The sequence below is a fragment of the Alteromonas sp. Cnat2-8 genome (assembly GCF_022348355.1).
In the GTDB taxonomy this organism is placed as follows: domain Bacteria; phylum Pseudomonadota; class Gammaproteobacteria; order Enterobacterales; family Alteromonadaceae; genus Alteromonas; species Alteromonas macleodii.
Map to the genome: position 1 here is coordinate 57,672 of NZ_JAKREX010000009.1, position 56,964 is coordinate 114,635.

62 protein-coding genes and 1 pseudogene (2 of these 63 running past the window's edge) are annotated in these 56,964 nt (G+C 41.8%); 33 read left to right on the plus strand and 30 right to left on the minus strand.

Annotated elements, in window-relative coordinates:
- The 3 genes from MHN00_RS20070 to MHN00_RS20080 all read left to right on the plus strand — a co-directional run.
- Positions 1-1,291, plus strand: partial view of a CusA/CzcA family heavy metal efflux RND transporter gene (locus MHN00_RS20070; protein WP_012516886.1) — the 3' portion only. It extends 1,817 nt beyond the left edge of the window; the window shows 1,291 of its 3,108 coding nt (coding positions 1,818-3,108); its start codon lies beyond the left edge, outside the window; it ends in the stop codon at positions 1,289-1,291.
- Positions 1,292-1,334: 43 nt separating this feature from the next.
- Positions 1,335-2,213, plus strand: coding sequence for a cation diffusion facilitator family transporter (locus MHN00_RS20075; RefSeq protein WP_012516887.1), 879 nt, complete (start codon positions 1,335-1,337; stop codon positions 2,211-2,213).
- A gap of 307 nt (positions 2,214-2,520) precedes the next feature.
- Entirely contained in the window at positions 2,521-2,712 is a 192-nt protein-coding gene (locus MHN00_RS20080; RefSeq protein WP_230962262.1) for a DUF3955 domain-containing protein, read from the plus strand.
- A gap of 217 nt (positions 2,713-2,929) precedes the next feature.
- Here MHN00_RS20080 and MHN00_RS20085 read toward each other — a convergent pair whose 3' ends face one another.
- The 3 genes from MHN00_RS20085 to MHN00_RS20095 all read right to left on the minus strand — a co-directional run bounded on the left by MHN00_RS20085 (position 2,930) and on the right by MHN00_RS20095 (position 5,180).
- On the minus strand, positions 2,930-4,372 hold the full coding sequence (locus MHN00_RS20085; RefSeq protein WP_239302222.1) for an IS66 family transposase: 1,443 nt from the start codon (positions 4,370-4,372) through the stop codon (positions 2,930-2,932).
- Positions 4,373-4,515: 143 nt separating this feature from the next.
- Positions 4,516-4,866, minus strand: a complete 351-nt coding sequence (tnpB, locus tag MHN00_RS20090; RefSeq protein WP_014979879.1) for an IS66 family insertion sequence element accessory protein TnpB — start codon at positions 4,864-4,866, stop codon at positions 4,516-4,518.
- Entirely contained in the window at positions 4,863-5,180 is a 318-nt protein-coding gene (locus tag MHN00_RS20095) for an IS66 family insertion sequence element accessory protein TnpB (protein WP_202285652.1), read from the minus strand. The genes tnpB and MHN00_RS20095 overlap by 4 nt, the downstream gene beginning before the upstream one ends.
- A 740-nt stretch (positions 5,181-5,920) precedes the next feature.
- Here MHN00_RS20095 and MHN00_RS20100 point away from each other — a divergent pair.
- From MHN00_RS20100 to MHN00_RS20170, 15 genes are all read left to right on the plus strand, one after another.
- Positions 5,921-6,412, plus strand: a complete 492-nt coding sequence (locus MHN00_RS20100) for a DUF411 domain-containing protein (RefSeq protein WP_061487085.1) — start codon at positions 5,921-5,923, stop codon at positions 6,410-6,412.
- An 80-nt stretch (positions 6,413-6,492) separates the two neighbouring features.
- Positions 6,493-6,846, plus strand: coding sequence for a copper resistance CopC family protein (locus tag MHN00_RS20105; RefSeq protein ID WP_012516900.1), 354 nt, complete (start codon positions 6,493-6,495; stop codon positions 6,844-6,846).
- 21 nt (positions 6,847-6,867) lie between these two features.
- Positions 6,868-7,755 carry a CopD family protein gene (locus MHN00_RS20110; RefSeq protein ID WP_012516901.1) on the plus strand — a complete coding sequence of 296 codons (888 nt, stop codon included), beginning with the start codon at positions 6,868-6,870 and terminating at the stop codon, positions 7,753-7,755.
- Positions 7,756-7,775: 20 nt separating this feature from the next.
- Positions 7,776-8,246: a nuclear transport factor 2 family protein gene (locus MHN00_RS20115; protein ID WP_012516902.1), complete on the plus strand. Its 471-nt coding sequence runs from the start codon at positions 7,776-7,778 to the stop codon at positions 8,244-8,246.
- Between the two features lie 27 nt (positions 8,247-8,273).
- A complete protein-coding gene (locus MHN00_RS20120) occupies positions 8,274-8,744 on the plus strand; it encodes a nuclear transport factor 2 family protein (protein WP_015066037.1) in 471 nt (156 codons plus the stop codon).
- Positions 8,745-9,002: 258 nt separating this feature from the next.
- Positions 9,003-9,839: a formyltransferase family protein gene (locus MHN00_RS20125; protein ID WP_015066038.1), complete on the plus strand. Its 837-nt coding sequence runs from the start codon at positions 9,003-9,005 to the stop codon at positions 9,837-9,839.
- Positions 9,840-10,633: 794 nt separating this feature from the next.
- Positions 10,634-11,068 (plus strand): MerR family DNA-binding protein, encoded by a 435-nt coding sequence (locus MHN00_RS20130; protein WP_012516906.1) that lies wholly within the window; start codon positions 10,634-10,636, stop codon positions 11,066-11,068.
- Between the two features lie 75 nt (positions 11,069-11,143).
- Positions 11,144-13,387, plus strand: a complete 2,244-nt coding sequence (locus tag MHN00_RS20135; protein ID WP_239220318.1) for a heavy metal translocating P-type ATPase — start codon at positions 11,144-11,146, stop codon at positions 13,385-13,387.
- An 11-nt stretch (positions 13,388-13,398) separates the two neighbouring features.
- Positions 13,399-13,752, plus strand: coding sequence for a cupredoxin domain-containing protein (locus tag MHN00_RS20140; RefSeq protein ID WP_012516908.1), 354 nt, complete (start codon positions 13,399-13,401; stop codon positions 13,750-13,752).
- A gap of 8 nt (positions 13,753-13,760) precedes the next feature.
- Complete coding sequence (locus MHN00_RS20145; RefSeq protein WP_012516909.1) at positions 13,761-14,099, plus strand: DUF2933 domain-containing protein; 339 nt, start codon at positions 13,761-13,763, stop codon at positions 14,097-14,099.
- Positions 14,092-14,757 (plus strand): isoprenylcysteine carboxylmethyltransferase family protein, encoded by a 666-nt coding sequence (locus MHN00_RS20150; RefSeq protein WP_024015555.1) that lies wholly within the window; start codon positions 14,092-14,094, stop codon positions 14,755-14,757. The genes MHN00_RS20145 and MHN00_RS20150 overlap by 8 nt, the downstream gene beginning before the upstream one ends.
- Complete coding sequence (locus tag MHN00_RS20155) at positions 14,741-15,151, plus strand: hypothetical protein (RefSeq protein ID WP_012516911.1); 411 nt, start codon at positions 14,741-14,743, stop codon at positions 15,149-15,151. Before MHN00_RS20150 ends, MHN00_RS20155 begins: the two co-directional genes overlap by 17 nt.
- A gap of 17 nt (positions 15,152-15,168) precedes the next feature.
- A complete protein-coding gene (locus MHN00_RS20160) occupies positions 15,169-15,540 on the plus strand; it encodes a hypothetical protein (RefSeq protein WP_012516912.1) in 372 nt (123 codons plus the stop codon).
- Positions 15,541-15,639: 99 nt separating this feature from the next.
- Positions 15,640-15,885: a DUF5676 family membrane protein gene (locus MHN00_RS20515; protein WP_012516913.1), complete on the plus strand. Its 246-nt coding sequence runs from the start codon at positions 15,640-15,642 to the stop codon at positions 15,883-15,885.
- A 101-nt stretch (positions 15,886-15,986) separates the two neighbouring features.
- Complete coding sequence (locus MHN00_RS20170; protein WP_020745207.1) at positions 15,987-16,142, plus strand: hypothetical protein; 156 nt, start codon at positions 15,987-15,989, stop codon at positions 16,140-16,142.
- 155 nt (positions 16,143-16,297) lie between these two features.
- On the opposite strand, the gene MHN00_RS20175 is transcribed toward MHN00_RS20170, so the two are convergent.
- The 5 genes from MHN00_RS20175 to MHN00_RS20195 all read right to left on the minus strand — a co-directional run bounded on the left by MHN00_RS20175 (position 16,298) and on the right by MHN00_RS20195 (position 22,271).
- Entirely contained in the window at positions 16,298-17,623 is a 1,326-nt protein-coding gene (locus tag MHN00_RS20175) for an APC family permease (protein WP_168534184.1), read from the minus strand.
- 157 nt (positions 17,624-17,780) lie between these two features.
- Positions 17,781-18,527, minus strand: a complete 747-nt coding sequence (locus MHN00_RS20180) for a copper resistance protein B (protein WP_012516916.1) — start codon at positions 18,525-18,527, stop codon at positions 17,781-17,783.
- 9 nt (positions 18,528-18,536) lie between these two features.
- Positions 18,537-20,351 carry a copper resistance system multicopper oxidase gene (locus MHN00_RS20185; protein WP_012516917.1) on the minus strand — a complete coding sequence of 605 codons (1,815 nt, stop codon included), beginning with the start codon at positions 20,349-20,351 and terminating at the stop codon, positions 18,537-18,539.
- Between the two features lie 665 nt (positions 20,352-21,016).
- Positions 21,017-21,748, minus strand: a complete 732-nt coding sequence (locus MHN00_RS20190) for a glutaredoxin (protein ID WP_239302196.1) — start codon at positions 21,746-21,748, stop codon at positions 21,017-21,019.
- Positions 21,741-22,271: a DUF305 domain-containing protein gene (locus tag MHN00_RS20195; protein WP_012516919.1), complete on the minus strand. Its 531-nt coding sequence runs from the start codon at positions 22,269-22,271 to the stop codon at positions 21,741-21,743. Before MHN00_RS20195 ends, MHN00_RS20190 begins: the two co-directional genes overlap by 8 nt.
- 121 nt (positions 22,272-22,392) lie before the next feature.
- Here MHN00_RS20195 and MHN00_RS20200 point away from each other — a divergent pair, with 121 nt between their 5' ends.
- The 3 genes from MHN00_RS20200 to MHN00_RS20210 all read left to right on the plus strand — a co-directional run bounded on the left by MHN00_RS20200 (position 22,393) and on the right by MHN00_RS20210 (position 24,721).
- Positions 22,393-22,788: an ion channel gene (locus tag MHN00_RS20200; RefSeq protein ID WP_015066041.1), complete on the plus strand. Its 396-nt coding sequence runs from the start codon at positions 22,393-22,395 to the stop codon at positions 22,786-22,788.
- Positions 22,789-23,140: 352 nt separating this feature from the next.
- Positions 23,141-24,262, plus strand: a complete 1,122-nt coding sequence (locus MHN00_RS20205; RefSeq protein ID WP_061487024.1) for an RHS repeat-associated core domain-containing protein — start codon at positions 23,141-23,143, stop codon at positions 24,260-24,262.
- A 3-nt stretch (positions 24,263-24,265) separates the two neighbouring features.
- Positions 24,266-24,721 carry a hypothetical protein gene (locus tag MHN00_RS20210; protein WP_139125469.1) on the plus strand — a complete coding sequence of 152 codons (456 nt, stop codon included), beginning with the start codon at positions 24,266-24,268 and terminating at the stop codon, positions 24,719-24,721.
- Positions 24,722-25,042: 321 nt separating this feature from the next.
- Here MHN00_RS20210 and cadR read toward each other — a convergent pair whose 3' ends face one another.
- Positions 25,043-25,432 carry a Cd(II)/Pb(II)-responsive transcriptional regulator gene (gene cadR, locus MHN00_RS20215; protein ID WP_105937005.1) on the minus strand — a complete coding sequence of 130 codons (390 nt, stop codon included), beginning with the start codon at positions 25,430-25,432 and terminating at the stop codon, positions 25,043-25,045.
- A 79-nt stretch (positions 25,433-25,511) separates the two neighbouring features.
- Between cadR and MHN00_RS20220 the strand changes: the two genes are divergently transcribed.
- From MHN00_RS20220 to MHN00_RS20240, 5 genes are all read left to right on the plus strand, one after another.
- A complete protein-coding gene (locus tag MHN00_RS20220; protein ID WP_015065928.1) occupies positions 25,512-26,129 on the plus strand; it encodes a cation transporter in 618 nt (205 codons plus the stop codon).
- Positions 26,116-26,511 (plus strand): hypothetical protein, encoded by a 396-nt coding sequence (locus MHN00_RS20225; RefSeq protein ID WP_004588585.1) that lies wholly within the window; start codon positions 26,116-26,118, stop codon positions 26,509-26,511. The genes MHN00_RS20220 and MHN00_RS20225 overlap by 14 nt, the downstream gene beginning before the upstream one ends.
- A gap of 72 nt (positions 26,512-26,583) precedes the next feature.
- A complete protein-coding gene (locus MHN00_RS20230) occupies positions 26,584-27,918 on the plus strand; it encodes a TolC family protein (RefSeq protein WP_029937684.1) in 1,335 nt (444 codons plus the stop codon).
- The gene (locus MHN00_RS20235) at positions 27,918-28,853 is read left to right on the plus strand and encodes an efflux RND transporter periplasmic adaptor subunit (RefSeq protein ID WP_061093929.1); all 936 of its coding nucleotides are present in this window, start codon (positions 27,918-27,920) and stop codon (positions 28,851-28,853) included. Before MHN00_RS20230 ends, MHN00_RS20235 begins: the two co-directional genes overlap by 1 nt.
- 60 nt (positions 28,854-28,913) lie before the next feature.
- Entirely contained in the window at positions 28,914-32,024 is a 3,111-nt protein-coding gene (locus MHN00_RS20240; protein ID WP_156087448.1) for a CusA/CzcA family heavy metal efflux RND transporter, read from the plus strand.
- 211 nt (positions 32,025-32,235) lie between these two features.
- On the opposite strand, the gene MHN00_RS20245 is transcribed toward MHN00_RS20240, so the two are convergent.
- The 3 genes from MHN00_RS20245 to MHN00_RS20255 form a co-directional block, all read right to left on the minus strand.
- Positions 32,236-32,451, minus strand: a complete 216-nt coding sequence (locus MHN00_RS20245) for a hypothetical protein (RefSeq protein WP_061093927.1) — start codon at positions 32,449-32,451, stop codon at positions 32,236-32,238.
- Positions 32,452-32,453: 2 nt separating this feature from the next.
- Positions 32,454-32,771, minus strand: a complete 318-nt coding sequence (locus MHN00_RS20250) for a hypothetical protein (RefSeq protein WP_069945574.1) — start codon at positions 32,769-32,771, stop codon at positions 32,454-32,456.
- Positions 32,772-33,671: 900 nt separating this feature from the next.
- The gene (locus tag MHN00_RS20255; RefSeq protein ID WP_239302198.1) at positions 33,672-34,430 is read right to left on the minus strand and encodes an IS5 family transposase; all 759 of its coding nucleotides are present in this window, start codon (positions 34,428-34,430) and stop codon (positions 33,672-33,674) included.
- A gap of 145 nt (positions 34,431-34,575) precedes the next feature.
- On the opposite strand from MHN00_RS20255, the gene MHN00_RS20260 reads away from it, so the two are divergent.
- Both MHN00_RS20260 and MHN00_RS20265 read left to right on the plus strand, forming a co-directional pair.
- Complete coding sequence (locus tag MHN00_RS20260) at positions 34,576-34,842, plus strand: hypothetical protein (RefSeq protein WP_069945580.1); 267 nt, start codon at positions 34,576-34,578, stop codon at positions 34,840-34,842.
- A gap of 457 nt (positions 34,843-35,299) precedes the next feature.
- A complete protein-coding gene (locus tag MHN00_RS20265; RefSeq protein WP_239302200.1) occupies positions 35,300-36,049 on the plus strand; it encodes a hypothetical protein in 750 nt (249 codons plus the stop codon).
- Between the two features lie 582 nt (positions 36,050-36,631).
- Here MHN00_RS20265 and merA read toward each other — a convergent pair.
- From merA to MHN00_RS20300, 7 genes are all read right to left on the minus strand, one after another.
- Positions 36,632-38,272: a mercury(II) reductase gene (gene merA, locus MHN00_RS20270; RefSeq protein WP_020743016.1), complete on the minus strand. Its 1,641-nt coding sequence runs from the start codon at positions 38,270-38,272 to the stop codon at positions 36,632-36,634.
- The gene (gene merC, locus MHN00_RS20275; RefSeq protein WP_020743017.1) at positions 38,269-38,715 is read right to left on the minus strand and encodes an organomercurial transporter MerC; all 447 of its coding nucleotides are present in this window, start codon (positions 38,713-38,715) and stop codon (positions 38,269-38,271) included. Before merC ends, merA begins: the two co-directional genes overlap by 4 nt.
- A gap of 4 nt (positions 38,716-38,719) precedes the next feature.
- The gene (gene merP / locus MHN00_RS20280; protein ID WP_020743018.1) at positions 38,720-38,995 is read right to left on the minus strand and encodes a mercury resistance system periplasmic binding protein MerP; all 276 of its coding nucleotides are present in this window, start codon (positions 38,993-38,995) and stop codon (positions 38,720-38,722) included.
- Between the two features lie 35 nt (positions 38,996-39,030).
- The gene (locus MHN00_RS20285; protein ID WP_020743019.1) at positions 39,031-39,375 is read right to left on the minus strand and encodes a mercuric transporter MerT family protein; all 345 of its coding nucleotides are present in this window, start codon (positions 39,373-39,375) and stop codon (positions 39,031-39,033) included.
- A gap of 74 nt (positions 39,376-39,449) precedes the next feature.
- On the minus strand, positions 39,450-39,848 hold the full coding sequence (gene merR / locus MHN00_RS20290; RefSeq protein WP_061095336.1) for an Hg(II)-responsive transcriptional regulator: 399 nt from the start codon (positions 39,846-39,848) through the stop codon (positions 39,450-39,452).
- Between the two features lie 584 nt (positions 39,849-40,432).
- Positions 40,433-41,395 carry a hypothetical protein gene (locus MHN00_RS20295; protein ID WP_239302201.1) on the minus strand — a complete coding sequence of 321 codons (963 nt, stop codon included), beginning with the start codon at positions 41,393-41,395 and terminating at the stop codon, positions 40,433-40,435.
- A 443-nt stretch (positions 41,396-41,838) separates the two neighbouring features.
- Complete coding sequence (locus tag MHN00_RS20300; RefSeq protein WP_061487031.1) at positions 41,839-42,813, minus strand: tyrosine-type recombinase/integrase; 975 nt, start codon at positions 42,811-42,813, stop codon at positions 41,839-41,841.
- 221 nt (positions 42,814-43,034) lie between these two features.
- Here MHN00_RS20300 and MHN00_RS20305 point away from each other — a divergent pair, with 221 nt between their 5' ends.
- Positions 43,035-43,892: a hypothetical protein gene (locus tag MHN00_RS20305; RefSeq protein ID WP_239302202.1), complete on the plus strand. Its 858-nt coding sequence runs from the start codon at positions 43,035-43,037 to the stop codon at positions 43,890-43,892.
- A 70-nt stretch (positions 43,893-43,962) separates the two neighbouring features.
- On the opposite strand, the gene MHN00_RS20310 is transcribed toward MHN00_RS20305, so the two are convergent.
- The 6 genes and pseudogenes from MHN00_RS20310 to MHN00_RS20335 all read right to left on the minus strand — a co-directional run bounded on the left by MHN00_RS20310 (position 43,963) and on the right by MHN00_RS20335 (position 49,050).
- A complete protein-coding gene (locus MHN00_RS20310; RefSeq protein WP_239302203.1) occupies positions 43,963-44,235 on the minus strand; it encodes a hypothetical protein in 273 nt (90 codons plus the stop codon).
- A gap of 408 nt (positions 44,236-44,643) precedes the next feature.
- Positions 44,644-45,300: an Abi family protein gene (locus MHN00_RS20315; RefSeq protein ID WP_239302204.1), complete on the minus strand. Its 657-nt coding sequence runs from the start codon at positions 45,298-45,300 to the stop codon at positions 44,644-44,646.
- A gap of 931 nt (positions 45,301-46,231) precedes the next feature.
- The gene (locus MHN00_RS20320) at positions 46,232-46,477 is read right to left on the minus strand and encodes a hypothetical protein (RefSeq protein WP_239302205.1); all 246 of its coding nucleotides are present in this window, start codon (positions 46,475-46,477) and stop codon (positions 46,232-46,234) included.
- A 169-nt stretch (positions 46,478-46,646) separates the two neighbouring features.
- A complete protein-coding gene (locus MHN00_RS20325; RefSeq protein ID WP_239302206.1) occupies positions 46,647-46,859 on the minus strand; it encodes a hypothetical protein in 213 nt (70 codons plus the stop codon).
- A gap of 263 nt (positions 46,860-47,122) precedes the next feature.
- Positions 47,123-47,263: a hypothetical protein gene (locus tag MHN00_RS20330; RefSeq protein WP_239302207.1), complete on the minus strand. Its 141-nt coding sequence runs from the start codon at positions 47,261-47,263 to the stop codon at positions 47,123-47,125.
- A 681-nt stretch (positions 47,264-47,944) separates the two neighbouring features.
- Positions 47,945-49,050 (minus strand): annotated as a pseudogene (locus tag MHN00_RS20335) (IS3 family transposase).
- A gap of 704 nt (positions 49,051-49,754) precedes the next feature.
- Between MHN00_RS20335 and MHN00_RS20340 the strand changes: the two are divergent.
- From MHN00_RS20340 to MHN00_RS20355, 4 genes are all read left to right on the plus strand, one after another.
- Positions 49,755-50,069 (plus strand): hypothetical protein, encoded by a 315-nt coding sequence (locus tag MHN00_RS20340; protein WP_239302208.1) that lies wholly within the window; start codon positions 49,755-49,757, stop codon positions 50,067-50,069.
- Positions 50,070-50,186: 117 nt separating this feature from the next.
- Positions 50,187-50,828 (plus strand): hypothetical protein, encoded by a 642-nt coding sequence (locus MHN00_RS20345; protein WP_239302210.1) that lies wholly within the window; start codon positions 50,187-50,189, stop codon positions 50,826-50,828.
- 76 nt (positions 50,829-50,904) lie between these two features.
- On the plus strand, positions 50,905-51,576 hold the full coding sequence (locus MHN00_RS20350) for a hypothetical protein (RefSeq protein ID WP_239302212.1): 672 nt from the start codon (positions 50,905-50,907) through the stop codon (positions 51,574-51,576).
- An 11-nt stretch (positions 51,577-51,587) separates the two neighbouring features.
- Complete coding sequence (locus MHN00_RS20355) at positions 51,588-52,430, plus strand: hypothetical protein (protein ID WP_239302214.1); 843 nt, start codon at positions 51,588-51,590, stop codon at positions 52,428-52,430.
- Between the two features lie 179 nt (positions 52,431-52,609).
- Here the strand turns inward: MHN00_RS20355 and MHN00_RS20360 are convergent, their stop codons facing one another.
- The 5 genes from MHN00_RS20360 to MHN00_RS20375 all read right to left on the minus strand — a co-directional run.
- Complete coding sequence (locus tag MHN00_RS20360; RefSeq protein ID WP_343213235.1) at positions 52,610-53,500, minus strand: site-specific integrase; 891 nt, start codon at positions 53,498-53,500, stop codon at positions 52,610-52,612.
- 68 nt (positions 53,501-53,568) lie between these two features.
- The gene (locus MHN00_RS20570; protein ID WP_343213236.1) at positions 53,569-53,745 is read right to left on the minus strand and encodes a hypothetical protein; all 177 of its coding nucleotides are present in this window, start codon (positions 53,743-53,745) and stop codon (positions 53,569-53,571) included.
- Positions 53,746-54,180: 435 nt separating this feature from the next.
- Positions 54,181-55,434 carry a lipid A deacylase LpxR family protein gene (locus MHN00_RS20365; RefSeq protein WP_239302216.1) on the minus strand — a complete coding sequence of 418 codons (1,254 nt, stop codon included), beginning with the start codon at positions 55,432-55,434 and terminating at the stop codon, positions 54,181-54,183.
- A 437-nt stretch (positions 55,435-55,871) separates the two neighbouring features.
- On the minus strand, positions 55,872-56,075 hold the full coding sequence (locus MHN00_RS20370) for a hypothetical protein (protein WP_239302218.1): 204 nt from the start codon (positions 56,073-56,075) through the stop codon (positions 55,872-55,874).
- Positions 56,072-56,964 carry the 3' portion of a hypothetical protein gene (locus tag MHN00_RS20375; RefSeq protein ID WP_239302220.1) on the minus strand. 427 nt of this gene lie beyond the right edge of the window, so 893 of the gene's 1,320 nt are visible here — the last part of the coding sequence; its start codon lies off the right edge, out of view; its stop codon occupies positions 56,072-56,074. The genes MHN00_RS20370 and MHN00_RS20375 overlap by 4 nt, the downstream gene beginning before the upstream one ends.

Below are 56,964 nucleotides of genomic sequence, written 5' to 3' on the forward strand. Positions count from 1 at the left end.
CTTTGCGAAAATAGGTACACCAGAAGTCGCTACAGACCCAATGCCTCCTAATGTAGCCGATAGTTTTGTAATACTTAAACCTCGCTCAGAATGGCCTGATCCAGCTAAATCTAAATCGGATCTAGTGGCTGAAATTGAATCAGTCGCCTCAAAGCTTCCCGGTAATAACTATGAATTTACCCAACCAATTCAAATGAGATTTAATGAATTGATTTCCGGCGTAAGGGCTGATGTTGCAGTCAAGGTTTTCGGTGATGACTTAGAGCAATTGTTGGATTCTGCAAATAAGGTTGCTGAGATCGCTGAGTCGATACAAGGTGCCTCAGACACCCGAGTTGAGCAAGTTGCCGGCCTTCCTATGTTGTCCATATTACCAAAACGAGATGCTCTCGCAAGGTACGGTCTTAACGTAGCAGACATTCAAGCACTCGTTTCAACCAGCATAGGGGGTAAGGAATCAGGCATAATCTATGAAGGCGATCGTCGGTTTAAAATTGTAATCAGATTATCTGAAGAGTTGCGTACAAATATTGACAAATTAGAGAGCTTACCTGTTCGTGTCGGCAATAGTTTTGTACCGCTTGAAGAGGTAGCCACTCTCGAGTTAAAGCCGGCGCCTGCACAGATCAGCCGAGAGAATGGAAAGCGCAGAGTTGTCGTAACGACTAACGTACGAGGAACCGACCTAGGAGGATTTGTCGTTGATTTACAAAAAAGACTTAAATCCGATTTAAAAATGAAGGAAGGATATTGGTTAGAGTTTGGTGGTACCTTTGAACAACTGGAATCCGCCAGCAAACGGCTGACTTTAGTCGTTCCGGTTACGCTTGCGTTGATAGTTGGCATACTCATTATGGCGTTTGGGTCTGTTAAAGACGCATTGATAATTTTCACTGGTGTACCACTAGCCTTGACTGGAGGAGTACTGGCACTCTGGATTAGAGATATGCCTCTTTCAATTTCTGCGGGAGTAGGCTTTATCGCTTTGTCCGGGGTCGCGGTTTTGAATGGACTAGTGATGGTCGCATTCATCAGACAACTCTGGCAGGAAAATGGTGATATTTATACTTCAGTAATTCGAGGGGCCATAATCCGGCTTCGACCTGTTTTGATGACTGCGTTAGTGGCCAGCTTAGGCTTTGTTCCCATGGCACTTAATACAGGAACAGGTGCTGAAGTACAAAGACCGCTCGCCACTGTAGTCATTGGGGGAATTATATCGTCAACTTTACTGACACTGTTTATATTACCTGCGCTTTATCAGCTCGCACATAACAAACGCAACTCTTAATCAAATTTTACGCCCGGTATGTTCCGGGCGCACCGGAGCCTCTATGACTCATAATCATTCAAATAGCTCAAACAAAATTGGGTGGGCTTTTCTATTAAATTTCAGCTTCACAATTATTGAATTTATTGGCGGCTGGCTAACGAACAGCACTGCTATAATGGCAGATGCTGTTCATGATCTCGGCGATTCAGTTTCTATTGGAAGCGCCTGGTGTCTCAATAGGTTAGGAGAGAGAGAGGCCGATGAAAATTTCACATATGGGTACAAGCGACTCAGCCTGTTAGGGGCATTTATTAACGGAGCCGTACTTATCCTTGGCTCAATCTGGGTATTATCAGAAGCCATTCCTCGAGTATTAGATCCGGTCGTTCCAAATACAGAAGGCATGATATTACTTGCGATTCTAGGTGTCGCTGTAAACGGCTTTGCTGTGTATAAACTCCAGGGAGGAAATACCCTAAACGAGAGAGTGTTGAACTGGCATTTATTGGAGGACGTTTTAGGCTGGGTTGCTGTATTAATTATTGCCATAGTAATGCAATTTGTCGACTGGCCAATTTTAGACCCCCTACTTTCGATTGGCTTTACGCTTTTTATATTGTTTAATGTAATTCGAAACTTATTAGCAACCTTAAAATTATTTTTGCAAGGTGTTCCAGAGAAAAACTTATACAAACAAGTGTTAGATGAACTCCGGAGTGTTGATAGAGTTGAATATATCCATGACTTAAAAATTTGGTCACTTGACGGAGAACACAATGTTATTACTATACGCGTTGGCAGTGCCTTAAAGACAGTTGAAGAATACAAGTTATTGAAGCTTGATATTTATGATAGCTTGGCCATGTTTGACTTCAGTTACAGCACAGTTGAAATAGAGTTTACTGACGAGCATTCTGCAGTTAATGAGGAGGTGAGATGAAATTCCATTACTCATTAACAATGATAGTCGACAGTAATTCAAGTTTTAATACTAAGCTAAAATTTTATTTGTGACACATTGTCTACAATCATGACTATAGATTTTCATGGAACTTTTTAGTTTGTTCCCCTCATGATTAAATTTTTTGTTAAACTGTAAGGAGAGTGTGATAGATAATAATGCGTAACTAAAGTGGTAAGAGGCAAGATTGAACACGTACCTTCGACATCAACGTTTCTTTCGTGCTCTTACGAGATGTTGAAAATAAAATATAGAGACATTAATGAAATTTATAAGTAACTATAAGATGAGCTTCTTATTTTTTATTAGTGGTATTCTGTGTTTAATCGCTTATAACATAAAAGGCTCGAGTATAGATGAAAATGGTTTTTTGGTTGAATCGTTTGGCTTCATTCCTATATTTTGGCTATTTGAGCTGATGGCATCGCTGACTTTTGCTTTCACTTTCATTAAACTTAAAAAAAATCAGCGAAAGTAAAAGCACGCGAAGAACTTTTTCTAACTGACAATTTTGCTTTGCGATTTGCTATGCAACTCCTGGCTAGTAATTGAAAACTGAACCCAAAGGTTGTTGGGTATTGCCTTTTAGTTATATCAGACTTTAACTTCTTATATTAAAGCTCGCTAATTATTGGCTTTCTATTCTTTTATACACATTGATGAATTTGCACAGTAAGCACGTCCGGTAATCCCACCTATCGTTTAGCAAACTGCCATGGCAGTAACTGTTCGATATCGGTGTCCGGTCTGCTGAGTTGCTCCAGGCAGTCCATGACATACTCGAAGACGTTGAGGTCGTTGGCCTTCGCTGTTTCGATGATGCTATAGAGGATGGCGCTGGCATTGGCACCGGTTGCGGTCTGGCTGAACAGCCAGTTTTTTCTGCCTATAACGAACGGTTTAATGGCTCGCTCAGCGCGGTTGTTGTCGATGGCTAGATGGCCATCGAGTGTGTAACGAATCAGTTTATGCCACTGGTTGAGGCAGTACTGTATTGCCTCGCCGAGTTTTGTTTTCGGTAATACCTGTTGGGCTGATTTTGTCAGCCAGGTTTCAAGTTGATTAAGTAGCGGCAGGCTCTTTTCTTGTCGTTGTGTATAGCGGGTTGCTGCGTTTTCTTCTTTTAACTGCGTCTCGACACGGTAGAGCTTCTGTATGTGGTTCAGTGCCCAATCAGCTTTGCCACTGCCTTTACTGCCAGCGCCTTTTTTCGCTTCCATGAACTTGCGTCTGGCATGGGCCCAGCAACCGACTAAGGTGGCCTGCGTTTGTTCGTAGCCCTGATAGCCATCCACTTGCAGATATCCGCTATAACCATCAAGGAAGTCCACGGCACATCGCCCGGCACGACTATTGTGATAATCGTACAGCACGATGTTAGGTATCGCAGAACCGGTGATGGTCGCTTGCGGTGAGTCCGCTCCGGTTGCATACAGCCACATGTAACTGGTCGTTTTGTCAGAATCGACAACCTTCAACGTGGTTTCATCCGCCTGGATAACCGGTTGTTGTAGCAGATGTTGATGAAGCTGGTCATAAAGCGGCTTAAATAACTCAGCACAACGGATTATCCAGTCTGCCATGGTTTTACGGCTGAGTTCGATGCCATGCTGTTTGAACATAGCTTCCTGCCGGTAAAGTGGCAGACCATACTGATATTTGCTGGTGATTATCTGACTCAACAGGCTCGGCGTTGCATAGCCTTTGGGGATAACGCTATGTGGTACCGGCGCTTGTTTCACCGTATTGCTGATACCCTCTTTTTCGCAGGTACGGCACGCATACTTCGGACGTACATGTTCAATCACTTTCACCTGAGCAGGAATGAACTGAAGCTTCTCAGACTTATCTTCACCGATGCAGTGCAGCGTGCCAGCGCAGCAACCACAGACTTTATCTTCATCAGGGATATCGTGGACGATGACTTCACGCGGCAAGTCCTCAGGCAGTGGTTTGCGCTTAGGTTTATTGCGTGTGTAACTGATGGCTTCCTGCTCTGGCGTTTCAACATCGGCAGCCAGTTCTTCCGCCTCATTAAACAGTTCGCCCTGACCAGGGTGGCCCTCGGTGCTTTTACCAAACTGTTTTTGCTGTGCGATACGGAACTGCTCTTCCAGGTATTGATACCGGTTATTCAGTTCCTAGAGCTGCTGCTCCAGTTCAGCGATGCGGCGTTGATAATCTTCTTCGTTCATAAGACTATTATCGCCGATTAAGGTACTGATTACCTGATGTTATTCAGACTATTTCGTGATCGATAAATGCTGTTTATGATCACCGGTTATAAGCCGGAAGCGGTGTAGTTCAATGGCGAATGGCCTATCACATCAAAGCCCGACAACAGCCACTGCAACTGCTGCTCACTCAGGTTGATGTGTTGTAATTCAGTGTCTGACGGCCATTTAAAGCGATGCTTCTCCAGGCGCTTATACCACAGGGCAAAGCCAGTTTTATCCCAGTACAACACCTTCAGTTTATCCCGCTTTTTATTGCAGAACACAAACAACGCATCCCGGAACGGATTCAATTCCATCTGCTGTTCCACCACGACAATCAGGCCATTGATGGATTTACGGAAGTCGACATTGCCTAGGTAAAGATAAATGTCAGAGGGCTCGACGAACATCCTCATTCGTTCAGCGCCTTCATCAGGGCGGCCAACCAGTGCGGGCTGACATTGGCGGGTATGCGCAATGTCGAAGCAGCGCATTCAAGCGAAAGGGTCTGCGAGTCACCTTCAATACGGGATTCGAACGTGGTGACTTCGCGCTTAACGTGAACAAACTTATTGCTGGTTCGCTGAAGCCGGATGTCACTGCGTCTGGCATAAAACGTCTGAATATTTATCTCATGCTGACGGCAAAACGCAACCGCCGATAATCCACTTTGTTCCTGACGTTCGAAAAGCGCCAGCCAGGTATTTACGTCTCGTCGTTGATATCGCATGCGTGTTCTCCTTTGTAAAAGAACACGATGCAGTAGCGACGTCAGTTTTTGAATGTGGGGATTACCGGACGGTTACTATAGAGTTAGAGACGCGCCCAAAAATTTGCATGGTTGTAGGCTATCTCTCTCATCATGACTATTTCCTAAATTCTGCCGATGAACGGGTTATTCTAATCACAAATCAGCCTCAACTGTTTACCAATTCGCGAAAATCAATTATTCTCCATATTGGTTATGTTTAATGCTTAAGAAATGTTTAAATCCATATCAAAACTAGTATTAGTGTTTACAGTGCTATCTGCCCTCGTCGGGCAAGCGATGGCTGTAGATACTATGAGTTTTGAAATGGCTATTGATAACAAACATTACAATAGTAATTCTGAATCGAATTGCTCTACGAACATGAGCCATGGTATGAGAGTAGATTCTATAAGTTCCGAAAACGCTAGTATTAAAGATTGTTGCAACACTTCGGAATGCACATGCCCACCAGGTGGTTGTACTCATGCTCCCGTCCTTATAGCTTCCATGATGATTGTTCAACACCCAGTGGTGCCGGACGCTTCATTTGGCTTGTTCTTCCAACAGCCAGTTTCAGTAACTTCCTCACTTTTTCGCCCACCGATATTTGCCTAACACAGGGTCAGTGCGTCCAAATTTCACGCACAATTTGTTTTAGTTCCTGTTTATTATCTAGGTGCTAGCGTACCTATATGTGCCAGCTTTGTCTGGAGGCAAAAATGTTAAAAAAAATCACCTATCAAGCTGCGGTATTACTGCTAATTCTACCTAGCGTTGCCATGGCAAATATCCACCATGGCGCAAACGACGCCTTTGAATTATTGGTCTATAAATCACCATCGTGTGGATGCTGTAAAAAGTGGATAACTCATCTAGAAAGCCAAGGGTTTCAACTACGTACAAAGGACTTTCATAACTTGAGCGACATCAAGAACGAATACGGAATTTCGCCAAATCTTCGCTCTTGCCATACCGCTGTTACAGAAAGTGGCTTTGTATTTGAAGGCCATGTCCCTTCTAAGTTTATAAAACGATTCTTGTTAGAAGAACATCCAAAGGCTATCGGGTTATCTGTTCCAGCTATGCCAGTAGGTTCACCCGGAATGGAAGTAGCAGAGCAGTTTATGCCTTATACCGTTTTCATTATATATCAAGATGGGAGCTACGAACCTTACGCGAAAGTAGAAAGCTACGAAAGTCAATTCGATTGAAGTCAAAGTTAAACAAATAAATGCGCACTTTTGACAATCAAAGCAATTTTAATTTTTAAAAACCAAAGATAGAGGTAATCATGAAAGCACTTGTTAAATCATTTGCAATATTTAGTGTACTGCTAAGCAGCGTGGCATTAGCACATGAGGCTATAGAAATTAAATCTAGCACACCAAGCAAAAATGCAATGCTGATGGAGGCCCCAATGGAACTATCAGTCAGCTTTACCAAGGGAGTTAGATTAATAAAAGTAGTTTTAAAAGATAGTGAAGGTGCAAAAGTTGATTTTGGCTTTGAACCTCCGAAAGAGGTTGCAACGGATTATTCTTGGACCTTACCTAAATTACGTCCAGGTTCATACAATGTTGAGTTCATCATGCTTGGCTCCGATGGGCACAAGATGAAAGATAGTTTTGGATTTATGGTGCACTAAAAAGGGGATTCAGCTGTGGAAATGTATATCTGGAACACTGTAATTGTAGTGTCAAAGCTAATGTTTTATTTAGGTTTCGCGGCCACAGCTGGATATACATTTTTCTGGCGAGATATTAACGATAATAGCACAAATTATACAACGCCATCTTATAGCGCTGTATGGGTAAAGGTTTGTGTCTTTGTTGCGTTTATTTCTAATGCAGTGTGGTTTATCGCGAACACTGGAGCGATGGTAGAAGAGGGAATTCAAGGCGCACTTGACCCCTTTATGCTTAAGATAATGTTGAGTTCTCCTATCGGTGAAGTCACCTTGTATCGTGCGGGGGGGTTAGCCGTAGCTTTAATAACTATCTACTTATTGAAATTTAAACCTCTTAAACCTTTCCTAAGGTTAAAGTCTTGCTTACTTGTGCTGTGTCTATTCACTCTCTCGTACACATTTACTTTAACCGGCCACGTTTCTGAATTAGGAAGTATTGCTCGAATACTACTTATGGTTCACGTATTTGTTATGGCTTGGTGGTTTGGTGCATTGATTCCGTTAAAGCTCTCCTGCCATTACCAGAGCTACGAAAAGCTTTATAAATTAATGGATAGGTTTGGTACGCAGGCGGCCGTATTGGTTACCTTATTATTATCTGCAGGCATTTGGCTAGCTATTCAATTGGTAGGTAGTTTTGAAGGGTTATTTAGCTCCATATATGGGCAAACTCTTCTTGTTAAAATGTTCCTTGTAACTAGCATTCTAGCTATTGCTATACGGCACAAACTGAAATTAGTCCCAAAACTTAAAAGTGGCTCGGGAAGCGAAGCACTCTCAAAATCCATTTCATTAGAGTTAACAATAGCAGTTGCTATTTTAATCATTACTTCTGGGCTTACGAGTATTGTAGGTCCCGAAAGATAAAACTTAGAAGAGAAATTCAAATGAAAATTAAATTATTAGTCTTACTATTTATCATGCCCGTAATCATGAGTTTTGCTGCTAGTGCCCATGAAAAAGAACATCATGAGAAAGGTATGTTTAGTGGGTTAGATACGCCTGCAGCTAAAATAGTTATTGCATTCCATCACGCGCTTAATACGGGAGACAAAATCACTGCGAAGAGCCTACTGGCGGATGATGTGACTATTTATGAAGGAGGCGGAGTTGAGAGGAGCGCAGATGAATATGCTCAACATCATATGAATTCAGATATGGAATATCTATCGTCAGTGACAAATAAAGCGTTGGAGCATCAAGTCAAAGTTCTGGGCAACACAGCAATCTCCGCATCGCGGTTTCTGGTCAATGGGATGTTTAAGGGGGAAGAGAGAGACTACCAAAGTATGGAAACAATTGTCTTAATCAACACCGAAGGAGAGTGGAAAATCAAACATATTCATTGGTCAAATTGATTCGATTAACTACCCGAGAGAGCTCGTATGAAAAAATTTTTAATCATAATCATTTCGTCTTTGTTATCTTTTTTCACTTTCGCTCATGATAACAATGCAACTGATAAAGATCAGATAAAAGACATTATAAAGCAAATTGAATATGGCTGGGAGAATGGAGACGGTGCCCCCTTTAAAAAGCACTTTTTCGACTTTAAAGGCGCAAGATACTTTGAATCTGGCGGACAGAATGTAGGGTTAAGTGACTTGATAGAGCATCATGTTGAACCAGAAAAGGATGCCTTAGTTTTCTTAAGTTTAGATTTTTCTAACATTCAAACTCATGTAGAAGATGATTTTGCTTGGACACTCGTTGATACAACCGTTCAAGGAAAGGTTAGGAAGTCTGGAGAAACTTTCAACAAAACGGGGTTTCAAACCTTTCTTTTTAAAAAAGTTAACGGTGAGTGGCTGATAGTTCACACGCATTCCTCTAGTAGAAATCGTGCAAAAGACTAGCGAAATAAATGTATTGAAAGCTACTTTGGTAATATCAACGGTAGCTTTCCAGTTTGCTCAATATCAGAACCATCTCGGCTATCCTATTGTCAAAATGCCTTACACTTCATATTGGCACGAACTAAGCTTCCCGCCAGCCAATGAACCCTTATTATTCGTTTTTGCACAGATTTTTAATCAACATCGAATCCTTAAACACTTGTCCTCCCAACCTACATTTTGTTCCACATACGCTATTCTCAAAAGGTACAGAGAAATATGAAAATCGTTTATTTTGGAAACGACTTATTCTCGAATTGTTTGTTACTTCTAATTAAAAATAGATTGAACATTGAACGCGTTTTTATAAACGATGTTCAGGAAAATGCGAGCTTCATCAAACGAATTTGTCGTAAATACAATATTGTTTATTCCACTGAAAAACCAAGTATCGTGACTCTTAAAGGATATTTAAATGACGAACAGACAGTCTTTGTTGTAGCCGATTACGGATACAAAGTACCCACAAACGAAATAAAATATGCGATTAATATCCACCCATCTTTACTACCCAAAAGTAGAGGCCCAACCCCACTCACCTACATTATCGACAACCCTGAGAACGCGGGTGTTAGCATTCATAAACTCACTGAGAAACTTGATGCAGGTAGCATCCTAATCCAAGAGAAATTTGAGGTCGAAAACAATGAAACGATTTCATCATTGATGGTCAAGTCTCAGTTACTCGCAGAAACTCTGTTAGAAGAATTACTTAATAACTTTAATGAGCTTTATAATAACGCCACACCTCAATTGGAAAAGCTAGCGTCATTCCAAAGTCTACCTCCAGTAAAAAGAAGGTTTGTAAATTGGGATCAAAACACCGCTCAATTTAGTCATGCCCTTCGACAGTATGGGCACTTTGGGATTCTTATTTCGTTAGATAACGCGTTATATATCGCAAATGATGTCGAAGTCACAACTTTCAGTCACGATTTCACGTGCGGTAGCATAATCTTTGAGGATGCACTGATTAAAAGCATTGCTATAAATGATGGCTATGTTGTACTTTCTAAGCGTAGTTTAAGGCTATATGAATCAAGAGTACTAAACTAGTTGATTACGGCTTTAATGTTTAAAGGTGCTAAGCACTTTTTTGTGTTGTGTTGATCTACGTCAAAGTAAGAATAACGGAATACCGCTACTATTCCCTTACTCACTGATGGAGTTTATTGTGTCAGGCATTTATAAGTGGTTTAAATTAGTACTAATAGCTGCGCTGCTTTCACAGCACGGCTTTGCTATGACGAACCCAATTAAATGTGATGGTCACGACACATCAGAATCTCATATGTCCTCAAATGATTCCTTATCAAGCGTAGAACATACTACTTTAAATAATCACACACTTCATTCAGAAAAGAACCAGGATGTACAGCACTGCGAAGGAAATGATCAATCGATATGCGCGTGCTGTATAGGTGCTTACTGTGCAACTTCTTTAACCCAATTTTGTATACTTTCAAATATTGAAATTCTGATAAGTGAAAACATTAAGCAAAGCTCATTTTCAGATATAAATATTACCCCTTTAATTGGTATACACTCTCCTCCCTTCCACCCTCCGATTAAGAGCTACACATAAACTCAGTGAGGCTTTTCTCTAAGTTTTCTTTACTAATCAATTGCAATCAAAGAATGTCTTAGACGATCAACTGCTTAATTAATATACATTAAGACACTGTTTGCTATCAGTAAACGAACAGCAAGTATTATCCGCCTCACTTACAAACGCATTACATCTTAGAACCGAAAGTTTCACGAGTTACATGCCAATTGACTCGCGTCCCACAAACAGGTTTAGCCTTTAGGTATAAGTAAAATTTTAGGTTAAAGACATCGGAACAACTATGAAAGTAAGAGAGATCGCAAGCGCCTTGGCTACAACGCCAGATACTGTTCGCTATTACACGCGCTTGCAGTTAATAACGCCGGCAAAATCTGACAATGGTTATAAATTCTATTCAACGAAAGATGCTTCCAGGTTGCGGTTTATATTAAGTGCAAGGCATTTAGGTTTTTCAGTTGAAGATATCAAGCAAATTCTCAGAGAAGCAGATAATGGAAAGACCGCTTGTCCCCTAGTTAGAACCTTAATTGCAAGAAGGCTAGCAGAAACAGAAAGACAATTTAAGGCAATGTTGTTACTCAGGCAAAATATGATGCTGGCAGTAAGGAAATGGGGAGCAATGGGTGACAAAGCCCCATCCTCACACGTGGTCTGTCATTTAATAGAAGAGTTTGAACACACCGTCCTGGAGGAAAACATAAATGACAGAACTTAATGCAGGTGTTTCTTCAGAAAAATTGTTGTCCGTCAAAAAACAAGTCTTCTAAAAATAGGAAAAAAGGAGAGCACTATGAGTGCAGAAGTAACACAGCGACAATTAGTGATAGAAGGCGCCGGATGTGCCAGTTGCGTTGGAAAAATAGAAGCTGCCTTGAAGCAGACGCCGGGAGTGCAGAATGCCGAAATGAACTTTGCAGACAGAACAGTACTTGTAACGGGTACAGCGGATTCTCAATTATTGGTTCAAGCAGTAGAGTCCGTTGGTTACAACGCAAAGCCTTTCGAAGATAAGCCTGACACTGATGTAGTCGATGAAAAAGAAGCAGCGGATAGGACCTATTACAAAAAGCTGATGCGAGATACTTTCATTGCGCTTTCGCTAGGTATCCCTCTAATGACTTATAGCATTGTTGTCGACGAAATGACGGTCGAGACTAATGTCGAGAGGTTGTTGTGGCTAGCAGTTGGCCTACTGACGCTGGGTGTAATGTTCTTTTCCGGCCGGCATTTTTACATCGGTGCGTGGAAGAGCTTTAAAAATCATTCTGCCAATATGGATACACTCATTGCACTTGGTACAGGCACAGCATGGTTCTATTCGATGTTGGTAGTGTTGGTACCTGAAGCAGTGCCGTTAATGGCAAGGCACGTTTATTTTGAAGCTACAGCTATGATCATTGGTCTAATTGATCTGGGGCTTGCCTTAGAACTAAAAGCCCGCGGAAAAACCTCAGAAGCAATCAAACGTTTAATTGGATTACAAGCGAAAACAGCCACGGTTATTCGCGACAATAAAGAGGTCCAGGTCGCTATCGAGCAAGTGCTTTTTAACGATGTCATCAAAGTCAGGCCTGGAGAAAAAGTGCCTGTTGATGGTGTGGTTGTTGAAGGCCATACGTCAATCGACGAGTCCATGCTAACCGGGGAACCGATGCCAGTTGAAAAATCACATGACGATGAAGTCGTTGCTGGAACTCTCAACAAGTCAGGAATGTTTCTATTTAAAGCAACTCGAGTAGGTAAAGACACGGCACTGGCGCAAATCATTGCAATGGTTAAACGCGCACAAAATTCAAAGCCGCCTATTGGGCGCTTGGCCGACGTGATATCCGCTTACTTTGTTCCTGTGGTCATGATTATATCTGTGCTCAGTGCGCTAGCATGGCTGAACTTTGGGCCTGAGCCCGCACTGGCATTTGCCATAGTTTCGGCCACCACTGTATTGATCATTGCTTGTCCATGTGCATTGGGCCTAGCCACGCCGATGTCAGTTATGGTGGGGGTTGGAAAGGCTGCTGAAGCCGGCGTGCTAATTCGCAACGGCGAAGCGCTACAAACGGCATCAAAAATCAGTGTGATGATACTGGATAAAACCGGAACGATTACGGAAGGTACACCCAAGGTCACTGACATAATTTTAGCCAATTTCAGTGATGAAAAGACAGTGCTGCAATTGGCAGCTAGTCTGGAAAATGGTTCAGAGCACCCATTAGCAATGGCGATAGTAGAAAGTGCCCACGACCAGGGCATTGAGCTGCTGAAAACCGAAGAGTTTAATGCGATTACCGGTATGGGGGTTGAAGGCCGTTGTGAAGGAAAGGCCTTATTGTTTGGTAACAGCAAGCTTATGGCTTCAAAAGGGGTGGGCATAGGTAATTATTCAGAGAAAGCACAAACACTGGCCAAAGACGCCAAAACTCCCATGTATTTCGCTGTAGATGGACAACTTGCTGCCATCATAGCGGTTGCCGACCCGATAAAACCTGACTCTGTTTCTGCCATCAAGCGTCTTCAGGCTAATGATATCCGGGTCATCATGTTAACGGGGGACAACAAAGAAACTGCTGCTGCAGTGGCAAAGAAAGCGGCAATAAGCGAGTTTTTTGCTGAAGTATTGCCCGAAGATAAGGCCAACAAAGTACATGAATTACAGCAGCAGAGAGAAGTAGTGGGTATGACTGGTGATGGAATTAACGATGCTCCGGCTCTTGCCTTGGCTGATGTTGGCTTTGCCATTGGTACAGGAACGGACGTTGCCATTGAAAGCGCCGATATCACCCTGATGCGCGGCTCGTTGCATGGTCTGGCCGATGCTATAGCGGTTAGTAAAGCCACCTTGCGCAACATTAAGCAAAACTTGTTTGGAGCCTTTATCTACAACGTAGCAGGTATACCTTTTGCGGCGGGCGTGCTCTATCCATTTTTCGGAGTATTGCTAAGCCCAGTTATCGCCGGAGCCGCCATGGCATTTTCTTCGTTAACAGTGGTATCAAATGCGAACCGGCTTCGCCTATTCAAGGCAAAGGACCACTAAGGAGTTTTCTTATGATGATAATTAATATTGTAGGACTTACGGGTATTGCACTGATTATTTGGTGGTTTTGGTTATACAAGCCTGATCAGACAGTTACTGAAAGTAACGAAATACTCATAGAAGTAAAAAATGGCGTGTACTCACCAGCGTCTATTCAGGTAAACGCAAACCAATCTGTTACGTTGAAGTTTTTGCGCAAAGATGAGTCTCCCTGTTCCGAAGTACTGCTAATTCCTTCATTAGATATCAGTGAGCAGCTAACGCTTAATGAGGTAACACCAATTCACCTCGAAAACGTCCCACAGGGCGAACATACTTTTCACTGCCAGATGCAGATGTATCGTGGTGTTCTTACGGTGGTATAGGAGGAGTCATGAAAAACAGTCACCCCAGATTTTGGTCAACACCTACAGGGTGGGCAGCATTAGCGATGATCGCTGCCGTTACTTATTTTTTAATTTTCGAACATGGTCATCATGTCCTTCAGTTTCTTCCCTATTTGATTTTATTGCTGTGCCCATTCATGCATATATTCATGCACAGTAGCCACGGTAAACACGGACACGCCCACGAACATTCTCGCGACAGTGACAATAAGCAGAAAAGTTTTCAGGAATTGAGTGATAACAACGCGGCTTATCGTGATGGATACATTCAGGGGTTGGAGGAAGGCCGAAAGGAGTCACTTAAAAAGGACAACCAAGATGAATGATACATATGATTATGGCTTATGGTCAATGGTGATACTGAACTCAGCTATTTTTATCTTTTTTGCATTCAGTTTTGTAAAGCCAAAATCTTCCACCGACTGGCGAAGTTTGGGGGTATTTTCTGCGTTTATTGTAGCCCTGTTTACCGAAATGTATGGCTTCCCACTGACTATTTATTTCTTGTCAGGATGGCTTGCTGAAACCTATCCGGAAGTAAACTTTTTTGCGCACGAAAACGGACATCTGTTGCATACTTTCTTTGGTTTTAAAGGCGACGCCCACTGGGACCCATTTCATATCGCCAGTATGGTATTTATTGTTGCAGGATTCTTTATCTTGTCCTCAGCATGGAATGTGCTGCACCACGCTCAGAAGAACCATCACTTAGCTAAGACTGGATGGTATGCGCGGTGTCGCCACCCTCAATATTTAGCCTTCATACTGATCATGTTCGGTTTTTTGTTGCAATGGCCGACCATTCCCACACTGGTCATGTTTCCAGTTTTAGTTGTTGTGTATGTGAAACTGGCAAAGCGTGAAGAAGCTCTGGCTATTGCTGAATTTGGCGATGAGTATGTGAGCTATATCAACACGACACCTGGCTGGATCCCAAACCTCAACTTTAAATTAAAAGGTGAAAACCATGAAAAAATTCACTAAATCAATCATTTTTTCAACCACATTAGTAATGGCTGCAACATCGCAAGCTCAACAAATGGAAGAGCATGAGCATAAGGGCTCAGACAAGCCAGAGATTCAAACGGGAATGCCTATGCGTGGCCAAGATATGCATATGATGAATGCAAAAATAAAGTCGATGAAGGAAGAAGTTAACGCTATCAAAGAAGAAAAGAATCCCAGCAAGCAGCGTGAAATGATGAAAAAACACATGCAATCCATGATGGGAATGATGCATATAATGCACGAAAAAATGGAAGGGCAACCCATGCAAAACCAAGTTGATATGGCAGAAAGGCATCTTAAGATGATGGAAGTAATGATGTCGAAAATGGATGGAAGCCATTCACCCGAATCTCAGAAACATTCAAATTAACACCCGAGGAGAAAGATATGAGTGATTTAGACCACAGAGTCGGTGTCAGAGAAGCAAATTTAGTCGTTCGGAATTTACGGCTCAGCAATGTCTATGAGGCAAATTGCGAGCCCCTAATTGAAGAGATTGACAAGCTCTTTGGCATTGATGAGGTGAGCTACAACATCAAAGAAGGGGCTATTCACCTGGCATATGATGCGACACATATCGATTTAGACGGTATTGAAGCGATCATTCGAAAACACGGCGCAGATCTTCACAATGACTGGTGGACACACACAAAAGAAGGTTATTACCAGTTTGTAGATCAAAATATAAAAGACAATGCGACGCACAAACCGTGGAGTTGCCACCACTTGCCGCAGGGCGCTCACAGGAAGCGTACATAACCTTAATGTGCTCTACGTTCTCACTCAACAACAATGCTGAGCGATGTCGTTACATTATGATGCTGGCTTTAAGGAGGCGTAAGATGAAAATTCGAGAAAATGTATTTGCGTTCGCGTGCGCCGCATCGTTCAGCTTCGAGAGTGTTGTTAGTTGTTAGTTCTTTGTTCATTATTACAATGCCCGACATGATGTCACCCATGGCTGGTAATATAATGTTTTCAGACTGGCAAGGGATGATATGGAACGTGCCTTTATTGGGTGTAGTGATAGGCGGAGCTTTATGGGCTTTGTTCGCAGGTGTACTGGGTTGGCTTATTGCCAGTATTTACAATAGGCAGCTGTAGTAGTGAGGGCTAAATAAATAGTCAGTATTTGTCCTTTTAGCACAGGTACGATATTTGCTGATATCTACTGCCACATAAATTTAAACTAACGGTGAGATATTATGATAACCAATAATTCAGAATTAGCCTTACAGCAAGCCATGCAACTACCCAGTCAAACCAATACAGAGAAGCAGGGTTGTAGCCAGCCACCTGAGTCAAAAGGACAGGAGTTTGCTGAAATAATGGATACACTGAAGCAGCAAAAAAGCGGTTAAAGTGTGCCACGAGTAAAAATAACCGGCACGCTAATGCCGGTTAATTCCTTTCCTATTCATAACAACTGCGCTTACCTTTTAGGCTGCTACTCTGCCTACGCTGAATATTGTCTTACTCCGTCGATGTAGTTCATGAACAGCTTCAATGATTTGCATCAGTTATAATTTTTATCATCATCATCATACGCATGGAGCTTTAGAAACCATTTCTCAGCCGCGAATACGATAAGAAGTCCAGCCACAGAAATCCCAACAATGAAGATATCTGATTTTGCTTTCACCCACATAAAAGATAGAAGAACAATGATATCGAGAATAATTGCACTGACTAGTACCCAAGCTTTAGCTTGCACATCATCTCGTAAATGCTTGAACACTCCCCAGTGGATGAAGATATCCATTACGATATAAAAAACTACACCGATGGAGGCTATGCGGCTCAAATCGAAGAATATGGTAAGAATTATTGCGATGACTAACGTATAAATTAAGGAATGTCTTCTTATATCTCCCGGTAATGAAAAATGACGGTGAGGCACAAGTTGCATTGATGTAAGCATCGATAGCATTCTTGAAACAGCGAAGATGCTGGCAACGACACCGGAAGACGTGGCAATAATCGCGAAAGCTATAGTAAACCAAGCACCATACTGGCCGAATGCGGGTCGAGATGCTTCAGCAAGCGAATAATCTTTTGCCTGTATTATTTCGCCAATTGATAAATTTGCTCCAACTGCAACTGCGACAAAAACATAAAGTACCACACAAATGGATATAGAAATGACTATGGCCCTTCCTACATTTTTTTCTGGTTGTTTGAGCTCGCCTCCGCTGTTTGTGATTGTAGTGAATCCTTTGTATCCCAAAATACCAAGTGCCACGGCTCCGAGAAAACCGGTTGCGCTGGTATCTTGCGGTTGAGCTGAAACGCTCTCAAACGACAAACCGGTTGCCCACAGCCCACCAATTGCCAAAACTGCAAGTCCTGCTATTTTGATAAAAGCCATAATAAATGAGAGGGTCTGTATGAATTGATTACTCAAAATATTAACAATGAATGCCACAATAAGAAGACTCACGCCAAGCGCTGGTATAAGCCACTCAGCGCCCTGAGAGTCAAACAATTGTAGGACATAAGTGCCAAAAGTGCGGGCTACCAAACTTTCATTGATAACCATGGAAAAAAACATTAGCAATGCACAGGCACCAGTCAGCAGACCTCTACCATAGGCTTTTTTCAGAAACATGGCGATACCACCTGCAGAGGGGTATTTCTGTGCCATTTTGATGTAACTGTATGAGCTAAACCCTGCAATTATCGCTGCAACTAAAAACGCAAAAGGAAACCATGTGCCTGCCAGCTCTGCTATTTGCCCGGTTAAAGCAAATATACCAGCACCTATCATTACACCAGTTCCCATCGATACCGCGCCCCAGAGGCTTAACGAATCTTTCCTGTTTGAATGCTCGTGTTCATTCATATTGGTTACTCCTTTATGTCATGTGAGCCTGAGTAACAACAAAAGCAACCTGCAGCAAATATAAGGACACAGGCCCATTACAAAACAAATTCGAAGACGTGTAGAAAGAAATAACTGGCAATGGCATACCAGTTATTTCATTTTTAGCGTAGGGCGTTTAAAACCAAATCCTTGCACCTAACACTACACCAGTTTCACTGGTTGATTTGCCTTCAGCCTTTAATGCATCAGCTGTATTTCCCAAAGCTTTGCTGTAATAAACACCGACATAAGGTGCTACCTCCCTCACTATTTCATGCCGATATCGCAAACCAATACGAATATTACTCAACCCGCTTTGACGGTCATACTTTTCAGAATCGGTGAGGTTGGCAACAACTTCCAGTCGCGGTTGCAGATAGGAAACTTGACTTAGTTGCCAGTCATATTCGGTTTCATTGATGAACTGCATGTCACCGTCTTCGTTAATACGCAGTGAATTTTCCATTTCAAACCAGTAAGGAGCTAGACCTTGATAACTGACCACCGCATAGTTCTCCATATCCGCATCTGATGACAGCTCTCCCTTTGTGCCCACACCAAATTGTATAGACCAAAAAGAAGAAACTAGATAACCGTACAACAGTTCTGCTCGTTCCAGATCAGTAGGCATTCCATCGTTTTGTGTATTTTCGCCTTCGCTTTTAAAAACAAGACGATGGTAATCTCCGCCATACCACGCTTGCATGTCCCAGACCCCTATATTTTGCTGCTCATCAGTGCGAGTATATTCAAGTCGGTCAAATAGAACTTGGCCAAAATATTCATTAGGAATAGGAGATGGCCAGTCATCTCTTGATTGAGCCAAAGCATTGTCAACGCTCAAAGTTAATGTTATTAGGCCTGCTATTAATATCTGTTTCATTTTAATCTCCTATGCGACCTGTACAACACGAAACATACCTGCTTCCATGTGGTATAGCAGGTGACAATGAAACGCCCACTCACCGGGGGCATCTGCGCTGATTTGTAACGAGACCTTCTCTCCAGGCTTGAGGCTGATCGTGTGTTTACGAGGTCTTGGATATTGGCCGTTTTCAAGTTCCATCCACATACCATGTAAATGAATAGGGTGATCCATCATAGTGTCATTAACCAAGATCAGACGTAGTCTCTCGCCATAATTGAAACGTACATATCCGTCTACTTCACTAAACTTTTTGCCATCGAACGACCACATGTACCTTTCCATATTGCCCGTTAAGTGAAGCTCAATTTGACGTTCCGGCTCTCTTTCGTCAGGCCAAGGACTTTCACCGACTAAATCTGTATAAACAAGGACACGATGTGGGCTGTCTTCCAAACCGATCCCAGGTTCATCCAACCTAGAACTTGGATTTTTAGCAATCATCGCTGCACCAGCGCCGTGCCCGTCTTCGCTGTGGACAATGTCTATGCTTTCTACTGGGAGCTTTTTGGAGGGGGTCATTTCTCCTTCCATTTGGGTGCCATGCATTGTATGGGCGCTATGCTGCCCCATTCCTTTCATTTCACCTTTTGGAGCAGCCATGCCCGAGCTGTCGACCTTGGACTTATCCATATTCATGCCTTTCATACCAGACATGTCCATCCCCATCGCCGCCATGCCACGCTCTGTGATAACTCGCTGTGGGGGAACCTCTGCAGTAAGGCCAATTGACGGGGTTAGGGTGCCACGCGCATATCCACTTCTATCAAAACTTTCCGCAAAAAAGGTATAAGCTTTTCGCTCTTTTGGCTGAACGATTACGTCATAAGTTTCCGCTACTGCAATTCGAAACTCATCCACATTTACTGGTTTAACAGGCTGACCATCTGCAGCTACAACTGTCATTTCAAGCCCTGGGATGCGAAAGTCGAAATAAGTCATCGCAGAACCATTTATGATCCTCAACCGGATTTTCTCGCCTACTTTAAACAGGGCTTGCCAATTATCTTGTGGTGTCCGGCCATTCATTAAGTATGTATATGTACTGCCTGTAACGTCAGCTATATCGCGAGGGCTCATACGCATTGCACCCCACATAGCACGCTCTTCCCATGTATCGGCAAGCCCTTTTTTCTTTACGTCTTCTAACGTGTCGAAAATAGTTCGCTTTTGATAATTGTAATAACCTTCCGCTACCTTCAGTTTTCGCATAACGTCATGGGGGTCTGAAAACGTCCAATCGCTTAAAATAATTGTATGTTCCCTATCAGCCCCAATGTCCCCATCTGCGGGGTCGATCACAAGAGGTCCTAAATGGCCCAACTGTTCCTGGAGGCCTGAATGACTGTGGTACCAGTAGGTGCCGTTTTGCTCGACATCGAATGCATATTTAAATGTTTCGCCAGGTTTTATTCCGGCAAAGGAAACTCCCGGAACGCCATCCATATCTGGTGGTAAAATAATCCCGTGCCAGTGTATTGAAGTATCTTGGTTTAGGTGGTTAGTTACATTGAGGTGCGCTCTCTGTCCTTCTTTCAATCTAATCAACGGGCCCGGCATTTGACCATTGATCGTTATAGGTGAGCCCATATTTGAGCCTATTGGCAATTGCGCTTTTGACACATTGAGATTTTTAATATCACCTGTCAAAACTTGATCTTTAAAATGGCGACCAACAGGTGCTGCCCATAGAGGACTAACGTTGGTTAACGCAGCCGCAGCGCTTGAGGTCAGGGCAGCGAGCACAAATCTTCTGCGACCGTTGTCGATAGAATTTTTCATAGTTTTTAGCCTTTGAATTGATACTAACTGGACGAAGGAATTTCATCCATTTAAAAAGTATTACTAACTAAGTCAGTACCTTAGGCTATCGGGGGACGAAAAGGTGGAGTGAAAATTTTGGGGGGAACAGCTAGAGCGATAATGTCATACTGCTCAGCAAAAGTTGTTTCAAATTGACGAATGGGAACGTAAAAAAGACTTGCAAAGTGGTAGCAATTGGTAGCTATACACATACATCCATCATTGCAGCAACCTGATTTACCCGAATGCGAGGGGTGTCCATCAGTGTGAGCGCTTTGATGCTTAGAACTAGGTGAACTGCTACGTTTCTCCTCATGAGCGTCTGCGAATTTGTGAGAAGCCTTAGTTAATGAGCTATGTTCATCCATTTTCATTTCACACGCATCAACTGGCACGGTAAACAGTACCAATAAATATCCAATGCATAGTGTGAAAATAATAGATCTCATAACTTTGTATTTGCTCTCAACCTTTACGCGACGTTATTCCCTTAGAAAAGATAAGTCTTAAGGACACTTTAATCAATGACATTTGCTTGTAACTAAGATAAACAACTTCCTATGTAGTTAAACAAGCAGTCTTTTCAATCTTAAAAGCTGATAGAGTTACTTTTATTAAGTTTAGTCGATAAGCAACTCTTGTAACTAAAAAGATAACATGAGTAATGCGCCTGCTATCATAAAAATGTTTTCTGATAGTGAAACAAAACCTAACGGCACGTTACTGTCCCCACCGACACAAGCACATTTGAGCTCCCGTTTATCCACATATACTGCTTTAAAGACAGAAATTGCCCCAACGGTTCCTATAAATAGTGAAAATGGCGCAACAGCTATGGCAGGCAGTTGAGCTACCATTCCTATCCCCGCGTAGGCTTCAAGAAATGGGTAGATGTAACCATATCGAAGCCACCTCATTGCCAACAAATCGTAGGTTATGAACGAATTTGTAAAACTATACAAATCCTTCAATTTTTGAACTGCAAGTAGTGTCATTGAGAAAGCAATAAAGAGAACCAGTGTTCTTATAGAGATGAAGTCTTCAGAAACAAAAAACTGGAATGCTAACGATAGCAGAGCTGCCACAGAAAAAATCGCAATAACAGGTGCATAAGTAGTTCCGTTCTGCCCCGCTTCTCCTTTCCCGAAGTATTTACGAAGCTCATCATATCCACCAACTCGCTTTTCTTTGATGAAGGTTTGAGGCGTCGTTTCTACACCATGCTTTTGCTTGAAATCATCGGTGTCATTACGTGAAGTAAGATGATTGTCTTCTACTGAATAGCCTTCTCGCTCTAGTAAGTCTTTTGACCTTAAACCGTAAGGGCAAATGTGCTCTTTAGTAACCATTCTATATAGGATAGCTTTCTTACTCATTTTCCTTTCCTTTATTCAATTTACCTTCAAATTGAGGAATTGGACGCTGTTCGGCCTGTTCCTGAGTTGTTACCTTGCCATTCTTATTTATATCCTCTATCAACCACTCCATCTCCTTTATTTCCTTTCGCTGAGCTTTAATAATGCCGTTTGCTAATTCTCGTACGCGAACGTCTTCAAGGTTAGAACGCTCACTAGTCAAAATAGCTATAGAGTGATGAGGAATCATTGCTTTCGTGTAAGCGGTATCTGAAATGGTACTTTGTGAACGAACAAGATAGATACACAAGGCGAAAGTAAGTGCCGCTATTATAAAAATGGCTGTATTGAGTTTCTTGTTGCTATACATACCTAACATGAAAGCTAACATTATAATCGCCATGCCTGCCCCCATATAGAGTGCCATATAAGTCCTTGTCTCACTGAACCAGACATGCGAGATAGCGTAGGTATTTAAGTACATCATTAAAAACATCGCTACAGTTGAAGTTATTATCATTGCAGCGAACTTAGAGTATTTCATATGTAATCCTTACTTAAGAAATAGTTAATATTTGTAAATCTTTCTAACAAAAGAAAGCTTGAGAGAGGTCACAAACCAATCAATCTTAACTAGTCAAGTTTTGTACCAACAAGGAAATACTATGTTTTTGTCTATATTAATAGTTTTAACTGCACTGTTGATCTGCGTAGGGCTGCATCTTTTTAATATTTCAGTAGTCGCGGACAATATCAGCGAGAGATTGAAGGGAGCTTGGATAAAAACACTGTCGGTAGTCGTTATTGCCATTTCGAGCCAACTTTTACTAGCAGTCATTTTTACTCTGGCGTATGAAATTGGACTTTATTTCGAGCTCGGCGATTTTAAGCAACCTGCCACTTCCATGGATATTTTTTACTTTTCACTAACTACGATTACTACATTGGGTCTTGGAAGTATCGAGCCGGACGGACATCTACGAATGATAGCAGGAGTTGAATCGGCTACAGGGTTTCTACTAATAAGCTGTTCAGCATCGAAAGTGTTCAAGCATATGTAATGTAAAAACTGTAACCTGAGAAGATGTAAACCTCACCCGTCAGGACTAGTTTTTAATGAAACAATGTTTCGCAAATTATTGTCTTTTTAGATACTAAAAAGCGAACAATAGAGCACTCTTTGCTTCTCTCTTAAAGAAGTTTGAGGGTATGGCTTAGCAAACGTTTCAGAACCAAAAGCACGGTTGAAAGCTGACTTTATTATCTCAAAACTGATTTAAATCTGGGCTATGATCTTGGCGCTTTTATTCGAGTCGCTTATGCAGATATATTTGGGATTACTATAGGAGCATACGCACAACTTCGGTAATTCCTTCATCCCTGATAACTCTAGTTTCCAAAAGCAGTTACAGCTTGAGTTCAAACAGATTCACATTAATCTATTCTATTGATTCAAACCAAAGTCGACTTAAAAGTATCAGTTCTTCTGGAAGCAAAGCAAAAGCCTATGGTTACTTTAACTACGATACTCGTGGCAATATTATTCATAACAGTCACTTTAGTATGAGTTACAACTTGGCGAATCAGATGACTGCGGCGAACGGATTTTCATTTACCTATGATGGATTCAATCGCCGAGTAAAGTCTGCGAAGAGCGGGAGCACGGCATATTATCATTACAGTCAAGATGGAAAGCTTCTCTTCAGTGAGAGTAATGGCGTTTGGAAAAACTACATTTATATTGGAAGTCGTCTCATAGCAAAAGATTCTAGTTCATCAGCAAGTTTTATTCATACTGATATTCTAGGCAGCACTACGGCGCAATCTAACAATAGTGGAACACTTATTAACAATAGTCGACGACACTATAAGCCATTTGGGGATACCTATGAGACTGCTAGTAATGAAATAGGCTATGCGGGACACAAGTTCGATAGTGAATTGGGCTTAAGCTATATGCAGGCACGATACTATGATCCAGTTATAGGTCGTTTTTACTCGAATGATCCTGTTGGATTCAAACTCTCTGATATATCTACATTTAACAGATACTCATACGTAAGCAATAATCCCTATAAATACGTTGACCCTGATGGTAGAGAAAAACATACTGTTAGCGTAACAGGTGAAGCGATAGCTGTTGCTGGAGCGAGAGTCTCTCTTTCATTGTCGTTCGATGATCAGACATTGGAGTTGTCGGCTTCTGTTAGTGCAAGTCCTAGACTGGGGGCTGGTTTATCATTAACACCTAGCTATCAACAGTCACCAAGTGGCGATGTGGCCAAAAACGAAACAATAGTAGAGACTTCAGTGAATGCAGACGCGGCTGTTGGGCCATTTGCGGTTGCACAGGACTTAGTTTCTGAAAAAACAATCAATGGTGACATACAACCGCAAGGAAGCGTCTCTGAACCGCAAGGTGATGCTAAAGGAAAGATTGGTGTTTCTGCCTCTGTAGGAGTGGAGGTTAAAGTCACACAATCAACAACTGCAATAGCGGATGCTGTAAATGCGGTCAAAGAAATTTTGGAGTAACTATTGAAATCAAAACTTTATGCAGTAAACAGCTCGAAATTGATGGCAATTTCGTTTGCTACTCTTGGGCTGTTTAACATTTATTACTATTACAAAAATTTTAGTAGGAAAGCTAAAGTCGAAGAATTCGACTTGGTTATCTTTGTAAAAAGTATTTTATATCCGTATTTTAGTTATTCATTTTTGGTTGATGTAGGTAGCACGACTAAACGTTCAAACTCCTTTGTGAAGTTTGTTTTTGTACTACAACTTGTATTTGTTGTCGGGGGAGTCGCGGTTGCTCATCCACTGAATCTATTGGGCTTTTTAACATTTATTCCACTCACAATAGTAAATAGTATGCTTCTTGAGGGAGATGCAGAAGTGGATGAGCTAAAGAAGTTTCCAAATGTGTTGATTTACTTAGGCTTCGCTATCGTTTCTACAATTGTTCTTTCAAGGATAGTCGATTATTTCTGATTTGAATTTGAAAACCCAAAAAGCTCGAGACTTGAGAGCTGCCAGTGAAGTTTGTGGCCAATATCTACGTCTCTAGTACGCTGAGACTGTAAAATAAATGCTCAGCGTTTTCGATTCAGAGATAAAACTTGTTGGTAAAGAACGGTGCGAATTGTAAAAATCTCTACGGGTCAATGGCAGAAAATCGTACACGGTAGACTACAAACGCTGAATATCAGGCTATTGATTTTTGCCTTATAAATCTACACAAATGACGAATGTTAGCCGATAGATACAAGTTAAGGTGAGCGCGCACAGTGAAATTGTGTTCTTCTTACAATTTTAAGTGTGTAAATAATTTAAAATGCCACAGTCCCTAATGGTTTTGTTTTGATCACACTTTGACGCCATATTTTCGAGTGATGACTTTAATGCGTTTAGCTCTTCAATGCGAATAATGACGTCTGATAAATGCTTAGCTATTAACGTATTGATATTTGAACAGCTCTGATCTGGCCTCGAACGACTGTCCATTAGCGTTTTTACTTCCATGATAGACATATCTAATGAACGACACTGTTTGATAAACAGGAGTTGTTCAATAGTCCCCTTGTCGTAGACACGATAATTTCCACTTGAGCGCTTAAGCTCAGGCAAGAGCCCCTTCTTTTCATAAAAACGAATGGTCTGAATACTACAACCTGTCGTCTTTGCGACATCACCAATTTTCATTTTTTTCTCCTAACCGTTGACTCTATACCAAGTATAGACTTTATACTCATACTATTCATCAGTAAAGAGTGTGTTTCTAATGAGCGGATGTGGGTGCGAAGTTGAAATAAAAGACCAGTCTCAACGACAGGTTTTGTATTGGCTTTTGGGAATAAACGCGACAATGTTTGTTATAGAAATGGGGATCGGGTTGCTTGCTGATTCAACCGCATTAATAGCCGATTCACTTGATATGCTCGCCGACGCAGTTGTCTATGGTGTTGCCCTTTATGCTATTGGTAAATCGCTATTGCACAAAGCCAATGCGGCTAGAATTAGCGGCTTTTTTCAGATGGCACTGGGTGTGTTGATTATCATTGATATTGTAAGACGGTCAATTTACGGTAGCGAACCTGTATCGGGACTAATGATGGCTATGGGGGCAGTTGCACTGGTTGCTAATGTCATTTGTCTTGTGATCATACGCAAACAAAGAAATGAAGAAGTGCATATGCGGGCAAGCTGGATATTTTCAGCCAACGATGTGATTGCCAACTTAGGTGTTATCTTTGCTGGCGTTTTGGTGTTTTGGCTCGATTCTCGATGGCCTGATCTGGTTATCGGTGTGATAGTTTCGTGCGTTGTGTTGCGCGGGGCAAAAATGATCCTCGAAGATGCTGGAAATGAAAGACAGCGAGCGCTTAATGCGCAAAGTTGATAAGAAAATGCCAATTTTTAATTGCACATCAAAACTGCGTAGGTTGGCATGGCTACTTATTACTTTGCTCATGTGTCAATCGGGCTTTTCGTTCGCCGCTCAATGCGATGACTACCCTGCGGAGGTATCGTCAGTCCCTGAACAATCAAAGTCGATAGGCACTTATGATGTTCCCGAAAAAAATGTAAATGCTGGTGATAATACGTCGAGTGAAGAGTCTAAGTGTTTCCATTGTGTGCTGTGTCAATGTGGACAGATTAAGTTTCTGGCACAACACCCAATAAATGACGTATCTAAACCGTTATATACCAATCAATACAGTTATTCCCGCAACGTCACTGACGGCCTAGTCGAAGGCCTTTTGCGCCCACCTCAACATTAATCCATTCCCTCCTATATGTTTGCATGGGTGCTTTCCATGTATGTCGTTATCTTATGAACAAAAGGTTCTTTTATGAGTTCTTCACGCCCATTGGGCATAAAAAAAGCTAGCTCAGCGTATCTGAAATTGATATCTGCTGCACTGGTAACCATGAGCATATCTGTTCAATCTGCCAATGCGCAAAAGTCTTCAATCACGCTTGAAAATGCGCTCAAACGCACATTATCAAACAACCCAGATTTAGTTGTGTTCGAATTTAAATCTTCGGCTTTGGATGGTGAATCAAAAATGGCCAGCTTACGACCTGAAATGTCTGTTGGGGTTGAAGTTGAAAATGTGTTGGGAACAGGCGAAGTGTCTGGTATCAAAGATGCCGAATTGACACTGACCTTATCGTCGGTCATCGAGCTTGGAGATAAAGTCAGCGGCCGAATGAATGTGGTGAGTTCAAAAAAAGCACAACTGCTTACACAACGGCGCATTCGTACGCTGGACATCTTGGGTGAAACAACTCGACGATATATCAATGTCATTGTCCAACAAGCGTTGCACAAGACTGAGCAACGAGCTGAAATGCTGGCTCGCACAATGCTTCAGACAGTCTCTACACGGGTTGAAGCGGGGGCTTCTTCACCACTTGAGAAAAAACGTGCAGAGTCAGCGTTGTCGCAGGCGCGTTTGTCGTTATTGATAAGTGAACAAAAACTCAATGAGTATAAACGCGACCTGGCCATCATGTGGGGTGACACTAACGCTGCGTTTGCGGAAGTTGAAGGGACACTGTTATCGTTTCCAAATTCACTATCACTTGAACATATGCTTTCACAGCTTCAAAGCAATCCACACGTTCTGCTTTATGCTGATAACTATCGGGTACAAGAGGCCAGATTGAGAGTGGTTCAGGCCAGTCAGCAGTTCGACATTGCGTGGGAAGCCGGTATCCGAAGAATGCAGGGAATTAATGACACAGCGTTAGTCGCCAGTATTTCGGTGCCGTTAAATACCAAGCAGCGGAATCTAGGAGAATACGAACAACAGCGCGCATTGCTTGACAGTATCGACTATCAAAAACAAGCGAAAATTCGTGAACTCACTCGCCAATTAAATCAAGTCATTAGCGCAAAAGACCAAGCCTTGCTCACTGTTACGACCCTTCAAGACAATGTCGTTCCCACATTGGAATCTGCATTGAAATTGGCGCGGGATGGCTATGAAAGTGGTCGCTACAACTATATAGAGTGGGTGACAACGCAACAGCAACTCATAGATATGCAACGAACACTGATAAAAGCCGCAGGCTTAGTCCACCTTCGAAGCGCAGATCTAGAGGCACTTACGGGAATTCCCGTGTTTTCTGACTCTCCCTCGACGTCTGCTCAATCATCAGAATTACTAGAGAAAAAATAATGAATACATCACAATTTACATTACTCACTAGCGCACGTTACTTGCTTGGCGTGTTAGCCATGCTACTTACTTTATTGTTTGCTACTGTCGCCCTGGCTGATGATGACGATGAGGAAGCCGAAGAAAGACCCGAGTACGTAGTATTATCTCAAGAACGGATGCTTAAACACGATATCGTGACTGCTTCAGCCGCGTCAGGATCATTATCGCTCACAACCAGAACGTTTGGGCGGATAGTTCATGATCCTGCGTCACTGAGTCATATTCGTGCCCGCTTCGACGGTGTTGTAAAACGTATCATGGTGAATATTGGAGATAAAGTAGAAAAAGGTGACACGCTGGCAATCATTGAGTCAAACGAGAGTTTAAATCAATACTCAATCACCTCACCGATGTCTGGAAAAATCATAGCTAGACACGCCAATGATGGTGAGCTCACCAACGGTCAAGTGCTGCTTTCTGTTGCTAATTACTCTCGCGCAATTGCTCAATTGGCTATTTTCCCCAAACAACGTACTCATATTGCCGCTGATATGGAAGTCACTTTAAGGCTTGAGGAATTGCAGCAACAATCAAGTATAAGCCACATTACGTCCTCACCGGATGACAAACCCTATTCTATCGCGTTTGTGAACGTTGATAATGGCAGTGGTTATTGGCCTTTAGGCGCTATGGTAGAGGGTTATATTCAGATTGGTTTCCAAGAAGTCAATCTGGCACTCCCCAAAAGTTCAATACAAGAGTTAGATGGGCAAACCATTGTTTTTGTCAAAGAAGGGGAACGATTTTACCCCCGCCAAGTAAAACTTGGGAACACGGACAACCGTTTAGTAGAGATTGTGAAGGGCGTTCAAATAGGCCAGCAAGTCGTTGTAGAAAATAGCTATCTACTAAAAGCTGATTTATTAAAAATGGAGGCGGGCGATGATGACTAATTACCTGCGCATTTATTGTCAAAAGCAAAGCCAAGTCCATAAAAACGGTGAGGTGAGAGCATGATTGCACGAATACTCCGTCTGTCGATTGAGCGCCGTGGTGTCATGATGTTGTTCGCCTTGTTTGTCGCCTTTTTTGGTATGTACAGTTACAAACAACTGCCGATTGATGCTGTGCCTGATATCACCAACGTGCAAGTGCAGATAAATACCGCAACCCCAGGTTACTCGCCTTTGGAGACTGAGCAACGCATAACGTTTATAGTTGAAACCTCGCTGGCCGGTTTGCCTAATTTATCGTATACCCGCTCGATATCACGCTATGGCTTGTCGCAAGTCACAGTCGTGTTTAAAGAGGGCACCGATTTATATTTCGCACGAAATCTCGTCAACGAGCGTCTCACCGCCATCGCGGCGCAATTGCCAACAGGGTTAACCCCTGAAATGGGCCCTATCGCCACAGGCTTGGGTGAAATTTACATGTACTCGTTAAGTGCTGAGCCTCAGGCGCGACAGGACAACGGTCAACCCTATGATGCTATGGCATTAAGGGAGATCCATGATTGGGTAGTTAAGCCCCAATTGTCGCTTGTTGAGGGGGTGACCGAGGTTTATGCGATAGGCGGATTTGAAAAGCAATATCATGTGAATCCTAATCCAGTCGCAATGATAAACTTTGGGATAAGTACAGGTGACCTTCTCAGTGCGCTAGAACGCAACAATGCGAATCAAGGCGCTGGTTTTGTAGAACAAAATGGGCAACAAGTACTGATCAGATCGGAAGCCCAACTGAAGGGCATCGACGATATCGGCCAAGTGGTTGTTAAGGTCATTGATGGCGTACCGGTAAAAATTCAAGACATCGCCCAAATCAACCTCGGTAAAGAGCTGCGCTCTGGAGCCGGCACGTTAAATGGCCAAGAAACAGTGATTGGCACGACAATGATGTTAGTGGGAGAAAACTCTCGTACGGTCGCCAAAGCTGTGGACAGTAAGCTCGAAACCATTAAAACAAGCTTACCCGAGGGCGTTATCCTTGAAGCGGTTTACGATAGAACAAGCCTCGTTGACAAAACCATCGACACAGTACAGAAAAACCTCGTCGAGGGCGCTTTACTTGTCATCGTTGTGCTATTCGTTTTGCTTGGGAATGTGCGAGCTGCACTTATTACAGCCGCTGTAATACCCCTGGCAATGCTTGCCACGATATCGGGTATGGTCAAAACCGATGTGTCTGCTAACTTAATGAGTTTAGGCGCACTTGATTTTGGCTTGATTGTCGATGGCGCAGTTATCATTGTTGAAAACTGTATCAGGCGATTATCCGAATCCCAGAAGCAAAACGGCGCAACTCTACCGCTCAAAGAAAGACTGAATGTTGTATATGAAGCCACTAATGAAGTCATACGTCCCAGTTTGTTTGGTGTATTGATCATTACCATTGTTTATATCCCCTTGTTCACGCTCACTGGCGTCGAAGGTAAAATGTTCCACCCCATGGCAGCGACCGTGATAATGGCTTTGCTTGCCGCAATGGTATTTTGTTTTACCGTAGTGCCTGCGGCGATAGCAATTTTCATGAGAGGTAAAATTAGCGAAAAAGAAAGCCCAATTATTAAAGGTGCAAAGGCAGTCTATCGTCCTGTTTTAACGGGAGCGCTGCGTTTTAGATGGCTAGTGGTAGTAGCAGCGAGTGCTTTGGTTGTCGGCAGTTTATGGATGGGCAGTAAATTAGGCTCCGAGTTTATTCCCCAGCTCAATGAAGGTGATATCTTAGTACAGGCAATACGGATCCCTGGGACAGGGGTAGAACAAGCAGTTGAAATGCAAAAAACTCTTGAAGCGAAACTTATGCAGTATGAGCAAGTACAGACGGTATTCGGTCGCACGGGTACGGGTGAGGTCGCCACCGACCCTATGCCACCAAACATTACTGATACGTTTGTTATTTTAAAGCCTCGGGAGCAATGGCCCGATCCATCAATGACAAAAGCTGAGTTAGTGGAAACGTTTGAAGAGGACTTGTTTACTTTGCCCGGCAATAATTATGAATTTACGCAACCTATACAAATGCGTTTTAACGAATTGATTAGTGGCGTAAGGGCAGATTTGGGGATAAAGCTATTTGGGGATGACTTAGATACGCTCTTTGCATCTGCTTTTGACATTTTGACCGTTATTTCAACGATTGAAGGAGCTGATGACGCGAGGCTTGAGCAGGTAGAAGGCATTCCAATCTTCACCGTCACACCAAAGCCTGATCAATTGGCACGCTTTGGTTTGGATATAGCCGACTTGCAGTTATGGCTCAATGCTGCGACAGGTGGAGAAACCGCTGGAATGATTTTTGAAGGCGACAGACGCTTTGAGATTGTCGTGCGATATGGCGACGACATTCGAAATGAACTCACTCAGCTTGAGAGCGTTCCCATCGTCACGCCCTCTGGTGAGCATGTACCGATAAGCGAATTAGCCACACTGGCATTTAAAGAAGTACCTAGCCAAATAAGCCGGGAAAATGGCAAACGTAGTATTGTTGTCACAGCAAATGTGCGTGACAGAGATATTGGCACTTTTGTTGAAGAAGCTCAGGCGAGAATCAATGATGAAGTAGATTTACCTGCTGGTTATTGGCTCGACTATGGTGGAACCTTTGAGCAGCTCGAGAGTGCGAGTCAACGATTGACTATTGTGGTACCGGTTACGTTGTTTGTGATTTTGACAATGCTGGTAATTGCGTTTGGTTCTATACGCGATGCGTTGATTATCTTCACAGGTATCCCTTTGGCATTAACAGGCGGTGTAATGTCTCTTTGGTTAAGGGATATGCCTTTATCCATATCCGCGTCGGTAGGATTTATCGCGTTGTCTGGGATTGCCGTATTAAACGGATTGGTAATGCTGTCCTTCATCAAGCAACGTTTGCTAGAAACCGGAGAATTAGTGAATAGCATTGTTGAAGGGGCACTTATTCGCTTGCGTCCGGTATTAATGACAGCACTAGTGGCAAGCCTTGGATTTGTGCCCATGGCGCTCAATACGGGCATAGGTGCAGAGGTGCAACGGCCTTTGGCCACGGTGGTCATCGGCGGGATAATATCGTCAACCTTGCTAACACTGGTAGTGCTGCCTGTACTCTATCGACTCGTGCATAGTAAAGGGGATCAGTAGTGTTCTTGGGCATTTATTCGCAAATGCCCAAGTTTTACCTGAACGATTTTTAGGTACCTATTGACTCTTTATTAAGTATAGACTTTACAATCATATTCTTAACGTCATGTACGATAAGGATAGATATGGTTTCGCTTATTTTAATATCTGTATCTAACCTTTGTGAGCCCAACCCATTCGCCCTCGGTGTTCTAAGCGGGGGCTTTGTTTTTTATAGCAGGCAAATCACTTCCTCGAACTCACCATTTCGCCAGAACCCAAGTGATTTTTTTCCTCTGGGCGTGATGCGTTCAATGTAGTTTGGGAAATCGGTGTGCTTACCGTAAAGCGTATTCCCGTGAGTTAACAGTTCATGACTGAGAGCATCAGAAAGACTATCTCGTGAGATCTGTTTAGCTAACTTCAGCACATCAAGTGAGTTGATCATAATTATTTTCCGGTAAGCTTATCAAATAAGTACCCAGAACTTTCTTCATTAAGCGAGACACTATGTTTGGCGGCAAAGGCTCTGAGCTTTCTATCGTATATAGTCATATTACGCTCATCGCGACAGAAGAACTTTATAGTTGCTTCATTCTCGTAATAGTAAGCCCGAATATCGTTTTCACCAGCGTCGATGTTAATGCCTCCATCATTTAGCCAGTAAGCTTTCTGACCAGCGACAAAGTTCTCCTTAGCAAATGACGATAAGATGTCTTCAACTTGCTTAGGCGCTACAGCGAGAAAGTGAGTTTGGCAATAAGGCATGAACATCGGCTTTGGTTGCGTTGTTATCTATCAAGCATAGCTAAGAACTGACTTTGAATATCGATCTTTTTGTCAGTAATCTTTTTTCACTGCGCCAAACTTGAGCAAGCCATCATAGCGAAAGCAATGCACTCTCTTACATACTCCAGCGCCTGTTTTATAAGCGTTACTACCGTACCTTTGTTAAGCCGAATACTGCCCAAGGTCGGTGGCCCAGAAGCCGTGAAAATAGCAGTTACCTTGCAAAGGGAAGGCTCCTTGATGCACCTGCCTACGCCGGAATTCTCGGTTTCAGTAAGAGGGTTGCTTGAGTGACCACTGACTTCAAAATCAAGCCATCATCAATAAAGTTCATAGGTAAACCTCTGGTAACAGTATAAAACACCTTACTCTTTTCAGATCTCCGCGCAAGTTGCATTTTGCTGTAAAAGTTGTTATTAACACTAAAATTCTGATTAATAAGTATAAAACTGTTATTTTTCCTCAATGCTTTTTCGTGTAATCACCTACTCTAACGGCCTGTTGTGGTTGATGTAGATGTAGCGGTCAATATGACATGGCCAGTCCAGCAACTCTAATTACATGGCCAAAGTCACTGTTCCACTACAGCTAAAACAACTCACAGGTCGGAGCCTGCATTAATTGGGATTGCTCAAATAACTCACAGATCTAAATTTTCCATCAGGTAGATTTAACAACATTAAAATATTATACTTCTGCCGTGGGAGTACCGTTTAGTGAGCTAAGAGCGGTTGAGGATAAATCGTTACCGTTGGAAGGTAAACCACCTTCATTTGATGACAACCTTATCATCCATGGCGATAACCTCGTAGCCATAAAGACGAGCATTTAAATGGAAACGATGACACTAGAGGCTGTTGATCTTTGAACATTATTTGTTCAGCAGTACATTGGTAGCCACATCATCATGAATGCCAATGCGACTGTACTGCTATAGTTTCGAGCTAGCTTGTCGTATCTTGTTGATATTGCCCGGTACCTTTTTATCCTCAAAAACGCGTTTTCAACAAGATGCCTATATCGATACAGGCACCAGTCCATATCGTCATTACCTAATTTGTTATTTCGTTTGCGTGGAATATTGGCATCTGCTCCACTTTCTTCTACGTAAGCTCTAAAAGCTTCACTGTCATGGCCTTTATCAGCACATACAATATCGGCTTGTGGGGAGTTTATTATCAGACTTTGTGCATGTACGATGTCGTTCACTTGACCACCGGATAGTTCAAAATAAACGGGCAGGCCACCGCTATCTACCGCAAGGTGAATTTTCGTTGAGTTACCACTTCGACTTTTTCCGATGGCCTCATCTTGTTTACCCGCTGCACCGCTACTATCCTGATGCGCTTTAACTATACTACCATCAAGAAACAACCATTCTGGGTCACCCTCGGAGGCTAAGCTTTCAAATAACTTTTGCAATATGCCTTTCTTCGACCATAAATTAAATCGTCGGTAGACCGTATTCCAGAGACCAAACTCAGATGGCAAATCCCGCCACTGAATGCCGGTACGCATTCGGTAAAGTATGCCCTCCAGGGTATTTCGGTGCTCATATTTGTTATAGACTCTGCCACTCTCCTTTAGCAGTACTTTTAGGATTTCCCACGCATCATCTGTTAACATCGTTCTTGGCATAGCAACATTACGGTTAATTATTTTTGGCGAAACAATTATACCTCGTTGCTATGCCGGCTGCTTTTCATACAAAGATCAACAACCTCTAGCGTTCAATCAAAACAATATGCCATTATGTATCAAACATTACGGCATATTGTTTATTATGAATAGTTTATTGCATTTAAAAGAAGGTGCATTTGCTGAGCGACTCACCGATAAAGCGATCACCAAAGTCATCGCTCAGGAAAGTAAAGATGATGAACTTAAGTTTTTTGTTTTTGCAATTAACGCTGATACTAAAACAGCATACGTTATGCGCCATGGCCGTTCTGATGCGCTGCGGACATGGCGCCTGGACAATCTAGCAAGGTTTTTAAAATTGCACGCTGTAGACGCTTTTGAAGTGCAATACGCGAAAATACAAGATTAATAAAGGTCAGTTGGGCATGGAATGTATTTTTAAAGCAAGAGAGCAACTGGAGCGTATCTGGCCACTAACAGAATTATGTTCTGCGCCGCCTACCACTCGGAATAAACTCATTTCATCAATGTTATTTGGGCTATTTGCATTCTAAGGTTGGATATTGAAATTTCATCCAGATAGCGACATTTCCGATTTGTGCAAAACTTGGTAGAAACTGGTTTGATAGTCAAGGTCGCCTAAAGACAAACAGCGGACGGTCAGGCTTTTGCCTCTGGATTTCTGCCAATGGTCAAAAGCGGACATCAGCAGGAAGTTGGAACACGAATAAAGTGTTTTTGGCATGATTAGTAATTGTTAAGTAATCGACATATAATGTAAGGTCTTTCGAGCTGGTGAAATGCGAGAAAAATTGCAATATTGTCCGGCCTTCATAGTTTTAGTCATTTAATAAAGATTAGGGACAATGCACCAAAGAAGTGAAGTTCATGACGGAATTAGTTCAATAGAAGTAGAAATTGATGGTATCACTCAAGTATTTCCGCTGGATCATTTATTTAACCACGTCGTACAGGTTGAAGATTTCAAGTTTGAAGACCAACGAATAGAAAAAATTTCTATCGAAGTTCGCCCAACGAACCATGTATACAGCCGAGCGTTAGAAAACTCAGATCACGAACTACAACTTTCGTATTCTGGCCATCTACTAATTAAATATGAGCATTACGAAGATAGGCCCCATATTGCAAAATTAGATAGAGATGGATGTAAAATAATCTCCTCTGATAAAAGAGTTTTCTGCCGTGATAAATACCTAAGTAGTCAAAACATACCTCTTTTCGTTGAATCTCTCCAAGAGTCTTATTCCAGTCTTTGTGTTTTAGCAAATAAAGGCGATGATCGTACCTGCCTTACAGGTTTCTTTGAATTTCAGCATGGTGAAAGTGAAAAGCACTGTTATGTTGTTCTTTTCAAGCTGCATAGATTGAGTGCCAGAGATCTTTCTATGGTCATAGAAACTGCATTTTTAGTTGATGAGGATGACTTTCGAGTTAAACTGCTTCAAGGAAGGGACACAAAGCCTTTTTTGGTTGCAGTTAGAAACGTTTTCGCCAAAAGGCCACCTTTTCAAGGGCCTGCACTGCGGAAGTCAAAGAAGAACTATAAAAAGAAAAAGCAAACCCAAAAACAGTTAAGCTCGCCTAACACTAAATGAACTTTGAGTAGAAACAAAAAACCCAAACAGTTTTAATTGTTTGGGTTTCCGAATACAATAATTTTTTCCGAGATCCCTATCACTACTAGAGTAGTTGTCTCTGTCTTGCAGAGCGCCACCATCTAATATTTAAAAAATAATAGTTAACTAGGTGACGGGAGGCAGGGTATATAGGAGTGTATTAGCTCCGCAATCCGAACGTTCCTGCTCTTACTTGTTTGTAAGTATAACGCAGAAATACCATTGCACTCATCCGACCAGTTGGAGTTGTAATCCCAACAATAACTCTATGTATCTAACAACTATTTCGAAACGATAACACTGATTCCGCTTATTAGCTATTATAAATGCAAAATTTGAACAGCCACTGCATTCAACAAGGCGTCAGATTATCGGAGAGAAAGTGTGTCTGCAAATCGCTCTTAACTGCCATCAAATAATCAAAAATCCAACTTCCGCTTCGTACGTAAAGCGGAAGTTGGCCTTTACATATTTTTCATGTATATGAGCGTTCAAAAAAACATCAATTGTTTTGTGAAGGTGGAGCTAGCATAAGCGCTAGCTCTAACATATTAGGTTCGATTAAGCTGCGCAACAGGATAATTCAGATACGTCTTTATTGAAGGTTTGAGCGCATAGTTTTAACCCCTCTACCATTGTCAGGTAAGGAAATAGTTGTCCTGCTAATTCTTCAACTGTCATATTGTTGATAATGGCAATTGCTACGCTTTGAACAAGCTCACCACCTTCATGAGCCAATATTTGTGCGCCTATCAGCTTACCTGTGGATTCCTCTGCAACTAATTTAATAAACCCGTCAGTTTCAAAATTAGCTAATGCTCTAGGCACATTTTCCATTGGTAACACCCGACTTATCGTACTAATGCCTTGCTGGTTCGCTTGAGTTTCAGTTAATCCTACCGTAGCTACTTGGGGATCGGTAAAAATAACGGCAGGCATAGTCGTTAGATCTAAATTCACATCACCACCAGTCATATTCGTTCCTGCTCGGCTGCCTGCGGCTGCCGCTACGTAAACAAATTGTGGCATGTTCGAGCAGTCACCTGCTGCATATATACCTTCGACATTTGTTTGCATCTTTTCATCGACCATTACTTCGCCTCGCTCGGTAACTTGTACACCCACCGCTTTTAAGTTGAGTTTTTCTGTATTGGCATGACGTCCCGTTGATACAAGTAGTCTGTCAGAGGTGATTTGACCGTTGTTTGAGTCGATAATAAATTGTTTACCATCGTGGGCAATGTTTTTGGCACTCGTATAAGTAAGAACATTGATGCCTTCTTTTTTGAAACATTTCTCCAGTTCTTCACCTAATAATGGATCTTCACGATATAGTAAGGTATGCCTTGCAAGCACCGTCACTTCAGAACCCAACCGACGATACGCTTGAGCGATTTCCAGTGCCACTACTGATGAGCCTATAACAACCAAATGCTCTGGTAAATCAGTTGCAAATAGTGCTTCTGTTGAAGTCCAATAAGGCGTACCGCTCAACCCATTGATTGCTGGAATGGTGGGAGTAGATCCCGTAGCAATTAAAATTTTATCCGCACTGATTTCTTGTTGATCACCGTCTGGTTTATCAATAATCAGAGTGTTGGCGTTTTTAAAGCGTGCATAACCTTTGATAAGACTCAAAGAAGGGTTTGTATCTAAGATGTTCTGATATTTAGCATGTCTCAACTCCTCAACACGTGCCGATTGTTGCTGCGACAATAATGCTCGATTTAATTGCGGCTGGTGATTTTCAAGACCTGCAAATGGATTGTTACGTTGTTGCTCCGCGAGTTGTGCGGCTCTGATCAATATTTTTGATGGCACACAGCCTACATTTACGCAGCAGCCACCTATAACGTCTGCTCCCTCAATGATGGTAACTTTTGCGCCACCTTCAGCAGCCTTGGTTGCACAAGCGAATGCGCCAGATCCACTGCCAATAATGGCAACATGCAGATGTTTTTTATTTGATACAAACTGATCAGATGCACAACAAGAATCCTCCTGCGCATGAGATTGGTAGCCCTCTGACTCTAAGGCGTCAATTGCACTCTGGACGTTGAAATCTTCTGACGGAGTGATTGAGACTAAACTCTCTTCATAAGAGACTGAAACGTCAAGTACGCCTTCTAGTTTGATTATTTTATTGTGAACCTTAGGTGCACAACTGGGGCATGTCATGCCTTGAATACTTAACTTAATCATTTTAACTCCTTAGCGCCAATATTGTCAGTTGTGTCACATGTGCCATCATAGCGATGGTAAGCAGGTGAAAATATATCCCATAGCGATACCAAGACCATTAACCCTAGTGCTGAATAGGTTACGTATGTACTCCACCCATATTTAAACCAAGGGTACAAAGACAATAGTAAAAGGACGGGAGCTATCATACCGATGGCGCTTCGTCGCCATTGTTTATGACTCAGCCACCCTAAACCATTTAGTACGAGTACAACCCAAGCAAAAAAGGGCAATAAGGTATTGATAAACAGTCCTTCCCACTGACTCAGGAATCCCATTCCAATTGCAGCGCCTAAGCTGGCAATTGCAGGGAAACACATCGCACACCCCATCGCGGAAACGAGCGCTCCAATAGCACCTGCTTTTTCTCCAAAACGTGTGGTTATATTCAGTAGTTTCTTCATAAGACTACTTAACTTTCTTGGATGGGTAGCCCGCATTCGTTGTGGCATCAGTGAGTGCTTTGATGGTGGCCTTTTCGTCATCAAATGTTACCAACGCTAATTTAGTGTCATACGATACTTTGGCGAGTTTCACACCATCAACGTTTTCTAAGGCTTTTTTAACGGTAATCGGACAGGTCACACAGTTCATGGTAGGAACTTCCAGCGTAACCGTTTGTTCTTTTGCCACAACAGACGCCGCCGACACGCTAAGTAATAAACAAGTTATTAATTTTTTCATAATGATATTCTCCGTTTTAAAGATTTTTCGAAAACTTACGCAAACCAAATGATCCAGTAATTACTCGTCACAAGGACAAGTGCGACTAGTGCTGATACCCAAAAAGTGACTTGTCTGCGTTTTCTTGTTTTTGGAATTGCACATGCAGTGCCTTGCTCACATTTTTCGATAGGTCGATGAACTTTCCAGCCTGCGAACCCAAATGCAGCAATAACCAAAACTATAAAGATTGGTCTGTATGGCTCTAATAGCGTTAGGTTACTTATCCAAGAACCGCTAATGCCGAGTAAAAGCAAAACCAACGGTCCAGCACAGCATAATCCTGCACCAATGGCTGCAATTACCCCACTAATCAAAGGTAAGTTTGAATCTTGGTTCAATTTTTCATACTCCAGTTTATGAACTTAACTAGAGTATGAATGCCGTATCTAGGTACGGAGTCAAGCGTTTTTTGTTATTTTGAATTCGGTTGAAGTGAGTCAATGACTGGGCAGGTGTTTTTATCGGCATTAGAATGACATAAACCAACCAACTCGGTTAACGCCTTTTGTAATTTTTTTAAATCACTGATCTTATCGGCTACAGATTCTAGCTTGGCTTCAGCCAAATCTTGAACTTGGCTACACGGGGAGTCGTTTAATTTGAGTAGATTCTCGATCTCCTTTAGAGAAAAACCTAGTTCTTGGGTTCTTTTGATAAATCTGACTCTGTTAACTATTTCATCAGAGTAGTGTCGGTAGCCTGTTTCTGGCTTTGTGGGCTGTTCAATTAAACTTTTGCGCTCGTAAAAGCGGATAGTTTCGACATTCACCCCAACTTCTTTTGCCAGTTTGCTAATAGTTCTGTTTGGCATAATGTGGCCTACTTTTGATAAATTCTCATTTCATTTTACATATATGCTGCTTATATCGACACGGTAAAATTAGTAACAGTAACCCTATCGATTATCTACTATTCATTCAAAATGGTTGTGGAGAAGGGTTCGCCGATTTAAAGCTTTATACTTTTGTAAAGCAGAATAAAATGTACATCGACAACCGACGAATATCGCTTGCTTTTTAGCTCTAATGGCTGCGGTGCACAGCGTATGTCTGTAAAGTTTTCTCCTGTACATAACCAAGACAATTAGCAAATCACACAAACCAAAGGTTCAATTAGAGTGAAACGCGCTAACAGACACTATCCGGCACACTCCAGAGATGCATTCTTGTAGGTGGGGATGAAAGCAATATTGCTTAAACCGGAAGTCCAAATGATGACCTGAATGTCCGCTGTTTGTCTTTTGCTGCCTACCAACTCAGCTCGCCCAGTATAATCGCGTTAGATAAAAAATGAACGCAACCGCTCACAAAAAATAACGATGAAATTAACGCTATCGATCTCCTTGCTCCTCAAGACTGATGCCATGAATTGTAGTACAGATTTTATTAGCCATGTTCACAACCCTGAAGTAGACAACAATTTATTTAATCGGATATTTTCCCGTTGGAGCTCTGTATTGACGGCTTCTAAGCTGTCTACTTTTTTCGACAATGACGCAATTTCTTCGTCTTTATTTACGTCAATGTCTATCCCTAAAAGCTCACTCATCGGGTTAGGCACACTTCGAAATTGAAGAGCTTTCTCGCGCGTTTTTTTAAGCTCTTTGTTGAGCGCCATGATCTGAGTCTTCTTTGCTGCTTTGAGTTCGATAAGCTCTTCACTTAACGCAGACACTTGTTCCCACGCAGCAGCGATGCTCGCTTTAAAACGACTGATGTAACCGTCACGGGTTTTTTTAGCTACTTTAAAGTAGCGTTGCCTGTCTTTATTATGCGCCCGCTTCGTAACGCCGGAGATTGACGATAAAAGCGCATAATCATTTAGAATTAACTGAATTATGCTGTTCACTGGGGCAATGGCTTTTACGACTTCTTCTTGTATATGTTTCTCCAGAACACTGAGTTCAGAGAAGGTAGCATCTGAGCCCCGACCTGATTGCTTGTCATAGCGCGCCAATTCTCGCGCAATGAGGTCAAAGAATTTAACAAAGATATCGCGATAGCCAATGTCTGAGGCTTTTTTCCCCAATAAGCGAGGACATATCGATGAGAAATGGCGATATTGAAGCTCAATGTCTAGCAACAGCATGGCCACCACTGCCACTTTTACATCGGAGGTAACGGCATAGCTATTTAAGTGGTATGACGCCGTCTCAACACACACCGTAGCCCTATGCAAAGAAGGCGCATCAATCGGTTTTAACTGGCCATCAAGCTGCAGTTGTTCGTAAAGCGTGGCTTCAATGTCAGCGAATTCTGATTTCATTGAATCAATTTCGACGATAACATGTTCTAGGGTCACCCCCGGGAGTGAAACGTCATCCTCTTTGTCTAGCGCCTGATTCGGTTTAGTATTCATTATCGGTCTCACAGAGTTAGTTAATGACGATTGTATAAATGACTGAAAGCGAAATATGAACATAGCCAGTAAATTACTAATAGGTTTGTGTTTTTCACTGTTATACACAAAAACACTAGTTTTACCTTCGTAAAAGATTTTTTTATACCCGTCAGTACGTTACAAACATCTTTGTATACTCTTGCTTAATGACGTGAACACCGATTGAACGAGTGTTTTGTAAGAATAACGAATATAAAATATAAACCTCTGTCAGCACTGGTTTTTTCGTGATAAAACAGATTTTTTTCTATTTTTCCTTAAGGGGAATTTTACTAGCGCTATCATGCATTAATAACCAAATTAGCACGATTTTGAAACAGCGCAATAACCGCGCTTGAAAGCGCAGCCGTTTGTGTCACCAGTGAGTTGTTAGGACAGCATTTTTCAATCCGTCTGTTGTCTTATCGTACATTGGCCATCCCAGTCTTTGTGACATCAAACTCTTCACCGTAATGCATCGGCATAGCTGAACTTGTCCACCCGCCGGCCTTTTGAATTTGATCTAATGAGATACCTCGTTCAAACATGGTTACCACCCCACCGACCCGGGTACTATGGCAGCTTGGTTTGAATTCTAAATTGAGTGTTGCCGCTAAATTCTTATATCTGGCCAAGAGTGCATGGTATTGCATCGCGTTATCTTGTACCGTTTGCTTGGGTGATAATTTTCTCAATAAGGGGCCATCCGCAATGCCCGTTCTTGTGAGCCATTTGTCGATAAGATTGATAGTGGTTGTTGAGATATAGCCGTACTGGCCTTTACCTGATTTATCGGTCTTGGAGCGAGGCGCAAAGATCCGTTGTTTAGCAAAATCGATGTGATGGATCTCAATAGCTAACAAATTGGATGCTCGGAATATCGTGTCTATCGCCGTATTAAAGATGACGGCGTCACGTAACCCAATCAGCGGATCCGTATCGAGTTTTGCATTGATGGCATCAATAATTTCAAGGCGCATAGGCGCGGCTTGAGACTGACGACTGGGCTTTTGATTTATCTTATGGTTGGTGTATTCGGCAAAGAGTTTTGACTGTTTCCACGGGTCCGGTAATTCGCTTACACCAATGAAATAGCGCACTGACGCAATTTTTCGACGTATTGAATGATGCTTCAGTTTGGTCGACATCAAGTAGTCCAGATAGGCACGACATGTTGTTTTAGTCACATTGACATCACTGGCCATCGCCGGTAATGCATTATCTTTGCAAAACCCTAGGTACTGATTAAAGTCATACTGATAAGCGCGTTTCGTATTTTCTGACTTCAATTCCCATACATCGTCCTTTAACTCACGTAAGTTTCCAATTACGCGATCACGATCTGATTCAGCGATCGCCATCGGTACATTTTCTACATGAATTAACATTGCGCTCATAAATAGGTACTTTTTTATAATTTAAGATAATTCGACTTATATTGAATAATAGAGCAGGGGAGAGGGCAGATCAAGAAATCTCTTTTGCGTTACTAGTAACGCTTTGTTTATATCTTATTCTTAGCACAGGGGTACGTGATAAAAATAGCGTTACTAGTAACGCTTTTATTCTTTTTGGTTTTTAAGGTAATATGAGAGACAATAAGAAGAAGGGGTGAACAATGTCTGACCAAAGCCTTTGGCAACAATTTCTACATGCGCAATTAAACACGTTCTTATCAACCTTACAGGAAAAGGATAAGGTTACCAACGTAAATATAGACAAGCTCGAGCGTGATGTTTTAGCGTTAGGAAAAAGCATGGGCTTCATCGCGTTGAGAAAACATATTAAGCCTCAAAAGCTAGGTGAATTTGAACAATCTTTCACCATGTTCAAAGCACAAAAAGAGCAAGAGTTGTGGTCTGACTATCTAGCCAATCACCTATTAAAATTTTTATCTTCCATCCCCGAATCAACGTATCTGAAAGACAAAGAAGCCCTAGTAAATGCTGACAGTGTAACAATAAAAGAATGGCAAACACTGGCTCCAAAAGCCCTATATTCGGCTATGCGAGCGTGGTTACCCCAGGCCTCAATTAAGCAATTTCAAAATCGCTATCGGGCTTTTAAGCACCGCGGTATCAAACGCACTGACACCATAGATGTGAGCCCCCAAACCAAGACAATCATTGATATGGCAAAAGCTGAATTGCATGCCAGTAACTATGATGAGGTATTTGAACTCCTATTCTCAAAGCATTACAACGTCAGTGCCGACAGTGAAGTTAGAGCAGTAAAAGAACAGATTTCCGATGCATTACCTGCCTCCAAAAACCTGTTTTTGGAAGAATTCATGCTTAGATTAAACCCCAATGACAGAAATAGAGTGAAACTGCTCATTGAGGTTGCTTTTAATGACGGCTGGGAAAGAGCAAAGACATGTAGAAAGCGAAAAGGGGACCCACGCGCAGAAGCGTTAGTAGATTGCAGTATTTTTACAACTGCTGCGAACTTCTCGACTGATGAAAGTAGTGACTAAGACACCTTGGGAAATGACCGATATTGTAAGCCAGGTTTAACGAAGCTAAAGAAAAGGCGATATTTTTCGATTAGTCCGAACCTTTTATTATTATGGAGAATGGAAGGTGTGCACCAGTAACAAAGAGTGTTACAAGGCGGGGAATCGCCCCAGCGAATACCAGGGCATAGAAAACAAACCATGATTTGTTGTCCTTCAACAGTATGTCTTGATTTTTTGAGATGTTGCTACCGCTAGATGCTAAACATACTGCTTTAACATCATCTTTAAAAAGCGCTAATTCGGCCTCCATTTCTGTTATCGTTGCTTTGCTTATCTCATCTTTAACTATTAATGCATCCATGCATTTTCCCTGCTCTTCATCCTTCGACGAACAAGCTTTACCTTTGAACATTTGAGGTATTGATACGTTGTCTTCTATTTAAACGCGACTTGGAGGAGGTGGGGTTTGGTTTGCGCAACCCTGAGGGTCGTTGTTAACTGTATAGTAAATGATTTGATAATGGTCTGGGACACACTTCACAATAAGAAAGAGAAGAAGCACAAAGGAAAAACATTTGATGATTTTCATAATGTGGTTTCTAGTCCGTTCTTACATTAAAGTAACAAAAATTATCGAAGGGAGTGAGGAAACCCGATCTAAAAGGTAACTTTAACTTCAGCTATCTAGCACTTATGCTACTGTTGTATAATGGTTCTAAAACACCAAAAATGACTCATGCCCTATAGCTAACACGCCTTAACCTTATAGCTAAAACGGTTTTAGCCCCATTAACAGCGTGACTAGCTGGTTCTTATAGGCCCAGTGAGAGGTATCCTCGCAGCGGTATCGTATCAGCTGGTCAATGTTATTAAAATCAGCTTCCAAGTCTCTGGCGAAGATTGGTTCGTGATGAGCTATTCTATTTCTTAAGCGTCTGACGTCCTCAAGCAACGACCTCAATGTATTACGCATGTTAGGTATGGTTTTTGTTGCGTCATGATTAGGAAAAACGGTTTGTAAATATGGATTCCATAAACGTTGATCGAAACGTTGGGTTAATAGCTTTTCCCAGAAGACGAATTTCAGTTCAGGTATGACCTTCCCCGTAGTAAGTTGTCCTCTTTTTGCATCCGTCAAATCTCGTCTGGGGCTATAGCCTTTCTGTGGGTTTGGCAGGCTTCGCTCAAAAGCTTGGCTCCATGGCCATTTATCACCATATTGGCTTTCTATAGCGTCTGAGATAGCATTTCTGATTACAACCTCACAAAGATGCAGAGGTGAGAGAAATGCAGCTGAAATCTGAGCGTTCCATGAGTATAATTTCAAGGCCTGTTCCGTATTTAAAGGTGTACCATTGAACGATACATTCTCGTAAGTACTTAGCCTTGATACTGACAGTGATTTTTTAATACTACTTGACGACACCGTCAACTCCTTTTATCATTACAACACTAGCTACGGGACTAGCTGGCTATTGGCCTCCCCCTGTAGACATGCGAAAGAAACAAAAAGCCTGCTTAACAGCGGGTTTTTTGTTTCTGTTAAAAACGTCACATCTCATCTGATTAAAAGCCATTCGCACCTAGGTCAAACCAATCGAAAGCATACCCCTATATCTTACCCGTTAGCAACGCTGAATTATAGATATCATAGAACATATAACTCATTGTTTTGGACGCGTATACTGTGGTTATCAAGTCATGCCCATAAACGTATTAGGCGCACAAAATAATATCCCTAATACTACTTGCACTTTTTTCACAGTTACAATGACAATCGTAAGGTACAGTTAACCGCGCAACTCCTGCCCATGCTATGTTACTTGGGCTTTTTTTCTGTGGTGTTGCGTGTCAACGATAAAAAAGTCACTAGGAAGCTTGAGAAAAGCAGTAACACTGCTAAGACGAATACTAAATAGCACCGAAGGCGAAATAAAGGTCGATGAAAAGGTTGAATGATAAAGCAGTTCCAGTTGGCTACGGGAGCGGCAGAAAATACCCATTCTATTGCGCATGTAATGCCAGCGATTAACATTATACAATACTGCCAGTCAATGATGGCATATAGCTTCGTAGGGTGTGTTAGTAAACTTTTGGACCGCTTTCTGATGTCACTTTCATTCTAATAATCTGTTTGGTTTCAAAAAACTATAGCAAAGAATCCAATTTTTACTCATACCATTGTGTAGCGGGCCTTTGCCGCAGGCTTTTTTATACTTAAAAAAGTTTTTCCAAATTGTCTTTTGCTGCCTGTCGATTCGAGTCGAAACTTTCTATCAAATGTGTCTGACTATTTCTGAACTACTACGCTTGACTTTGTAGAGCTAATTGATTTTGAGATTTACGAGCCATTAGACCTACACATCATTGTAATCATAGTATTTCAAATCTAAGCCGAGTTCAATAGAATACCTAACATTGTCGTTTAGTAATAATCTCCCTTCTTCGATTAACGAAAGAATAACTATTTCAGAATATTCAGCGGCTGTTGATATGCATTCCATACCCATTCCGCCATAGCCGCTGATGTAAAATTTACCTGTAATATCACACGCAATAATTAGAGACTTTTGTTTCAGTGCATTTATGAATTGACGAGACATTTATACTTCCCACCTTGCTTGAATTTTCATGTGGCTTGACTTTTTTATTCACTCTAATTTCCGTCGAAGTTGTTAATTTTGATTTCAGTAAAGCCGTAACGGTAGAGCAGACAAATATTAGATGTACTTCTTGAGCAACGCAGTTCGTTGTCGTAAGTTATTATTACCGCTAATCAAGGAGAGAAATACCTTCATTATATTTTTCAGAAAGTTCGTTAATGAGTCCGACTTCTTCGTCACTGAGCAAATCTTGATAGAGGTATTTCATTCTTTTGCGAATGTATAAAAAAAGTACACTCTCTTCAATTTCGTCTGTATTAAAATCCCAAAAAATCAGCGCTATTTCAGGGTACTGAGATAATAAAAATATTCTTTCAGACATTAACACTTCCTCCCCCCTGCTTTGATTTTTGTTCTGCTGTCGCTTTTTGAACAAGTAGCGTAAATATCTTTCAATGATTTATTACCCACACATTAAATAATACGCCAACGAAACCGTTTCTTCCAATCAAAAGAACTCCAAACCTAATTTTTTCAAATAAAATCAGGGTGTTGAATATCAACTTCATAATATGCAACACATTAAATGCTATTAGTGCTGATTTCATGTTTTAATAGTTGACAAGGCCGAGGTTTTCAGGCGTTTTAAAAAGTCGTTTCAGTATGCGCTTTCACTTTTTCAAGAAACTCTATGACTTCACTGGGGTACCAATCCGCGCTATGCCCATTATCTAATTCTGGGAAGGGCTCAAGAATATTGATGATAATGTCATGAGCTTCATCCAACTCTTCTGCAATTGTCTCTTCCGAACGTAAAACTGACTGTCGGTATTCATTAAAATGAATTCGATTTAAAGCGAAAAATAGTCATTAGTCCTAACATCTGCATTTAATTTATACCATTTTCCCTAAAGGACTTACGCTCAAGGATTATATCGGCAATACCGCTTTTGATGTATTCATTGAAATAGCGGACTTGTGACGAGGCGTTCATCAGAGAGGTGAGAAGCTGCTTTAAAAAGGTGGCAGTAGTGCTTTAAGGGGGTATAAGTGTTCTCCCAAACGGAATAAACACCTTGTCAAGTTATCTTACTTGTCACTTTTCAGTTCTGAGTTTGGCCTATACATGAGTAGCTGCTTTGGCGAGACAACTAAATTAGAAAAGGTCGTTCTTGCTCCGTCCACAATCATCAAATTTCAACCATTTTTCGCAGCCCCCTTGATTTTAAAGGTCTCAGCTAGCTACCACAATCTTTAAAGTGAGTTTTCAACCCCAAATAAATGCTTTCATGCTGTATTTTTTTACTCTGTCTTCAACTATCAAACTAACGTATACCCTAGCTGTTTCAAACAACTCTTCAGATACACAATAATCATCGAACATACGTATTGAGTGCTTTTATTCATGAGACAAAAATAAACCACCAGCAGACCAATTAGGTTTTGTAAACCTCCCCCTAATTAGTTTCATCCATAATTAGAGGTTTCGGCTTGTTCATGCTTACCTAAATATTTCCATGGTGTCAGATCATTCAGCGCATCATGGGGGCGTTCTTCGTTGTATTCTGTCATCCAGTTTTCGGTCAGTTCACGTACTTCGTTCAATGTTCTGAAGACATACATGTTGAGTATTTCTGTTCTGTAAGTGGGGTTGAACCTCTCGATAAAGGAATTCAGCGTAGGCTTTCCGGGTTTAATAAACTCCAGAGCGATGCCATGTTCTTCTGCCCAGCTTGCCAGAGTAACTGATGTAAATTCAGGTCCGTTATCAATGCGAAGTTTATTAGGATAACCCCGCCAGGCGACTACACGCTCCAGAACCCTGACGACACGCTGCGATGGCAGGCTCAGGTCAATTTCGATAGCCAGTGCTTCACGGTTGAAGTCGTCCACCAGATTAAACGTTCTAAAGCGTCTAACGCATTGCAGGCTGTCACACATAAAATCCATTGACCAACAATGGTTAGCCTGGACTGGAACGGCCAGTGGCTCTGGATTTCTCACTGGTAGACGACGTTTTCCACGACGTCACTTATTTAGATTAAGCTCTCAATAAATCCGATAAACGCGCTTATGATTCCAGCCATGACCCCAACGACGTAGGATTTTGTATAGCTTACTAAATCCGTAGGCCGGATATCGCTCAGCGGCTTCTACCAGTTTGGCGATGACCTTATCATCACGCGTTTGGTCGGGCTGGTCACGATAAACTGAATCACTGATGCCAACAGCGCGACAGGCAAGACGTAAACTGGCACCATGCTGCTCTCGAGCATAATCAACAAGCTCACGCCTTATCGCTGGCTTTACAGCTTTTTTTCGACGATATCTTTGAGGATCCGATGTTCCAGGCTTAAGTCTGCAAACATTGCTTTAAGCCGCCGATTTTCGTCTTCGAGGTCTTTCAGTCTTTTGATATCAGACGCTTCCATACCACCGTACTTAACTTTTCAGTTGTAGTAGGTGGCATCTGAAATACCGTACTCACGGCAGACTTCTTTGACCAGTCTGCCTGTTTCCACTTCCTTTAAAATCTTTACGATCTGTAACTCTGTGTAACGGGACTTTTTCATCCGGAGTTCTCCATTCTTGGCTCAGTTTACGCCGAACAACTCCAAAAAGGTATGCCACTATCTTAGGGGAGGTTTACATGTGTAAATCAGTCAAATCTTCTTTCGGCGGAGACACCTAAATTGCAGTTATTAGCACACTTTAGTTAAACAAAGCGTATTGTCGAAAGACATTAAGATCTTAAGGTGTAGTGGCTCATATCTGATCTGACATTTTTATTTGATGGTTTAGATACCATCTAACAGGCAGCTTCAGAAAAGTGGCGACCGAACAGATCATTGACTAGCTACTTCTGCTTTGTGCCAGTAGTGTAATCATTGTGATTCTAACGACACTTTACAAAATTATATGGCTGAATGAGCTTTAGAGCTGAAATAATTTCTAACGGACAGAAGAAAACATGCCCGAAACCGGAAAATGCTGTCATTTACGTTGAAACAGTTAGAGATGCAACATAGCAAACCGCGGGTTATCTGCTTGATTCTACTTTGTATGTTTTCATTACCTGCTTATAATACGAAAAAACGAAGTCATAATATCAGGAATTTATCTGATCCGGTCGAGCCAAAAGTTTTGGCAACTTTGAGCATTATAGCTATCGGGCAGGCACTAGGTTGCTGGGGAACAAATAAAAGGCTTACGGATTTAGCACCCTAAAGGGTTTGTTCACTAAATTTTACATGTAATAAAAAGGTGTTACTGATTTATGTTTAATCGCAATATGGATAGTGTCTTAGTAGCCAAGGGTTCAGGCGAAATAGGAACTTTCGCTGATCCCGAAAAGGTAGCAAAGCTGAAAGCCAAGCGTACTCGTTTAATTACTCAATATAAATTACAAGATGAACAAGCTAAAGACAAATACATTCCAACTAAAGCTAAAGTTAGTTCACAAAATACGAATAACATCAAATTAACTGAACATACTAGTAAGCCCATAACTTCAAAACTAAGTACTCTAAATTTATTTGTAGCCTTTTCTATTTCCTTGATTATCGCAGTCGCTGTAGCTATCTTGCACTGATGCTTAATGATTATTTTGAAAAAGGATTTTTAAATTTATGGATAAAAGACCCAATATTGCCCACTCAGAATTTAAAGGGTTCAATACTCATAGAGACATCATGTTATGCGGATACGAATGGGCCATACAAAGGAAGAGCAACAATTAGAACAAGCTCCTGAAGGAAGTGGTCTCTTTTTCGATGATAAAGCAATATGTACATTTTCAAACCAACCCCCTCGATATGGGGAGAGAGCCTTATCATGGAAATATCAGAAAGCGATAAAAAAGTGGTTTGACATGTGGGGATGTCCGCTCGACTCTGATGGTTTAGGCCAACCCCTAGATAAAAAGATCGTGCAAACAAATTGGATGGATACCCAAGGACACAACACGGCTGATTCTGGCAACGGTTTGAAGTTGTCGCAACGCCTTTTATCAGATCATCAAGTTAAGAACTTTCTGTTTCACATCAATTATTTCAAACCTAAGTTAATCTTATTACTGGGAAGAGAACTAATTTCTGCATTAAATAGCAAAAAAGTAAAACGACAATTCGAGGCTATGGTCGGGAGAGCAAATAGCTACCCAACTGCTATTCGGGGTACACCACCTGGAACTAGGTTCAAAATTTTCTTCCAAGATTTTGTTTCAGAAAACAACGATTTCACTCATGTTGTATGCTTACCGCATCCTAGCGGCTCAAGAGGTGTGAGAGATAGCTACATGCTTCAATTTAAAGACCGAATATACCCTCTCCTATCTGAATTTGTGGAATAATGAAAGTAAACTTAGCTATTTTAAAATGCATTAAAGCTTAGATTTTGGGCCAGCATATTATTCTTAAGGAAGAGCAATGGCTTTAACTCAAATGCAAATAATTCAGTCGCTGGGAGAAGCTATGTCTTGGTTCGAGCGAGAATTAACTTGGGGCGTGCCTCCTACTGAGCTTAGGCATTTAATTGGCCGAATCGGTGAACTTTATGCCGCACTCATTACAAACGGGCAAATGGCTACAGAAGTGAATCAACAAGGCTATGATGTCGTCAGTGCTAACGGCGAGAGAATATCCGTCAAGACGACGGCTATGATGGGTTCTAGTGGGCATATAGCGTTTAACTCTAACACACTCATATCCGTTGACCGCATTATTATTCTAAGGATCAACACTGAAGAGATGCAGATCGAAACTCTCCTAAATGAAGAAAAAGGAGTTGCAGAAAGTTTGATGCGCGAAACGAGCGGTACTAACGGGAAGTTGGCAATATCACTATCGAAACTTTTAAGCATAAAAAAGCCAAACAGTAAAATCAGTGTATTAAAATCTATTCAAATTTCAGAGTACACAATCAAAGAGTTGGAAAACGGTACAATAGAAGTCGAAAGAGATAACCAAGTACTCACTCCAGCTAAGCCGATACTTCGCGAGCTAGCGAAGCGACTCAACATCAGTATCCTCAACGGCGCGGGGAATCCAATGAATACGAGGCAACTTGGTAGCCTTATCATAAAAACAACAATTAACTGAACAGTAGGCTTATGCAAGAAGTTATTTTGAAGCTTGGTGGAGAGGGAGAAACCTTATCACTAATAGGTACTCGAGGTACTGATGGTTTAAGAAAATACCACATACAAACAAGTTCAGAAGCCTTGTTAGAATTGCTATCTGAAAGCGATAGGTTACCGTCCTCTAAACAACAGCGTCAGATAAAGGTGAGTTCATGGAAAAAAGCATGTGACCTGCTTGAACAGTATCCTAGTTGGTACAAGCTTCATCCAATAGAAATTCATCCTGACTTCGCTTCGAAGATACATAAACTCTTTTCCACAAAGAATGACTCCTCAATACATCACAACAAGATAAAGGATATATTTAGACCTGATAACACATCAAATACCGATACCAAGTTGCATGTAAATACCCAACTTAATTCGATAAGTATTGATAAAATTAAGGAGCTTTATGAACAATATTACGCTCTGATTAAATTAGAGATTGAAGAGTTTGGAGTAAAAGCTACCGAAGTACGACATTTAATAGGTCGAATCGGTGAATTTTATTGTGCACTAAAAGTTGGTGGTGCATTAGCTTCTAGAGCTAATCAACACGGTTTTGACGTAATATCAAAGCACGGCAAAACTATAAGTGTAAAAGCAACAGCTCAGGTAAATGGATTTGTTGCAATCTCAGCTTCTACAGCCAATTTAGCAGATGAACTCATGCTTATTCAGTACACGGCCGGTAAGCTGAACATTGTTTACTATGGTTCAATGGAGCCAGCCTTAGACTCTGCACGACATTACCCAGAAAAAATGAAATTTGAGTTAGAAATTGGCAGTGCTAGAAAATTAGAAAGCTACAAGCCCAAAGTATCAGATTAGATATGAGCCACTACAATTTAAAGCTCAGTGTAACTCTAGATACATCCACGCTTTCTATATTCAGCCTCCCAAGCCTTGAAGCGCTGTGTAAGTAGCTCTTTAGTTTTCAATCCTCGTGCGAGCACACGTTTGCTTTTTGCCCTTTCTTCTTTATTTTCGAACGTTACTCCGGATAGCTCCTAGTCAAACATACCAGGAACGACATGACTGTATTGTTGCTCTATCATCGCAATACTAGTACCGCATTGTCGAGCGAGTACATCAACTCTTAAAGTTCGGCGAAGTAATTGCCATGTTATGTAAGTGTGGCGCAACGAATAGAGTATTCTAGGTCCATCTGGGCTGGTCTTTAATCCAGCTTCTTCTAAAGCTGATACAAAGGTTCTACCTAGTTCGTTGGTACTTGATCCGTCAGCTAGTACAAATATTTTGTCGGATGGTCGGCGGTTAGGAAAACGATCCATTAGATTAATTAGGGGAAAGACAAACTCATCTTTGCACACGACAGTTCTGGTGCCAGTATGTTTCGTGGTCTTGCCTTTTCGTACTTTAATTTTAAAAATGACTTGGTACTCTTGTCTCGTCATTGATATGTCAGCCCAAGTCAGTTCTTCCATTTCAGTGCCGGGTCGAATACCTGTATTGACGACTACGTCAGCATAATCTAGTAAGAGTTCCCTTATTTGTCTGGTCTTTTCCTTACGGCTGTTGTCTCTCATACTTTCTAGAGTTTCAACAACCTTTTCATATTCAACTTCACTGAAAGCAGCACGTCTAGCCCCCTGCTCTCCTTTGTTACTTAATACTGGCACTTGAACTGGCAACATCCATTGCTTTTCAACCGCAGCTTTAAATACCATTTGTAGCGCAGCGTTATGATTTAATAGAGTGGATTTGTTAAGAACTTTACCAGCCTTTTGTATTCGCCAAATGTCGAATTCTTTGAGCTTGTCTTGGTCTATAGAAGTGATATACGTGCGGTCAAAAAACGGAATATGATATTTTTTCAAAGCCCCCATGTAGTCTTTGTAGCTAACTTTTCCACCACCGTGAGCAAGCTCATGTTCCATAGCTAGAATACTCTTCGCAGCTACATCGCGAAAACGCTTGCTCGTTGTGAGAGTTCCGCTTTTATTTTTCACTCCATACGTAGCAATCTAGCCGCTGCTACAGCTTCTTCTTTATCAACTTGTTTAGTTGATTTGCAGTGCCATTTCCCGAAAAGCTGAAAACGGGCGTACCACTTTTTGCTGTTATCTTGCAGGAAAACGTAGAGAGTGTCGTCGATGTCGTGTCTTGCTAGCTGCTTAGCCATAAATACTCATTTGCAAAGAAAAAATAATGCGCTTACTTCGAGTACATATGGCCTTGTGACAATAGCCACCTGTTTTATATGGATATTTTCAGGTTATGTTAATACACATTAACATGACCTACTTTGTTTATTTAAAGAAATAAAGTTTTGACGAGCATAGCTGCGCAGTTTTTTTGAACCTTATTTTTCAACAATAAGGTCAATCTGAGCATGAACAATTCGGACAGTCCTAATTATTTGAAAGCCAAGCAACAATTTCATTTTGAAATGCAAACAAAGCTATTCCACTTGTAATCATTGCAATTACAATCGGCATGGCTAAGCCAGTGCCTGTAAACAATACGTTTCCCAAGACTTGTGGCGGTCGAAACTAGAAATTTCCAGCTTCTGACTTACTAATACTGCTTATTCGTTTGACTAGTTTCCGCTACACGGTTACCAATTAAAGCCGAATTGAAATTCTCCCCAACGATGGTATTCATCGTCAAAAGGAATCCCCTCTACTTCCGGACTTCTAACCCTATATGTCCCGGTAATCCACCAGGTTTCCCAAGACACCTTTACGCCAACTGCTTTAGTGCGTACACGCTTTGCAGCGTGCAGGGTATAAGGGGAGTCAGTGAACACGCCCCCCTCAATCGTCGAATTCCTGAGAACTGCAGTTTCTTCTAGAGTAGCAAATAGATATGCGCTGGCGGGGGCACAAATAACCTGAAAAGTGCAGAGTGTTGACTGCACATCAATCTCAGGCTTTGGTTCTGGCGCAGATGTGAGATTTTGCTCGTCCAACTCAGGTACGTGAGGAACCAGAAGCGGGCCGGCAAAATAGCTTTTCATGTTATACAAGGAGACCCTAATATCCAGCCCGGCAGTGGCTCTCATGAATACGGTACCGGCTTCGATGATGACATAAGGCTGTGCATCGGTATACCTAGTGTTGAGAAGTACGTCTTTATCCCACTTCATAAACTGAGGGATAGCGAAACGGTGTGTATAGTTGACCTGCACTGCAGGCTCGGTGGCTATCTGCTTTTCCCATGTTGGGTCGTCCAGACTCCATAACTTGTGCCAGTTCTTTTGCACCTCCTCAGAGAATGACGCTCTCCCCAGTAAACCCAGCTGCAGCTCATAACGTGTGCGCGAGTCATCGGCATAAAGGCTTTCTACAAACCGAGAGTAATAGGTATAGCCGGCGTACGGCCTGTCCAATGGCTCGAACTGTTCAAATCTGGCTGTGATGACCTTGGGCGTGTAAATCAAGTTTGCAGCCTGCCACCCAGCATTGTGCTTATAGATCTCGAATTCATTTTCACCACGGATACAATCGAGAACATTGACGCGATAATGAAAATCGTAGGCGGACTGAGGCTTTTCTTTGCAATCGGCCCGTTCTGGCTCTTTAACCTCTATTGGAAGAGGGTCACCGATCTCCTGAATATTGCCGTCTTCGGTAAAAAAGGCCGATTTTTCACCGTTTACAGAAATGTAGGTTTTTGAGCTGAAGGCGCGAGTCACTCGAAACGCGTTGGTGAAAAACCTATCTGAATCTATAAAAGCATCGTTCTCGATATCAATCAGCCAGGCACTTTCTTTGCTGTTGGTAGTGTCTGCATAGATATCCCAAATACTTTCTTTAGCAATAGCACTAGGGCAGAGGAGTAGTAGGGGAAATAAGTTGAAGTAACGCATAACAGTCCGTGTTGTGAGTGTTCTAGATAAATATTAGCCAACGTTTTTCAGCTTAACCAGTTTTTTGCAAGAAACATTGATGAGATACATTTGCAGATAATGTACGCACAAGAGTATTTGTATCGGCATACTGGGAGCGAGCTTGCAAAGTCCAATAATTATATAGAACAGATCTTTGAAATCGTGGGCGAGGCTCTGTGGCGAGATAGAGAGGTCGGACAAGGTCGCACTGTGGTTCTGAAATGATGTAGTTGGTTGCTAGGCGTCGGCTATATGCTGGCGCCCTACCCCTGATAAAATTCGCAGCCTAGCGGTACATGAGTTTGGCCGACCCAGTGTGCCTGTACCAGTTACATCAACTATCGTAAGTGGGCCAACGGTACACCACCCGGCAGTGGCTTAACCACCAGACTTGGTTAACCTGATTTATCCTCCGGTCACGTGATTTTTTGATTTCCCCCTAAAATAACGTCTTCATTTGAATAGGAATATGAATGAAAGCCTACATTTCCTTCATCATCAGCGCTGAGGTGCGTATTTATTGCCAACAGGTGTGAAGCACTTAAGTCGAAAACTTTTGCGACATCGCTAATGCTTTCGAGGGTGGATGGGACCTTATAGAAACCTGCAATCATGATCATTCTCTCTCTATCGTGACAATGCTTCTGTCGGTTTGGGTTGGAGTATAATCAAAGCTTTTTAAGGTAAATGGCTTTGCAACTGGCTTCTCAAGCATGATTTCTAGTTCCTCACCCGGAGCAGGCGCTGCTTCCAATACCGCTATGTCAATATCATCCAATGTTTTATACCAAGACTCCAATGCCGTAGTGTTCTTCTTAAGAAAAGTAATTGCTTCCTCATTGAGTCCATCAAACCTATCTGGTAACTCTGCTAAGAAATCCGCTATCGTTTTGTCACTACCTTCAAGATATTTGAATACATCGTATGTAAGGTAGATGTGATTTGAATCAACACTTTCTTCAAGTCTCGCTGCGAGACTTTCGGTCAAGCTTTCTATCCGTTTCTGAGCGTCTATGCTGACTGGTTCAGGGTCATTTCCTCCTGTCATCGAATCGATGTGATCTTCAACCTGCTGTTTGAAGGATTGAGGTTGAATAGTGAGTAGTTTTCTTATCTTATTGAAGTTATCTTTGACTTTGTCTTTTATTCGCTTAAGCACTGCCGATGTCCAGCCCTCTTCAAGTCCGGATTGCCCAACGCTCATCAACTCATACATGGCTGCCATCTCTATATTCGAGATAATTTTTTCATCAAGGATTGTTTCTAACTGCTCTTGTACGAGTAATTGTGGCAGCACCTCCGAAGGCGACTTAATGTTGGCTGTACGGATTGAGTCAGCTACCATCTGGTTAATTTGAACAGATGAGCATACATAGGATAGGTCAAGGATTATCTTTGCTGCTTTATAAAACGTATGTGGGCTTTGTTCGAGTGCATAATCAAGTTGCTTGTTCATAGCCTTTCTTACCAGGTCAACAACGCTGGCTGCATCGGGCCCCATCAGATAGT

Excerpts from the sequence above, each read along its gene's own strand:
- MHN00_RS20350 (WP_239302212.1), top strand. The coding sequence starts at position 50,905 with ATGGCTTTAACTCAAATGCAAATAATTCAGTCGCTGGGAGAAGCTATG.
- MHN00_RS20115 (WP_012516902.1), top strand. The coding sequence starts at position 7,776 with ATGAAAATTAAATTATTAGTCTTACTATTTATCATGCCCGTAATCATG.
- MHN00_RS20105 (WP_012516900.1), top strand. The coding sequence starts at position 6,493 with ATGAAAGCACTTGTTAAATCATTTGCAATATTTAGTGTACTGCTAAGC.
- MHN00_RS20260 (WP_069945580.1), top strand. The coding sequence starts at position 34,576 with ATGAATAGTTTATTGCATTTAAAAGAAGGTGCATTTGCTGAGCGACTC.
- MHN00_RS20365 (WP_239302216.1), bottom strand. The coding sequence starts at position 55,434 with ATGCGTTACTTCAACTTATTTCCCCTACTACTCCTCTGCCCTAGTGCT.
- MHN00_RS20150 (WP_024015555.1), top strand. The coding sequence starts at position 14,092 with ATGAATGATACATATGATTATGGCTTATGGTCAATGGTGATACTGAAC.
- MHN00_RS20135 (WP_239220318.1), top strand. The coding sequence starts at position 11,144 with ATGAGTGCAGAAGTAACACAGCGACAATTAGTGATAGAAGGCGCCGGA.
- MHN00_RS20570 (WP_343213236.1), bottom strand. The coding sequence starts at position 53,745 with ATGGCTAAGCAGCTAGCAAGACACGACATCGACGACACTCTCTACGTT.
- MHN00_RS20250 (WP_069945574.1), bottom strand. The coding sequence starts at position 32,771 with ATGCCTTATTGCCAAACTCACTTTCTCGCTGTAGCGCCTAAGCAAGTT.
- MHN00_RS20355 (WP_239302214.1), top strand. The coding sequence starts at position 51,588 with ATGCAAGAAGTTATTTTGAAGCTTGGTGGAGAGGGAGAAACCTTATCA.
- MHN00_RS20170 (WP_020745207.1), top strand. The coding sequence starts at position 15,987 with ATGATAACCAATAATTCAGAATTAGCCTTACAGCAAGCCATGCAACTA.
- MHN00_RS20360 (WP_343213235.1), bottom strand. The coding sequence starts at position 53,500 with ATGGAACATGAGCTTGCTCACGGTGGTGGAAAAGTTAGCTACAAAGAC.
- MHN00_RS20370 (WP_239302218.1), bottom strand. The coding sequence starts at position 56,075 with ATGATCATGATTGCAGGTTTCTATAAGGTCCCATCCACCCTCGAAAGC.
- MHN00_RS20220 (WP_015065928.1), top strand. The coding sequence starts at position 25,512 with ATGAGCGGATGTGGGTGCGAAGTTGAAATAAAAGACCAGTCTCAACGA.
- MHN00_RS20180 (WP_012516916.1), bottom strand. The coding sequence starts at position 18,527 with ATGAAACAGATATTAATAGCAGGCCTAATAACATTAACTTTGAGCGTT.
- MHN00_RS20295 (WP_239302201.1), bottom strand. The coding sequence starts at position 41,395 with ATGAATACTAAACCGAATCAGGCGCTAGACAAAGAGGATGACGTTTCA.
- MHN00_RS20140 (WP_012516908.1), top strand. The coding sequence starts at position 13,399 with ATGATGATAATTAATATTGTAGGACTTACGGGTATTGCACTGATTATT.
- MHN00_RS20245 (WP_061093927.1), bottom strand. The coding sequence starts at position 32,451 with ATGATCAACTCACTTGATGTGCTGAAGTTAGCTAAACAGATCTCACGA.
- MHN00_RS20310 (WP_239302203.1), bottom strand. The coding sequence starts at position 44,235 with ATGGATGCATTAATAGTTAAAGATGAGATAAGCAAAGCAACGATAACA.
- MHN00_RS20080 (WP_230962262.1), top strand. The coding sequence starts at position 2,521 with ATGAGCTTCTTATTTTTTATTAGTGGTATTCTGTGTTTAATCGCTTAT.
- MHN00_RS20145 (WP_012516909.1), top strand. The coding sequence starts at position 13,761 with ATGAAAAACAGTCACCCCAGATTTTGGTCAACACCTACAGGGTGGGCA.
- MHN00_RS20190 (WP_239302196.1), bottom strand. The coding sequence starts at position 21,748 with ATGAGTAAGAAAGCTATCCTATATAGAATGGTTACTAAAGAGCACATT.
- cadR (WP_105937005.1), bottom strand. The coding sequence starts at position 25,432 with ATGAAAATTGGTGATGTCGCAAAGACGACAGGTTGTAGTATTCAGACC.
- MHN00_RS20120 (WP_015066037.1), top strand. The coding sequence starts at position 8,274 with ATGAAAAAATTTTTAATCATAATCATTTCGTCTTTGTTATCTTTTTTC.
- MHN00_RS20095 (WP_202285652.1), bottom strand. The coding sequence starts at position 5,180 with ATGCGATATCAACGACGAGACGTAAATACCTGGCTGGCGCTTTTCGAA.
- MHN00_RS20160 (WP_012516912.1), top strand. The coding sequence starts at position 15,169 with ATGAGTGATTTAGACCACAGAGTCGGTGTCAGAGAAGCAAATTTAGTC.
- MHN00_RS20075 (WP_012516887.1), top strand. The coding sequence starts at position 1,335 with ATGACTCATAATCATTCAAATAGCTCAAACAAAATTGGGTGGGCTTTT.
- MHN00_RS20340 (WP_239302208.1), top strand. The coding sequence starts at position 49,755 with ATGTTTAATCGCAATATGGATAGTGTCTTAGTAGCCAAGGGTTCAGGC.
- MHN00_RS20175 (WP_168534184.1), bottom strand. The coding sequence starts at position 17,623 with ATGAATGAACACGAGCATTCAAACAGGAAAGATTCGTTAAGCCTCTGG.
- MHN00_RS20225 (WP_004588585.1), top strand. The coding sequence starts at position 26,116 with ATGCGCAAAGTTGATAAGAAAATGCCAATTTTTAATTGCACATCAAAA.
- MHN00_RS20195 (WP_012516919.1), bottom strand. The coding sequence starts at position 22,271 with ATGAAATACTCTAAGTTCGCTGCAATGATAATAACTTCAACTGTAGCG.
- MHN00_RS20235 (WP_061093929.1), top strand. The coding sequence starts at position 27,918 with ATGAATACATCACAATTTACATTACTCACTAGCGCACGTTACTTGCTT.
- MHN00_RS20155 (WP_012516911.1), top strand. The coding sequence starts at position 14,741 with ATGAAAAAATTCACTAAATCAATCATTTTTTCAACCACATTAGTAATG.
- merR (WP_061095336.1), bottom strand. The coding sequence starts at position 39,848 with ATGCCAAACAGAACTATTAGCAAACTGGCAAAAGAAGTTGGGGTGAAT.
- merA (WP_020743016.1), bottom strand. The coding sequence starts at position 38,272 with ATGATTAAGTTAAGTATTCAAGGCATGACATGCCCCAGTTGTGCACCT.
- tnpB (WP_014979879.1), bottom strand. The coding sequence starts at position 4,866 with ATGAGGATGTTCGTCGAGCCCTCTGACATTTATCTTTACCTAGGCAAT.
- MHN00_RS20325 (WP_239302206.1), bottom strand. The coding sequence starts at position 46,859 with ATGTCTGAAAGAATATTTTTATTATCTCAGTACCCTGAAATAGCGCTG.
- MHN00_RS20110 (WP_012516901.1), top strand. The coding sequence starts at position 6,868 with ATGTATATCTGGAACACTGTAATTGTAGTGTCAAAGCTAATGTTTTAT.
- MHN00_RS20320 (WP_239302205.1), bottom strand. The coding sequence starts at position 46,477 with ATGTCTCGTCAATTCATAAATGCACTGAAACAAAAGTCTCTAATTATT.
- MHN00_RS20300 (WP_061487031.1), bottom strand. The coding sequence starts at position 42,813 with ATGAGCGCAATGTTAATTCATGTAGAAAATGTACCGATGGCGATCGCT.
- MHN00_RS20125 (WP_015066038.1), top strand. The coding sequence starts at position 9,003 with ATGAAAATCGTTTATTTTGGAAACGACTTATTCTCGAATTGTTTGTTA.
- MHN00_RS20230 (WP_029937684.1), top strand. The coding sequence starts at position 26,584 with ATGAGTTCTTCACGCCCATTGGGCATAAAAAAAGCTAGCTCAGCGTAT.
- MHN00_RS20200 (WP_015066041.1), top strand. The coding sequence starts at position 22,393 with ATGTTTTTGTCTATATTAATAGTTTTAACTGCACTGTTGATCTGCGTA.
- merP (WP_020743018.1), bottom strand. The coding sequence starts at position 38,995 with ATGAAAAAATTAATAACTTGTTTATTACTTAGCGTGTCGGCGGCGTCT.
- MHN00_RS20255 (WP_239302198.1), bottom strand. The coding sequence starts at position 34,430 with ATGCCAAGAACGATGTTAACAGATGATGCGTGGGAAATCCTAAAAGTA.
- MHN00_RS20265 (WP_239302200.1), top strand. The coding sequence starts at position 35,300 with ATGCACCAAAGAAGTGAAGTTCATGACGGAATTAGTTCAATAGAAGTA.
- MHN00_RS20130 (WP_012516906.1), top strand. The coding sequence starts at position 10,634 with ATGAAAGTAAGAGAGATCGCAAGCGCCTTGGCTACAACGCCAGATACT.
- MHN00_RS20240 (WP_156087448.1), top strand. The coding sequence starts at position 28,914 with ATGATTGCACGAATACTCCGTCTGTCGATTGAGCGCCGTGGTGTCATG.
- MHN00_RS20100 (WP_061487085.1), top strand. The coding sequence starts at position 5,921 with ATGTTAAAAAAAATCACCTATCAAGCTGCGGTATTACTGCTAATTCTA.
- MHN00_RS20185 (WP_012516917.1), bottom strand. The coding sequence starts at position 20,351 with ATGAAAAATTCTATCGACAACGGTCGCAGAAGATTTGTGCTCGCTGCC.
- MHN00_RS20305 (WP_239302202.1), top strand. The coding sequence starts at position 43,035 with ATGTCTGACCAAAGCCTTTGGCAACAATTTCTACATGCGCAATTAAAC.
- merC (WP_020743017.1), bottom strand. The coding sequence starts at position 38,715 with ATGAAGAAACTACTGAATATAACCACACGTTTTGGAGAAAAAGCAGGT.
- MHN00_RS20515 (WP_012516913.1), top strand. The coding sequence starts at position 15,640 with ATGTATTTGCGTTCGCGTGCGCCGCATCGTTCAGCTTCGAGAGTGTTG.
- MHN00_RS20345 (WP_239302210.1), top strand. The coding sequence starts at position 50,187 with ATGGGCCATACAAAGGAAGAGCAACAATTAGAACAAGCTCCTGAAGGA.